Origin of the sequence: Alteromonas lipotrueiana (assembly GCF_019249245.1) — a bacterium.
GTDB lineage: Bacteria > Pseudomonadota > Gammaproteobacteria > Enterobacterales > Alteromonadaceae > Alteromonas > Alteromonas lipotrueiana.
The window spans coordinates 57,672-98,738 of sequence record NZ_JAESDK010000019.1 but is presented as its reverse complement, the minus strand read 5'-3'; the positions used below and the strand labels follow the sequence as shown (position 1 = coordinate 98,738).

Here is a 41,067-nt window from a genome sequence, read left to right as displayed (position 1 = left end):
CTCTGAGCTTTTGCTAATTGAAAAAACTCACCTACTGGAAAATTAGCTGTATCATCTTTCCCTGCAACAGGATTGAAATTTTGTTTATATAAGTCTGAAATTTCTAACTTAAAGTTTTCATTTTTAAATACATCTATTGCTGTTTGATGCAACGCAAAATTAAACGAGCCTTGTTCTGGGTGTGCTACCACTAGATGAACTTTCACCATACTTCCTTAAAATGCCTAACGCCAAACTTTGGGGCGCTAGCACGTGGGCTAAAATCCGAGCGAAGCGAGTGAGCCCACGTGTTAGCGTCCCAGCGACCGAAGGGAGTGCCAACAGCTTTTTGTTAGGCACGTTTTTGTGCGACCACGTATAAATGTTTGTTTGGAAAGTCATCATTTTCCAAGTGTCGACACACACAGTTGTGACTTTCCAATAACTTTAAAAGTGCAGGGATGCCAAGAGCTGCGTGATACAAGTCTTGACCTAAAAATGGATTGCTACCATCACCTTTCTCATCGACCGCACCACTTGTAAAAATTATTACGCCATCCACTTCCAGATGCTCAAGGAGCTTACCAATTACACTTTCTTGGTTTTCTAGGGGCACATGCCAAATACTATCCCATGCTGATATGAATGCATATTTGTTACATGGATCCCAGTTGCAGATATCTGCATGATGGAATATGACATTAGGATGCCTTATTTTGGCAAGTCTTAGCATCTCGGCTGAAAGGTCCAGCCCCTCAACATCATATCCATACTCTAATAATAAATTGATTATACGACCGCTACTACCGCAGCCTACATCAATAGCTTTTCCCGTCTTTGGGGCAAAGTTAAGCGCTCTCTTGTGCTGAGAAATACCATTTTCTCTATTGAAGCGGTCGCTATTCCAATGCTCTGCAATCTTATCGTAATTGGATGCTTGCTGTATGGGATTCATATTTAGTGCCTAACTTTAAGCTTTGGGGCACAGGCACGGGGCTATAATCGCGAAGCGGCCCCGTGTTTGCGTCCCAGCGAACGGAGTGAGTGCCAATAGCGTTTTGTTATGTGCGTTCACGCCATTACTCCGTTTAGCAGCATGCCTGGCATAAAAAAGCTAAAGGCAAAAATACCAGAACCAGTGAGAGCCAACGCAAGACAGCAAAATGTAGCCTGTAACGCGAAAACGCTAGGTTTAGATGAGTTGCTATGTCTGAGAAAAATCACAGCGACACTTGCAGTGTTTTTGATGTGGGCATAGAAACGATTTAGCCAAGTCATAATTGGCTGAAAAGCTACAAGTAGAAAAGCGAATGCTACCTCTATACCACCAAACTGAACCAGTAGTGCGATTTCAGGAGCAAACGCGGCAACTAGGACTATGCTGATGCCTATTGCAGCTTTCTGAATAAATGTGAAATCTTCCCAATTTTTCATATAAATCCTTTTAGCACATAACAATTTAATAAGGCGCAACTTGCGCGTTTTTCTGCCGAGCTACCGCTCGTTTTTTATCCATATTGCCATGATTATCAAGTTGGTGAAAGCTGATGCAGGCAATGGCTGCAAGAAAATTAAGCTATTTGATTTTAGGACGCAAACGCGCGATTGGGTCGTTTGCGTGAATATAGGGGAAAAGCTGCGATAGCTGTGTATTTCTACAGATAAACAGAAAGTCATGAAAAAAAGTCTTTGCTCTTAAATCAGATCACTGATGTACGTGTTACTAAGAAAGTATTCTTCAAGGACTGTCTTTACTTATTTGAAGTGGATTTCAGCGTTTATTTACTTTTACGGGAAACCTCACCCTTCCATCACCCTTCCAACAATGGGTGATAATGAAGTTGAACCATACCTTGAACATTTGGCGCTAAATGCAAATGTGTCACCGCGCACGCAAGCCTCTGCATTAAACTCAATATCGTTTCTTTATAAGCCCAGCTTTCGGTTTTGCTGCCTGCGTTAATAACCCTACTTAAACGCTCAGCGATCATGTTAATTGAGTGAGTCATACACACCACTCATTCAATTTTAAAAGAGTGAGCCGGCTCTGATTACAGCAGATAATCTAATTGGTACAATAATACGAGCCAATCTTCAGCGCCATGCTAGGATAGTGTTTGTTTATCTTTACTTGCGAACGCTATGACTAACCTGACTCTATGTGGATGTGGCTGGCTAGGCCAACACCTGGTACGCCGCCTACCCGCTTGTTATAACATTTTAGGCACTACCCGCAGCTCTGAAAAAGCCGCACAGCTTAAGCGTTTAAATGTCACCCCCCTTGTTTATACCCTGGGCGAGACTGAAAAAGCGGTGGCCACCACCAGTAGCGCCAATCCTGTTATTCTTAATATTCCGCCCGGAGCACGCAAGCGCCCGATAGACCCCGCCTATGTCAGTAACATGAAGGCCTTAATCGATGCGTTTTTTGCAGCGGGCTGTCCTTACCTGGTATTTATCAGTACAACAGCCGTTTACGGTGAGCAGAATACAACGGTAACCGAACAAAGCCCGTTACAGCCTGTAACCGCCTCAGGCACGGCCCATGTTGAGATAGAAACCTATTTACAACACCAGTACGCGCAGCGCTCGATAGTGCTCAGGCTAGCCGGGTTAGTAGGCGCAGACCGCCATCCCGTCAATTTTTTAAGTGGTCGTAGTTTAGACAAAGGTGAGCAGGTTGTTAACCTGGTGCATGAGGCTGATATCTGCAAAGCCATAGAACAGTTACTGGAACAAAAGATCACCGGCAAAGCAATGCATCTATGTGCGTTGGAGCATCCTAAGCGAGGACGCTATTACATTGATAGTGCACAAAAAAAGGGGCTTGAAGCCCCTGTTTTTAACTTTAACTTTCACACCCTGCCCGCTAGCGGCAAGTTAATTGATGCGCGGGCCAGCTGGCAACAACTGGGCGTAAAGCCCGCTTATGCCAACCCTTATGACATGTTGTAGGCCCAGCGCACTTTAAAACAAAGAATAGCCAAAGTACTTCAGGCATACGGTATTTATAAAAATAACCGCCAGAATAACCGGTATAAACGTTCCCAAAGACACATTTACATAGCGGGCGAAGAAACTACCTTTGTAGTTTGGCGCCCCCTCTTCAAGGGCCTCATTCAGGTTGTGACGTTTCCAGCGATAGATAACAAAAATACAAATCAAAAAGCCGTTAAGTGGCAATATGGTATCGTAGAAAACATCGTAGACAACATCGAAAAACGACTTATCGGCGCCTGCATAATGGGCAAAACTGGTGAAGAAATCAACGAAACCGAATGACAATGCGCAGAATCCGCCCAGTGCAATTAAGATACTCCCCAGCAACACCAAAGCCTTTTTACGACTTACGTTTTTCTCTTCCATTAATGCGGCAACCGGTACTTCAAAAATAGATACCAGCGAAGTAATGGCCGCAAAAAACACCAGTAAGAAGAACAGACTCGCGACAACCGAGGCCCCGATATAACCAATACTGGTTTGCAATGCTAAAAATATTTTTGGCAGGAATGTGAAGATCATCCCAATGGATGACTCGCTCAATTCAGCGGGGTTGGTATCGGGGTTAAACGAAAAGATAGCCGGTAATATCAATAAGCCCGCAGTAAACGCCACGGCGGTATCGGTAATGGCCACCAGCTTTGCTGAATTGGGCACATCAGCATCTTTAGAGATATAACTGCCATAGGTTAGCAATATCCCCATCCCCAACGACAAAGAGAAGAAGGCTTGCGATAACGCCCCATTTATCACCGACGCGGTTAACTTGCTAAAGTCAGGAATGAGATAAAATTTGACACCCGCCATCGCATTGTCCCGCGTTAATACAAACACCACTAAAATCAGCAGCATTAAGAACAACGACGGCATCAGTAATTTGGCGGCTTTTTCAATACCTTCTTTTACGCCACCTTGCAATATCAGATAAACAATAGCTGACACGCCTGCCATGTATAAAAAGACTTTTGGCGAGTTAATAAAAGTATTAAAGGTATCAGGGTTCGCCAATACATCTAAGTCGCCGGTCATGGCTTCAAACAGATACCCGAATATCCATACCGTGATGACCAGATAAAACACGGCAATCATAAAGGGGGTTAAAATGGATAACCAACCGGCCAGTTTCCAGCGACCTGAGTTATTGCTCAGCTCTCTGTAACTGCCTAATGGGTCTTTACGGGCCCGGCGTCCAACGGTCATTTCGGCCAACATAACTGGCAAACATATCGCAAATACAAAGATGGCGTACATCAGAAGAAACGCACCGCCACCATTTTTCGCTGCACCTACCGGAAACCCGACTAAGTTTCCAATGCCCACAGCAGACCCTGCTGCGGCAAGAATAAATCCGATGCGCGATCCGAACTGTTCTCTGGCTCCGCTCATTCCCAGCTTCCCCTCAACTTATTGTTATTTGTTGTATTACGTTGGCAACGTATTTTTTTAGTAGCTGTGGGTAAATGCTAACGCCTTCACACCGCTGCCACGTCACCGTTTTTTTTCAAAATGGTAACAGCAGTGTTACGAAAAGTCTTGAATTTAAGCGCAACTGACGGGCGTTAACCGTATCACCAACTTACCACCTTGTGATCCCAGTCAAGAAAGTAAGGGCTGTGCTGGCTTTCCACCGTCTCAAGCGCCGTTAACAACTGGTTAGCCGTAAACTGCGCTGTGAATAGTTTTTCAGGTTTAACATTGTGCTGAAAAGGCTCTGATAAAGCCGTATCTACCGTACCCGGGTGATAACACACCAGGCTGGTAGATTTAGCCCGCCGGCCATATTCAACCGCAGCGGTTTTCACCAACATATTCAGGGCGGCTTTAGAGGCGCGATAGCCGTACCAACCACCAAGACGATTATCGCTGATACTTCCTACTCTGGCACTCAGACACGCAATTTGACTGGGGTTACTGCTCATAACACCTACCAGATGCTTTAGCCACAGAGCTGGGATCACACTGTTGATTTTAAAATAGGCCAGTAACTGTGACTCATTAAGATCTTCGAGCTTTTTCTCGGGGGACAGCGACAGTTCATCCACGGCGCCGTGCAACGTACCGATCGTGCATATGGCAGTGACGACCCGTTCGTTAGCGTGTTTTATGGTTTGACAAAACTCAGCAATGTCGGCTTCGTTATCTGTCTGCAGTGTTTTAAAAGTGACATTATCAGCCCCCTGGTCAGTCACAGGGTGTCGCGATAATGCGTACACCGGCGTTTGCTCAAAGCGTTGGGCCGCCTGGGCGGTAATCGCCCGGCCGATGCCACCGTTGGCCCCAATAATTACAATTACGTCTTTCATAGGTGAGTGTCTCTGTCGAAGCCTTTGTCGCAGCCGCGTTTTTTACCGGTAAGCCAATACGAAATTTTATATCGGTGGCGCGCAAATAGCGTATAGGCTTTATCTGCTACCGGACGAACGACAGGCCAGCGAAGGGGGGCGTATAGCCAGCCTTTACCTACGGCCTTCCAGGCAGCGTGGGTTGCATCTAAACCTGAAAGCATTGTGCCATCTTCCTGCTGAACATGAATGCTATTATTTAACGCGTTCCAATCCAGCGTACTAAAGCGCTCACTAAAATCATCTTGCTGAATATCTTCAAACTGAATATACCGGCTTTTGTCGTACCGCTGTAAATGCGCCATCTCTTTGCGACACAAAGGACAGTGCCCATCGTAAAAAATAATCATTGAATGCCGTGTCACTTGGTAGGTCAGGTAACTTGGTACGCTAAAAATAATCTGCCGGATGACTTGAAGTGTGTTTGTCGCGCACCCACCTTTTATAGCAACGAACAAGGGAGAAATTTATGGCGAACATTCAAACTGCCACCGTCGGTGGTGGCTGCTTCTGGTGTATAGAATCAGCATTTAACAAAATTGAGGGTGTCGTTAAAGCCACTTCCGGTTATGCAGGCGGTCAGACTGACAATCCAACCTATGAAGCGGTATGTGGTGGCAATACCGGTCATGTTGAAGTGGTAAAGGTCGAATTTGACGCAGATAAAATAAGCTATCGTGAGGTTTTAGAAATATTGTTTGCCCTGCACGACCCCACCCAACTTAACCGGCAGGGCAACGATGTAGGAACCCAATACCGCAGCGCGATATTTTATCATGACGACACTCAAAAAGCCGAAGCCGAAAAAATTGTTGATGAGATGACTAAAGATGAGGTTTGGCCCAACACTATCGTGACTGAAATCACCACATTAAACAATTATCATGACGCTGAAGAGTACCACCAGGATTACTTTACCAATAATCCGCAAAATCAGTATTGTGCAATGGTTGTGGCCCCTAAACTGGCCAAGTTTAAAAAGACTTTTGCCTCACGTTTGCGCAAAGACTAAAAACGAACAAAGCAGCGTTTAGTTTGCGCTGCTTTGTGCTTGTTGGTGGTTTTGCGTTGTTGTAAACCAGGTACTTTGTAATGGTGTGCTAAACAGTAACGCGGCCATCTTTTTATAGCTCGTTTCATTACTTTGGCACTGAATATTTTTCAGATAATTAACTTTCCACGGGTCGTTGATCATCCACAGGGTATTGTTGAGTACGGTTACCCCCTCAATAGACGCGTTGTCCATTCTTTCATACTCGGCGCAATCTTCGCCTTTTGCCGGGGCCAGAAAGTCCATCTTAATTTTGTTAGCAGGCTGTTCTCCATTAACGTCTAATACCCACAATTCATTGTCGTTTCGCGCTATTGCTAATAAATACGGATTATCGGTTTCAGGATGGAGGTAATATTCTAATGCGTTGATGGGATGCGAGCCTTCTTCGTGCGGCGGAAGCTTTATTGCCGGCTCAATTACGCTGGCAAAATCGGTGGTTTCCCAAAACCCGTCTATCATATCCACAGCAAAAATACGGGGATTGCCGGCTTTGTCTTTTTCAAGAGCCAGATACAACCGCCCATCTTTACCTAACGCCATACCTTCAATACCGTCATTTGGAAAATCGCCTACCGCCAGCTTTTTATCAAACTGTAATGGTCGTACCCTGGTCATTATTACATCGCCACTGTCTAGCTGCTCTAACCGAACTAGCAATGTGGGGTAGTCGGTCGAGCCGGTCTCGGTATAACGCTGTTGACAGCGTGGCGACAAGGCACCGGTTCGGGTAGCATCTTCGGTTACGGTGTAAAAGACTTCCGGGTCGATGGGATCTGCAATTAAGGCTTCAAGATCGGGCTCGCTTCCTAAATAAGCGGCAAAGCAACTTCGACGAACGCGGCTACCTAAACGCATTTTTTCCGTTTTGGGCAACAGAGTGGCGGTTTCGGGCTCAATAATATGCAACTGGCGTTGTTGAGAACTATCGGCACTGCCATCTGAGATAGACACTAACTTGTTTTGCCATACTGATAATCCTGAAGGCTGCGGGTCTATTGCTACGCTGCCGTTAGCTTCAGACAGCCACTGGCCTTTTATGGTTACAATAGCAGGGCTTGCTTCTTCATCAATGCCTGAATTTTCAACAGGTGGAGCGTCAGAGCAGCCGCTTAAACTTACTGTTAATGCCAAAACATACAGAGCCAGATGCTTCATAATATCCTTTAAAAGAAAAACACAGTATAAACACTTTCGGCTTTATAATATCTCGTACTTGTTCAGTATAGGCAAGCGCGCGGTGAAGCACAGGCGGGATACGAGTTCAGTTGATGTATTTTGTTGCACTTTTTTGCTGCGCTTTAACTTTAATAATGAACATAATGCCGTTTAGTTTACTGCCACATTGCTTTGATACCCAAATGGTAGTTATACATTTTCAGGCACCCCAATGAGGTTGCAGAATCTATAAAAGAGGTGGGTTATTTCTGATCATAGTCTGCCAGTCGTGCTGGCTGGCCCTGTTTTAAGACATATCGATGCTCGCACGGTAACGGTGTGGCTGGTAACGTCGGGTAGCGAGGCACCTGAAGTGGCGCTATTTAATGACGCCCCGGTTTCCATTAATACTCATACCGACACGGTGCAGGTAGGTACCTATGCCTATGTTCACCTGTTGCAGGTTGTTCCTGAAGATACATTAAGTGTGAATACGGTATATTACTATTCGCTTAATTTTGCCAGCACTGAGCGTCAGCAAGCATGGCAAAAAACGGCAGCTAACCTGTTTTACGCTAATGAAGATGCGTTTAGTTTTCGGTTTCAACAACAGCTCAGTAATGTATTGCACGGCTCTTGTCGTAAACCGCATCACCCGGTAGACGATGCTTTGCAACGGGTCGACGATTGTATTGCGCAGGAGTTTTCGCACCAGGTACGCCGGCCAGATATGCTGATCATGTCAGGCGATCAGGTTTATACCGACGACGTGGCAGGTCCTATGCTTCAGGCAGTACAGCAGCTAAGTACGCAACTGGGTTTATTTGATGAAACCTTGCATGGAGCGGTGGTAAACAAAGGCAGCGAACTAATTGGACACCCACACAATTTTTACGAACGCGAAAAGATTTTACCGCAGACTGAGCTGAATACGCCTTTGTCTAAACTGTTTTTCAGCGCAAAAGAAAAGCCGGTGTTTACCTCGGTAAACGCACATAACCATTTGGTAAGTTTTGCCGAAGTAATGGCCATGTATTTATTGGTTTGGTCAGATTTGCCCTGGCAATTGGTTTCCTTAGACCCTGAACAGGTAAGCGCCCAATATCGTCAGCAGTTTATTGATGAACAACAGGCTCTTGAAAATTTTATCACGGCGCTTGGCCCGGTGCGTCGTGCGCTGGCGCATATCCCGGTGTATATGATATTTGATGACCACGATGTCACTGACGACTGGAACCTTACCCGTGACTGGGAAGACGAAGTTTACGGGCATCCGTTATCGCGTCGTATGGTAGGTAATGCACTTATGGCGTATTGGTTATGCCAGGGCTGGGGCAACAAACCTGAGGTTTTTAAGCCAATTATTGAACAGGCTCAGTCTGTATTTACGTCTGACGGTCTTGCCCGACACGATGACTTTATTGATATTTTGTTAGATTTTGAGCAATGGCATTACAACCTAAATACCAGCCCTCCGGTATGTGTTTTAAATACGCGAACCCGCCGCTGGCGCTCAGAAAGCAATGCAAAGAAACCTTCAGGCCTGATGGACTGGGAAGCATTGTGTGAATTTCAGCAGGACATAATTGGCAAAAAAGCCGTCATTGTGGTGTCAGCGGCGCCCATTTATGGGGTCAAATTTATTGAAGCCATTCAAAAGGTGTTTACCTTTTTTGGTCAGGCGTTAACGGTAGATGCCGAAAACTGGATGGCCCACCGCGGCACTGCCCATGTCATGTTAAATATCTTCAGACACTTTCGAACACCTCCCGAATTTATTATCTTGTCAGGCGATGTTCACTACTCGTTTGTTTACGATGTCCGTCTGCGCTTCAAGCGCAACAGCCCGCACATCACCCAATTTACCTGTAGTGGTTTAAAAAATACATTTCCCGAGAACCTGCTAAAAAGACTTGAACGGTTTAACCGGTATCTTTACAGTCCCGACTCGGTGTTAAATATCTTTACGCGTCGGCGTAATATGTCGGTCACTGCACGTCCGGTACCTGAGCAAAAAGCCAAGACTCTGCTTAATCAAAGTGCGGTGGGTCAGTTGATTATTGATGATGACGCTGACAAAGTTATTTGCAAAGCATTGTGCGCCAATCAGCAAACGATAGAATTTCCGGCACATCAACCAGACTAAAACTATAAAAGGTAAAAAAATGAGTGAATCTGCCCTGTCTATTGGCCTGTTTTACGGGTCAACCACCTGCTATACCGAGATGGCGGCTGAAAAAATTCAGGCACAATTAAACACTTTGTTCGATGACCAGGTAGTTAGCCTGCATAACATCAAAGATGAGGCTTTAAAGCGTGCCGAAAACTTCGATATTCTTATTTTTGGTATCTCTACCTGGGATTTTGGTGAGCTTCAGGAAGACTGGGAGTCGCACTGGGAAGAGGTTTATCAATTGGCATTGCAGGGTAAAACGGTGGCCTTGTTTGGTCTGGGCGATCAGTTAGGGTATGCCGACTGGTTTCAGGATGCCCTGGGTATGCTCCATGATGCGCTGGTTCCCTCAGGCTGTAACATTATTGGTTACTGGCCAAATAAAGGCTACGAATTTGCCGTCTCTAAAGCGCTGACCGAAGATCAACAATCCTTCGTGGGTTTGAGTCTTGATGATGAAAACCAGTACGAGCAAACTGACGAGCGCATTGAGAAATGGTGTTTGCAACTGCTTGAAGAGCTAAGCTAACCCTAGCTGGTTAAGTTTGCTGGCTGCTTTCACCAGCCATTTTATCGCCCCGATCCGCCCCGATGGATGATGCAGAGGTCGGCTTTCAGAATATTTGCAGGCGGTTTAATCTTTACAGTATAACTATAGGCCGCAGGGTAAGCCGGACCTAGCAATAAAAAGAACATAGTGGCCGGTTTAAGTATCATTCAAAATAAATAAACCGGCATTGTAAGTTTATTTGTCAGCCTGGACTGACCATATTGTGTTGCCATCATCGTCGGCCACCAGCAACATTCCAGAAGCTGTTTCACGTACCGCCGAGGGGCGACCGTACGCAGTATCCGATTTCATATCTTTAAGAAACCCATCCATAAATGATTCAATTTCACCGGTGGGCTTACCGTTTTCAAATGGCATAAAAACAATACGATAGCCGTTGTATTTAGCCCGGTTCCAGGAACCATGCTGGGCTGCAAACAAACCGTTATGATAACGTTCAGGAAACGCGTCACCCTCGTAAAATTCTAAATCCATCGTCGAGGTGTGACTGCCTAATGCCATATCCGGAATAAGCGTTTTTTCGGGGAGATCTTTCGGCATGTTGTCGCTCCAACGAGGATCGATGTTCTCACCGTAATATTTGTAAGGCCATCCATAAAATCCACCTTCTTTAACACTGGTCACAAAATCAGGTACAAGATTGTCACCAAGCTTATCCCGCTCATTAACGGCGGTCCAAAGCTCGCCCGTCACTGGATTGTAATCCAGTCCGTTAGGGTTACGCAGACCCCAGGCAAAGATTTCTTCGTTGCTGCCATCCGGGTTTACAGTAAGAATTTTTGCGCGGCGTTCTTCTTTATCCATGCCGTGCTCACCAACATTGCTGGAAGAACCCACGGTCAGCAGGAACTTGTCGCCCGCCTCATTGACTTTAATATTACGGGTCCAATGATGATTGTAGCCACCGGAAGGAAGGGTGTGGATTTTCTTACCCTCCCCTTTAATGCTGTTTGCACCGTCTTCGTACTTATAACGTACAATGCTGTCGGTGTTGGCAACGTAAAAATCGCCTTGCAACAATGCCATACCAAATGGCTGATTAAGGCCCTTTTCCAGAAATACGTGACGCTCTTCAGCCACGCCGTCCTTATCTTTGTCTCTGAATAACGTAATTCTATCTGCACTGCCACTTTCAGCGTCGTTAGACTCCGCAATTAATACATCGTCATTGGGTAAAGTATAAATCCAGCGGGGATGCTGTAAGTCTTTTGCAAATACTTTTACGGTAAATCCTTCAGGAACCGAAGGCTTTTTATCATCAGGCCATTGAATAACCTCTGAGCGACGTTTTGCTGATTTAGTTGCATAAGGTTCTGGCAAGGGTACTTCGGTCCCCACTGCGTACCCATTCTCAGGTGTTACGGGAACTTGCGCTTGAGATGCGAGACTGAAGGTGCACGTTAATGCGGCTAAAATTGGGCTTAGTTTCATCATACTTGAATCCTGACAAAGAAGAGGTGTATTAAATGCGCTAAAAACCATTGCAGACAACAACTTCCAATGCGAACGCGCACAGCGGTTTGGTTAGTTACGAAAAGACATTGATTACGGATTAGCAAGCTTTCGAGCCTGGATTAAGAAGCATTAACTTCTTTTTAGCACGCGGTATATCTTCCAGACAATTTTTGACTTAAGCCTTCATGGATTTGTTTGTTCAAGCAGTAGTATCAGCGGTGGCAGGGACAAACGGCCAAATTGCCGGAAGAATGTTTGTAGATCCGGCTCACGGGTACTTTGTGCAAACCTGGTCAGGTAATGCATCGCAAACAGCGCACCCGCTAAATGCATTACTGTGTTGTTTTTTTCGAATTGTTGATTTTTACCCTGATGGCGCCTGCAGATCTTGCCTGAAAACATTGATCGGAGCTGATCGCGGCTTAAAAATGTATTACTATGTCACGCCTCAAGAGATGGCTGCAAAAGCTTTTGAAGCCTGCATTCAGGATCATTTTCTGAAAAACGCCATTCTTGTTCAGGGTACAAAAAGATCGGTAGAGGCTAGACTTGGTATTTATCCTCATGGTAATTTGCGTACTCAGGTTAACCAGCAGTTAATGAAATAGTTCGACATGCTGGATAAAACGCTGAGCCCAAAATGACTTAAATGTGCATTTTAAAGGCGTACAGCCTGGCCAGTTGGCCAATACTCGTGTTAAACCGGCGCACACTGTTTGATGAAAAAACTATATATTTTTATTACAAACGGTATACTAATGCGCTAGAACTTTAGAGAAGAAAGAATACAAGATGAAAAGAAAAAAGCATACATCTGCTGAGGACGAGGCTCAGGTTGACATGACTCCCATGTTGGACATTGTGTTCATCATGTTGATCTTCTTCATTGTTACCACGTCTTTTGTTAAAGAGAAAAGCCTTGACGTAAGTCGCCCTGAAGACAATCAGTCTAATAACAATCAGCCGTCTAAAGCGTTGTCTATTCGTATTGATGAGACAGGCAAAATTATGATGGGTGGTCGTGAAGTTGATATTCGTCGGGTTGTTGCTAACGCGCAAACGTATCTGGCTGAAAACAACACCGATACTGCTGCTATCCAGGCTGACGAAAATACCGAAGAAGGTGTGGTTGTTGAAGTAATGAACCAGGTAAAAATTGCAGGTATTGATAAAGTTTCAGTACTGGTTAAAAAAGGCTAATATTTTCTGGTGGTCTTTAAGTATTCAAAAGCGCAGCTTCGGGCTGCGTTTTTTTATGCTTAATAACTGGCTTTAGTCACCGTAAAAGCTTAAAATTTGTTCAATATATTTAATTATCCCGCATAAGCACATTTTGCTTTTCAATTGGTACATCGTAGAAGCATGGTATTTGCTCTACAAAGGAGTTGTTATGAAGGTTTGGAAAACCCCGGTTGCAGCCGCTATTTTAGCCAGTACGTTATCGTTAACAGCTCATGCTGCCCCATTTTATCTGGGCGACGCGGCCAATTTTAATGCCTATGTTCTGCAGGATATGACCGGCCGCAACTCTGATGTCGAAGGGCGGCTTGCCGTAGGCGGTAACGTTAACTTAAAAGACTTTGCTGTGGGTTTGCAGTTGCCGCAAAATTCTGCGTTGCCATCGATGGTAGTAGGACAAAATGCCACGGCCCGCAACACCCGTATTTATCATGGCGATGCTACCGCAGGCGGCAACATTGATATTGATGAAACTGTGGGGCTGTACAACGAAAACGAGTTTAATAACACTCATCAGTTCTATGCAGACAATAGCTTTGATTTTGCATCGACAAATAGCGAATTGCTGGCGAATTCTCAGCTTTGGGGCAGCTACGCCGCGACCTCCACAGCTCAGATAGTTGGCGATAACGACAGCATTTGGGAAATAACCCTGGCCGGCGATAAAGATGTTAATATTTTTTCAATCAACGCGGCTGATTTTTCGGCGCCCAATAAAAATCTCATCTTCGACGTTCCTTCGACCAGCTACAATGTTATTAATGTGTATGGTGAGTCTGTAGAGTTATTTAATACCGGCTTTTCAGGTGCCGACGGCAGCCAGCTTGTCGACAACCGTCCCGAAGACGGTGAAGCAGGTCGTCATTCAGGTGAAGTAGCAAACAATCTATTGTTTAACTTTGTCGACGCAACCGAGCTATCGCTGCACGCGGTCGGCTTTAAAGGCAGCATCTTGGCTCCGTTAGCCGACACTACGTTTTATAACGGCCAGATTGATGGCAATTTTATTGTTAAAAACTGGTTAACACCGGCAGGTGAATTTACGGGCCAGGTGAACAATTACCGGTTTGGCGATTTTGCAGATGTTAGCGAACCGTCTACCTGGATAGTGACGCTTAGTGCGCTTGCCGCTTTAGGCTGGCGACGCCGTTTAAAACGCAAAACCACTTAAGGCGGGTTGTTCAAGTAGTAAAGTATCGCTGGTAACCCCATTTTGTTGAGGCTGCCAGCGTATTTGAATCCCCGCCTGAGTTTCCTGATACTCCACTGCAAAGTTTCTGCCGAAAAACCCCGTTAATAGTATATTACGACTTAGCTGCCACTGCGCCTGCACGGCTATTTGGGCGCTAAGCCCTGAGCGTCGTTGGGCTTCAACCTTTGGTCCTTCTGCAGTTAAAGCAAAGCGCGAATAGTGTTGCTCGTTTATCCAGCTGTAGCCCACATTTATATCGCTTTTGATTTGCCAGCGTTGGCCCTCGGCGGTCAACACTGAACCACTCAAACCGGCAGTGACTAAACCCTCAGGACTAAAATATCCCCCATGACCACGGGTAAAGCCACTGGCATTGTGTTCAAACCCTTCCCAACTTACAAAAGGTCCTACCCGTAAAAAATCGAGGGGGACATCAGTATCAATATTTATTGCCTTACTGATATCAATTCGAACGCTCAGATGGTCATTATCAATAACCTGGGTACCGTGATACTTATCAGCCACCCCACTGAATGATAATGCCCAGTGGGGTGTTAATGACTGTGAGTACAGCCCCCGTACGCCCGTTTTATACACCGCACCCCAGGCTTCGCTGCTGTTTTCAAAATAGGTCGACGCCAAACTCAATAAGCTCTGCGCTACGGGTTGTTGATAAAGCGTAACGCCTAATGTGCTGTTCTGGGTAAACCATACGCCGGCCAACTGGCCCTGCAGGCGAGCGCTAACGGGTTGATCAAATAAGCTATACCCAAGCTGCGCGTAATAGGTTGCATTGGTATGTTCGTACTGAACACTTGCGGCAATACCGGTACCGTCAACGCCTGTCGGGCTGTTAAAGTCGTCGTTCACCTGACCATCACCAAACCAGTTTCCAGCCCGGGCCTGGCCGCTATAAAGCTGCTGATATTGCATATCAAACTGCCATTGCCAGTTCGCTATTTTATCGGTAATGCCAATATAGCTACCAAGTCGGTCAAGATGGCCCAGACCCGGGCTACCGCTGCGATTGTAGCTGGTCAATCCGGCAAACACTGCCAGCGTGTTTTCTGACATCACCTGCTTGCTTTGGTCATGCCCTAGCTGCCGTGCCAGCTGAAATTGTTTGCGCTGCCAGGCATTTTGACTATTTTGTTGGTTCACAAGGTGCGCTACAGCCGGGTATAAATCAGCAAACAGCTGTATCGCAGAAGCATTGTCTAAAGATTGCAGCAATCCCTGGGCATATATCTGATTATCAGGTTCGCGCCTTAACAATGTGTTAAATACCTTTTGCGCGGCAGTATGTTGCTTTAGTGCAAGCAGTGCCCACCCGGTTAATTGAGCTTCTGGGGCACTCAGTGCCCGCCGGGCCGCCATAGCATCAGCTTTTTTCAGGCTGGTGCGATAGTCTTTCGCGTCATAAAGCATGGCTTGTTGCACAGACAACTGATCGGCGCATAATCGGGCTAATTGAGGGGTGGCATCGTTTTCACAGGCCAGCGCAGTGGCTTTTTCCTGCTGATTCTCATTTATCAGTGATAACACTTGTCCGTAAATATTACCGGTAAGCTCAAATAGCTGTAACGCTGAGGTAAAATTTTGTTGCTGGTAAGCCTGCCACGCGTTGCTCTCGACAAGCTGGTCTAACCCTATGGCCGGATATTTATCGAGCCACTGACTTACCGCTTGTAAATTATTGTTTTGCAGCGCGCTCGTTGTAAGGGCAGTCACACTGGCAATGACCCCATCATACGCATCGTTTTTTGTATTGGTGGCGGGCAATAGTGCCTGGGCTGCCTGAAATTGGGTTAAAGCCTGGGCATGTTGCTCTTGGGCCACATATATCCACCCTAACAATTGATGATAATCTGGTCGCCCAGCATTATCGGCTACGTCAGAGGCTTTATTTAACATAGCCTGCGACACGTCCAGGCGTTGAGTTGCGGTTAACTTGCTAAGGCGTAAGAAAAGCTGCTGCGCCTGCTCACTTAACCCGGCACGATGAGATAACAAAACAGATTCAGAGGCTAACCTATGCGATTTAGCTTCAGGCACTGTGGGGGGCGCTATTTTCGGTTGAGGCGGCGACTTCAACAGCTGTAAGGCAGTGCTAAGATTAGGTGACGGTTGCCACGCAGGATACTTTTGCTTTAAACGCCGATACTCATCTTCAGCCATCTGCGTCTGTTTTTGCTGAATATGAAACCAAATGCCGGTAGTGTCGACGTCGGCGTTAGCGGGTTTTAAAGGTAATATTTCAGCACTTTGATAGTCGGTAATTACCTGAGCCATACCAGCCCCTGAGGCACTGACTGCCGCGGTTATGATCCAGCACGTCAGCGATTTCATAACTCGGTATCTGCCAGACTTAGCTGACTCAGCATGATCAGACTGGCAGAAAAATAATCGTCGGTTTCTGCAATAATGGCGGTGGGCGCTTCTGAACGTTTATCCAGCTTAAAGCGGACAGCCTGGGCGATAGCTTGCATCCCGTTGCTCCATCGATATTCAGCAGGTTCTCCGGTCTGAAGGTTAAGGGTAGCAGGCACAATTTTATGCTGTTGCCAAAATTCAAGGTAAGGCTGCAACAATGGTGTTTTTATTGGTTTTTGCCAAATCAGATGCAGGGGAATACGACAGGCATTAAATCCATACTGCTGATTAATTGCATTTTTAACGGTTAATTTTTGCTTACTTAACCACATCCAGTCGCCAGGTAATCCTGGTTTTTTTGCAGCCACCCGACCTAATAATTGGTGGCCCGAGGTATTAAGTGCCTTCCAAACCGGTTTACCGGTAGTCGTATAAAAATCAGTGAACGCCGGAAAAATCCAGTAAGAAAGATTAAGCTGCACATCTAAGCTTTGGGTAAATCCCTGTTGGGCCGGTAGCAGCACTGTATACCCATGAGCTTCCACCACAAGCTTTTGCTCTATACTGTTGATTATTTGTAAAGCCTGCGTGCGGTACTGTTCCCTCTCCCACTGTTTGCTTGCACGTAACAAAGCCCAGGCAATCAGAATATCACCATCTGAGGCATTGTTTGTATCATCAATACAAGCCGCGTTTTTTAACGGACAAGGACGATAGCGCCAGCTAAACAAATAATCGTCGCGCTGTAGCGTTTTTTTTGTCCATTGCCATATTGCATCAAAGCGTTCGCGATCGCCCGCCTGAGCGGCAAACAACATACCGTAACCCTGCCCCTCACTGTGCGACACATTGTCATTACCGGTATCGACAATACGGCCATTTTGATAAAACTGCTGTGCATAACGCTGCCAGTTTTTTTCAAATGCAGACGATTCACGGGTTTCTTTACAGCCGGTAACAGCCAATATTGCCCACCCCAGGAACAATGCAAAAATTAACCGCATTACCAGTCTTCCGTAACCGCTTGATTGCGCCTGCGCAACAAAACGACCGCGATAGTTGTGCATAACAAAATCAGTACGGCCAATGCTAATAGCCAGTACCACGGGTTATTTGAAAGCCACATCCGCAGTTCAAGTAAACGATTGTCTTCTTCACCCAGCTGAAACTGTTGTTCTACCTGCATCGCAAGCAGTGGTTGCGAGGCGTTCTGCCAGCTAAAAAAGTCGCCCTCTAATTGTCCCCAAAGACTCAGGCTTATAAGATCATCAACACGCTGATTGAGCAATTCGGGCGTTTGGGCTGCTAAAATATACAAACTTCCGGTTTCTTCAGAGCGGGGATTTTTACGGGCACTGATCACTGCCATCTCGCCCAGCGTACTTTTTTGTTTTGTAATACCGCTTAACTGAAATATGTCCTCGCTGCCTGTGTCTGTAAAATTGTAAATACGATTGTGCAATGCGTTTTGCATTCTGTAAGGCCATTGTTTAGTTGCGCTTAATGATGCTTTATAGCCCTGAGCCAAATCTTGCGGTAACTGGTCTGGGGTCGATAACAAGAAAGCGTTTCCTGACAATGTTTGGGCAATGTCATAAGATAAGTATAAATTGGGCAGCATGGCTCCGGCGGTCTGGGCCAACTTACCTACCAAAGTAAGCGCCGCGCCGGTCATGACGTCGCTGGTCATATAAATTCCACTGGAATGCATTTCATTACTGCGCGCAAAAGGAAACGCCGTTTCTTTAAACAGGCCCAGATTGGGCTGACTTACCACGCTTCCTGCTTCTGGAAGTGACACCGAAGAACTATTTTGTAACTGAAATAGCATATGGCTTCCTCCAACATCGTCACAAGGCTGCCCGGTCAATGGTGCACGCATAGTAACGGCCAGATTGATGGTATTTAATCCACCCCGAAGATAACGGGCGGGCAGACTTAACTGGTAGCCCCGGTAGGCCTGACCATTGATATTGTCCAGTGGCCGGCCGTGCACAAGCTCATCATTAACCATAACATTCATCATTGAGCCGGGCCCCACCGCCGCGCCATAAGCAAAATCGAGCGCTAATTTAACACTGGCACTTTCGGGTACATAAAAGTCAGCAGGCAAACGTAATGAAATGGTTTTCTCAAACTGTCCTTCGCCGGTGAATGTTATGTCGTTTTGGCCTAGCTGACCAAACGTGTAGGTGTTGTCCGGCTTTAAAATATTAGCCGTAGTGGTCGCCGGGCCAGACGTGTCCTGAGTCACCGTAATTGTATTGTCAGGATTTAATGCATCATCCATCAGGGCGAGTGTTTTGGCCGCTTTACGTACTTCTTCTGGGGTTGTGCCCGACACAATAAGTCGCGGGATAGCCGGTATCCGGGTACTTTGCGCAGCAGCAAAGGCTCGTGTGTTTTCAATGCCCAAAAATGGCCCGTTTATTTTCTGCTGCATCTCTTTACCCAAATACTTGGCTAAGGTTTGCTTTTGTCCAACCAAAACATGCAACTGGCGTTTATCAGACGCCGGAATATACCAGCTGCTTTGGTAATACTGTTCGGTAAGCGCAGGTGACCATTGTTGCGAGTTTGAAAGCACCGGCAAGGTTGTCTGAGGTGACAAGGTTAGATGACGTATTTGTAAAGGGACATATTGACTGCGCAGCGCCAGTGCCTGCGCCACCAAAGGTAAAGCATTTGCGACCACCTCTTTGGCCGCTTCTTTGGTGTTAATCAGGGTCACTTGGGATTGCGCCCCTATACCAGGACCAAAAAAGTGCGACAAGCTTTGCAAAGTCAAAGGCGTATCGACTGACTCGCTGTGTACTTTCAGATTAGAGCGGCCTAAGTTTATTTCGCTCCAGAGCTCAGGTGCGCCGCCATCAACACACTGATTTGCGTAATGCTGGCTTACGGCAAAGGTTAAACTATTAAAACCGTGACGCCATAGCTGAGCGGGTATATCTACCGTAGAGGTAAGCTGCGGGCGCTCTGGGTCAAATAGAATCTGGCCAATTGTCGCGTTATTAAAACGCACATTTAAAATAGAACGACGTTTTACCAGCGCCGCAGAGCTAACCACTGCTAACTCAACCGAGGCTTTTTTTACTTGTTGACCTGCAGCAAGAGGGATCGACAAAGTGGCTTCATCACGTTTTCCCTCCAATCGTAAAATATCGCCTGACTCTGCATACTGATTTAGCGTTGTTTGCGAAATGCTTGCACTATGCACCTGGGCACACAGCATCATTGCCAGACAAAAAACTCCAACCCGGTTTAGCATGTTATTTTCCCTTCGTTATATTCCACTGCTGCCAAAGCGCTTTAAGCTGCATAGTAAAGTGTTGAAAAACAGGGCGCAGACTAACCCGTAATACATGGCGAACCCCATAAAGATAGGGAATCGGCCGGGTGCGGCGCCGTTGAAAACTTTTCCAGCGACGGCTGTCGCCCATGGTATAAGCAACAATCTCGTTTCGCGCGGCATCACTGGTGCGCAAAAAACAAAAACGTACGACACCGCTTTGGGCATCATGAAATAAAATCTGGCAGGGTATATTGATATTTCGCCCCAACGAACGTGACCAGCTCACCAAATGCAATTGCTCAGGTAAAGATTGATGACGGGCATGTATCTGGGCTTTACCACCACCTAAAGATAGATCGCGCATATTTCCCACCCAGGCTCGACCTTCGTCGTCTTGAAAGGTTACATCGTCATTAGCCGGTAAACGCGACTGCTCACGCATTTGGCGCTGCTCAATCAATACACTCAGCACGCTGAATAGCAGCAACAGGTTGAACGTATTCCATAATAATACAACGAGGGTTAAATCCTGAGTTAATGGTTCGGTCGTCAGCTTATGCAGACCCAGGATAATTCCGGTTACCACCAGCACAATCAGCCCATAAAATATATTGGCTAAAGGCGAGATATACTGTTGCACCAGGTTTTCGCCTTTGGGTGTAACCACAAATGAGGGAGCATTAGGATTTCGAAAAACCCTGACCAGCGCTTTTAATGTAAACGTACATTGCAATATTTCGTAAAGCTCAGACACCAAAGGCCATCGTGTACGACCGAACAACAACGTAGATAGCTGATAGGTCGCAATAACATGGGGAATGGTATACGCCACAATTTCCAACAGTGATGCATGATATATCTGCAGCCCAAAAATTAAATAGGTGAGTGGCATCAGTAAAAAAATGATACGCGCAAAGGGAAACAACCAGAACAAAATTGAGCTTAGGTAACCAAACCGTTGTGTCCAGGACAGCCCCGCCCCGCGGTAAGGCTTTTTAAGCAAAAGAATTTGAGTCATGCCCTGGGCCCAGCGCATTCTTTGGGTTACAAATGCCTGTAAGGTTTCGGGGGCGAGCCCGCTTACCATGGGGCGGTTTACGTATACCGACTCATATCCCATGGCGTGAAGATCGTATGCGGTTTCAGCATCTTCGGTAACCGACTGACCCGACAAACCATTGACTTTATCCAGGTGAGCGCGACGCAGTACCGCCGCAGAACCGCAGAAAAAAGAGGCATTCCAGAAGTCCAGTCCCTTTTGAATGGTACCGTAAAACATGTCATTTTCAGAAGGCATACGGGTGAAAGCGGAAAAGTAGTTTCTTTCGACAGGATCGGGGTTTGCCATAAAGTGTGGCGTTTGCACTAAAAACACCTTTTTTCGCTCAATAAGCCAGGGTACGGTTTTATCAAGAAAGTCAGACGTGGGGACATGGTCCGCGTCCAGTATCACCACCAGCTCGCCGGTTGTATTGGCAAGGGCACTGTTGATATTGCCAGCCTTGGCAAACAAGTTTTGCTCGCGCGTATGGTAGCGAACATTCAGCGAGCCACACAGTGCCTGAAGTTGCTGGCAACGATGCTGAGCCTGATGGCGGGCAAAGGTATTTTTTTGCTGGCGTTTCTGCAGCGTGCCGCCATCGTCTAACAAATGCACCTGCAACTTATTGGCCGGATAATGCATTTGCAACGCCGCCCGCAGCGTGACCTGTAAAATATCGGGGTCTTCGTTATAAGTAGGTATTAGTACATCGACAGTCGGCAGGGTGTCGGCGGCGTATTTTTGCAGTGATCGCTCGGGTCGGCTTAGCGGAAAAATATTGACCACACAGCTAATTATATGGGTTAGCGCAGCGTATAGTTCAGCAAGAAAAAGCAACCAGGCTGCACTTAACGACAGCCAGTCTGCGGCCTCAAGGGTGTATATTCCCCGCCATAAAATATAGCGAACCGTAAGTGCCAGCCCTAAAAGCACCGCCAGAACTCTGAAAAAGACCCGGTAGCGCTTGATGGTGGCCGCTTCATGCGCTGCTAAATAGATAACCACCAGCATACAACCGGCGACAACAAGTTGCGCCAGAGCATCCATAGGGGCAGCTAAAACTCCGCCCAATAACAACAGACAGATAAGAAAGAAGCCGTTGTAACCTAGAAACCAGCGTGTTCCTGAACGCGTACTCTGCAAATCAGTGTTCCGTTAGTGACACCTTAGTTACGGCTGTATAAGTACTGCGGTTAATTAATACTAAAGCATCATCGGTATATTCAACTTCATGATTGCTTTCGTAAAATTTACGAGAGAGTGTGTCCCTGTGGCGTTGGCATTCCTTGCTGCGTAATACTGTATAGGGCAAGACAATAATAGCAGACATTAATAGGGTTGCCTCAAACACAAATACCCATGCAACAGCGGCCGGAGCTAAGTAAAGTGAAAATCCTAAAATCAGTATGCAAGCTACTATAATCGTGTAAACCACGGCGCGCAAGCGTTGTGCTTGATGTAACCGGTGCTCAGCGTGCAAAAGCTTACGCAGACGACTGTTCCAGCGCAATTGCAAGCTATGAGCACTGGCCTGACCATCATGCAAACGTACGCGTTCACGACCAAACAGCGGGGTAACTTTGGCGGGCGTAGCGTGAACAGAGGTAACAGTAATATCTTTGGAATACATGGTAAGTATCTCAATAAATGAGACCACCATTGTAGGAAAGCCTGATACAGCATTAAATTGCTTAGTAAATACACAGTTATACTTATCGATACGCGAGGTATACTTTAGTATAGCTAGCGCCGTTTAATAAATGCAGGCAACTCATTCGCCTGGTACATTTTTACAAAAATACTGGTGAGATTACTGACATTAAACAACGTCCCGAAAATACTGCCCACTGCAATGGCATAGGTTAAACCTAATAATTCAGCCAGCACAAACCAGCGTCTTATTTTGCCCGCATCCTGCAATACAATAGAGCCCACTGTAAAAATTAGTGACGACGCATAAGCAATAAAAATCAATGGCCCGTGCTTTAAGATAAACCATTCCAATAGCAAAAATGCCACATTCAAAGCCACAAAAAAATATAAGATAAATGAGCTACGATAACGAAGCGCAATGATATTTCTGACACTTGCTATCATACAGCCAACGCCTGCTGCCATAGCGTCGAGCATAAAAAAGTGAATACTTACACTTAGTAAAGCAACGGCTGACAGCGCTCTGTAGCGGTTCACTTCGTTTTGGCGATAACCTATAAAGTTAAATACCAATGCTACAGCACCAAAGGCTTCTGCTATCCAGTCTGTCATTTTTCTACTTTACTATAGTTATTAATCAATGCGCATCATACGTAACCGCGTCCTAAATTGCTCAGTGTTGTACGTGTTAAAAATTCAGATAAAAAGCATGACACAATGATTTATAAGCATGAGTATACTGATTATCGTCGTTGCGGATAAATAAGCGTGTTGGAATACCTGTGTGCAATTGAGCAGGAGCTTGCCCACGCTCAAACTTCAGGGCGACGGCATGAGCGGACTTTGTGGCGCTATGATGCAGTTTTAAAGCCGCAGACAGATGTAAATTCACCGTTGCCGCCACGTTGGTTATTTCGGCTAAGCGGCTGGCCGGGTACAAACAATAAAAACGTCCGGTTTCAGACAAATACTGTGCTACCCATGAAAACAGTTCGATAGGGGGTAAGGCATTATCGTGCCGGGCATTTTGACGCTCATCCGATTGTTTGAGGTGCGCATGCTGCCCTACTCCGGCATTGCTGAAATACGGCGGATTGCACACGATAAGGTTAAACGTATCAGTAGCCTGAAAACGTGCTAAGGGGCAATGCAAAATGTTAACGGTGTTTGGCCAGGGGCTGTTGGCTATGTTAAGTCGGGTTTGTCGCACCGCACCTGCGTCTGTATCCAGTGCGGTTATTTCAGACGCTTTTTCCATACGCTGGCGCAGCATTAAACTTAATATACCGCTGCCGCAACCTATATCCAGCGCCTTGCTGGCATTGTCTGTTGAAATCCAGCTGCCCAACACCAACGCGTCGGTACTTACTTTCATGGCACAATGATCGTGCCCGACAAAAAATTGTTTACACTGAAAACCTTTGCCCATGTTTAAAACCGCTGCTGTAAAATCATTTTGGCCGCCACCTCTTTGGCATACGCCGGACGATATTTACGTAATTTACCCACCAATATTTTTCGAAGTAGCGGGGCAAATTTCTGTCCAAAATCTTCCAGTTTGCGTGGGTTACTTCGAGCACCAATTAATAACGAAGGCCGCACTGCGGTAGCATGCTTTAATTGAGGCATACGCATAATGGCGTTTTCTAATTCCCCTTTTACACGCAGATAAAAGTTTTTACTGTTAGCGTTTGCCCCAACACTGGACACCCACACAAAACTGGCGCAACGTTGGGCCCGGGTCAGCTGCGCCGCAATATGGATATATTCAAAATCTACTTTGCGAAACGCCGACTTGCTGCCCGCTTGCTTTAAGGTAGTGCCTAAACAGCAATACACATGATTTACATTGAAGTAACCCTGATAATCCTGCAACTGAGCGAAATCTATAACTATAGGTTGCAATTTTCTGTCAGCATCATCAAATACCGCAGCCGGCATTGGCCGTCTTAGCAAACAAATTATGCGGCTGTAGCGTGGATCGGATAAAAGTTGTTGTACTAATGCCCGACCCACCAACCCGGTGGCGCCTAAAACTAAAGCGGTTTTATTGCCTGTCACCTTGTGTCATCCTTTTAACTAAAGATAACTATCACAGCGTAGAGCGTAGATAATAATGAAAAAAGCGTTAATGATTGGAGCCTTTATGATGCTCAGCAACGCCGTTACGGCGAAAACCCTCACTATCGAACGAATTTTTGACTCGCCTTCACTAGATGGCAATGCACCGCGTAATCTTAAAGTATCGCCCGACGGACAGCGAGTGACTTTTTTGAAAGGTAAAGAGTCGGACTATGAACAGCTGGATTTATGGGAATACCACATTGAGTCGGGCAAAACGCGAATGTTGTTTGACTCGGCTGAGCTGGCATCTGAAGAACCGGAGTTGTCTGACGAAGAAAAAGCCCGCCGCGAGCGTATGCGTTTGTCAGGCACTGGTATCGTTAGCTATCAGTTTTCTAAAGATGGTTCGGCGCTGTTGTTTCCTTTAGGTGGCGATGTGTATTTTCATAAGCTGGGGCAAAAAGGCGTAATCCAGCTGCTTGACACCGAAGCCTTTGAAACCGACATCCGGCTTTCTCCACAAGGTAACTTTATCTCGTTTGTACGCGACCAGAACCTGTTTGTAAAAAACATCGAAACAGGCAAAGAACAAGCCATAACCACCGAAGGCGGTGACGCCATTAAAATGGGGATGGCTGAATTTGTCGCGCAAGAAGAAATGGGCCGAATGACCGGTTATTGGTGGGCGCCTGACGAGAGTCATATTGCGTTTACCAAAGTAGATGAAAGCCCGGTGGATATTATCACTCGCTCTGAAATTTACGCTGATGATATTAAAATGATTGAGCAGCGCTACCCCAAAGCCGGCACCCCCAATGTTGAGATTTCGCTGGCGGTTCAAAACATCGAATCGGGCGAGCGTCAATGGGTCGATTTAGGTGACAACAAAGACATCTATCTGGCTCGGGTTGATTGGATGCCAGACAGCCAGACTTTAACCTATCAGTGGCAGACACGCGATCAGCAAACTTTAGAATTAAAAGCGTTCGACATTGTGAGTAAAACGCAAAACCTGCTGGTAAAAGAAACCAGCGATACCTGGGTAAATCTGCACGACGACTTAACCTTTTTAAACAATTCTGAGCAGTTTATCTGGGCCTCAGAACGCGATGGATTTAAGCATCTTTATTTGTTCAACAACGATGGCACGCAAGTAAAACAACTGACCTCGGGCGATTGGGTGGTGGATGATATTGAAGCCATTGATGAAGACAAAGGGCTGGTTTACTTCAGTGGCCGTAAAAATACGCCCCTTGAAAGTCATATTTATACAGTGGGTCTTGATGGCGGTAATATAGAGCGTATATCCACTCGTGATGGTTATCACAATGCAAGTTTTGCGGCCGATGCTTCTATTTATGTTGATCAATTTTCAACCGCCAACCGGCCACCGCAGGTTAGCCTGCATCAGGCTAATGGCAAACAAATCACCTGGCTTGAAGAAAACAAATTGGATGACAAACATCCTTTAACACCGTATCTGAAAAACTGGAACGAGCCTGAGTTCGGTACCCTACAAACCGATGATAACGCTACCCTGCACTATCGTTTGTACAAACCACAAAATACCGATAAAAAGCACCCGGCTATTGTGTATCTTTATGGCGGTCCACACGCGCAGATGGTAACCAATCGCTGGGGCGGCAACCGCAGTCTGTTGTTACAATACTGGGTAAATCAGGGTTACGTGGTATTTACGGTAGATAACCGTGGCTCTAATTACCGGGGTAAAGGTTTTGAAGATCCTATCTACAAAAAAATGGGGGCAGTTGAAGTAGATGACCAGATAGCCGGAGCTAAATTTTTGCAAAGCCTGCCGTATGTCGATGGCGAGCGTATTGGTGTACACGGCCACAGCTATGGCGGCTACATGACGCTAATGGCTATGTTTAAAGCGCCAGAGTACTTCAAGGCGGGTGTATCAGGCGCGCCTGTTACCGACTGGCGTTTGTATGACACTCATTACACCGAGCGCTACATGGGCAACCCAAAAACCGATGATAAAGCCTATACCGACGCCTCAGTATTTCCCTATGCTAAAGATCTTAAAGGGGATTTATTGATTTATCATGGTATGGCTGACGACAACGTTCTTTTTACTCACAGTACGCGCTTGTACAAGCACTTGCAGGATGAAGCTATCGTGTTTGAAACCATGGACTATCCGGGTAAGAAACACAGTATTCGCGGTAAGCAAACCGGCATTCATTTGTATAAAACCATTACTAACTTTTTCAACCGTAGCTTACAGGTGCAAAAGTAAGCCAATACCTTCAAACCAGTACCTTTAAACCAGTACCTTTAGGTTTAGTACAATACAAAAGGGGCCAGATCGGCCCCTTTTTACTGCCTAAAAGTTATTTAGAACAACATGTTCGCCAGCATTTTTTGTACGCCTACGGCTGCCTTTTTACCCAGCTCTACCTTTTGTGGCTCATCTTGCCCTGATACCCAGATACGCAGCTCTGAGTCAGTATCAAAATGCCCCGCCGTTTCAACATTAAACTGAGTAATTGATTTATAAGGGATGGACAAATAACTAATTTTTCGGCCACTTAATCCTTGTTTATCAATAAGAATCACCCGTGCTGACGTAAATACGATAAGGTCACGAATAAGACGATAAGCGGTGGTTATTCGCTCGTTGTCGCCCATAACAGGTTCAAGCTGTTCACGAACTTCTTCAACATCGACTTCACTGGCATTCCCCATAAGGGTGTCTAACAATCCCATAATATAGTCCTTTTATCTTATGCGCTCCTGCAAGCGCTTGTTTCAAAACCGAGGCCGGTTAGTATGTTATTTGCTCCCACCCGTTGCAAGCTGCAACGACCAGACCTTGATGCTCACCTTGTTTCATCAGCATCCCCGAAGGGTACAGGGCAGTAAAATTATTAAATACATATCCTAGGTAATTTGGTGTCACATTCACACAAGTTGCAGCGGCATAACGAACCGATTATGTTAGATACCTTCATACTACTTGAACAAAAGAGAATAAATAAATAAAAATGGCAATGCCTACTTACGATGATGTTTTGGCTGCAGCAAAACGACTGAAGCCTCATGTTAAGCAAACTCCCATTCTGGAGTCGTCGCTACTCAATAAGTGGCTCGGCCACCGTATTTTATTTAAAGCTGAGTGCTTGCAAACTATAGGCGCGTTTAAATTACGCGGTGCCGTAAATATGCTGGCACGCTGCGCTGAACAAAATTGTTTGCCAAAACGCGTTGTTGCCAACAGCTCGGGTAACCACGCACAGGCTGTCGCGTATGCGGCCGCGCTTTATAATATTCCGGCCACTATTTTTGCTGCCCAAAGTATTTCTGCGATAAAGGCTGCGGCTACCGAAAGCTATGGTGCTAAAGTGCAGCGCTATCCCACCCGTCCTGAAGCCGATCGAGCGGTACGCGAAGCAGCCGCCGACCCAGACACGTTGTGGATCCCACCATTTGATCATCCCGACATTATTGCGGGTCAGGCTACTGCAACTCATGAAGCGTTGTTACAAACCGGCCCCGTCGATGCTGTATTCGGCCCGTGTGGCGGCGGTGGATTACTAAGCGGTGCGGTTCTAGCGACTCGCGCTATGCAACCTGATGCGCTGGTTATCGGCGCTGAGCCTGAGCAAGCGAATGATGCGTCACGCTCATTGCAAAGCGGAACAATTGAAACCCTGAACAGCCCTCCCGACACATTAGCTGATGGCGCGGCAACGCCTAGCGTCGGTGAACATACGTTTGGTTTTTTACAGCAGCTGGACGACTTTTACGAAGTTAACGAGGTTCAAATAGCCTATTGGACCCAATGGCTTCAGCATTTGCTGAAACTGCATGTAGAGCCAACCAGCGCGCTGTCGATGGCGGCTGTTACCGCCTGGGCGGTAGAAACTACTGCCCCGAAAACAGCGCTGGTAATGCTTTCCGGAGGCAACATCAGTGCCGCCAGTATGCAAAAAATCTGGCAGCAGGATTATCTGCTTCAGCCCCCTAATTTAACTCAACAGGAAGAACAATAATGCATAAGTTTGGACACATGTTATGTGCTCTGGCTACGACAGTATTAGTGTCGGTGCCAGCGGTAGCAAAAGATTCGGTATTACTAAAAAATGTTAATGGCTACACCCTTGATGAAAATGGCGAACTAAACCAGTTCTCACAGTTGCTGATAAAAGATGGTAAGGTAGTGTCGACTGGCAGCGATACGTCTGAACAGCACAACAATATTAAAACCATTGACGGCCAGGGCAAAACCCTGTTGCCGGGTATGATTGATGCGCACGGCCACATGTTAAGTTTAGGCAGTAACTTACTGGAAGTGGATCTTCGCTCTGCCACAAGTGCCAGCGAAGCAGCACAGATGGTAGCAGATTATGCCCTTGCCCACGGCGACCAACAATGGATAACCGGTCGCGGCTGGAACCAGGAACAATGGCCAGACCGGGCCTTTCCTACCGCAGAACAGCTTGATAAACACATTACTGATCGTCCGGTTTGGTTAGGCCGGGTCGATGCCCACGCAGGCTGGGCCAATAGCAAGGCGCTGCAGCTGGCGGGAATTACCAGTGATACGCCTGACCCGGACGGCGGACAGATAATCAAAGACGCCGACGGAAAACCCACTGGTGTGCTGATTGATAATGCTAAAGCGCTGGTTGAAAAGGTAATGCCTGAAACCAGTTACGGACAACTTAAGCAGCGCTTAAGTGCCGCTTCTGAGCATTTGTTAGCAAACGGAGTGACTATGATGCACGACGCCGGTATTAGTCACCGCGAATACGATTTTTATCTGGCGCAGGCCGTGAAGGGCGAGTTGCCAGTACGTGTGTATGCCATGATTGCCGCTACCGACCCGGATTTAGCGCGTTTACTGGATCGTGGTGTCGTGCGAGGTGAACAAGACTATTTGTTTATACGCAGCGTCAAAGCCTACGGCGATGGTGCGTTAGGCAGCCGAGGTGCAGCATTACTTAAACCCTATAGCGATGCGCCTCATCAACAAGGTTTGATGTTAACCCAACCCGAAGATTTCCCCGGTTTGTTTAACAAAGTTATTGACGCTGGTTTTCAGCTGAACTTTCATGCTATTGGCGATCGCGCCAATCATTTAGCATTAAATCAGTTTGAAAAAACGTTTGCACAACGCGATGGCCAGGCCTTGCGTCATCGTATAGAACACGCGCAGGTCGTGGCACCTGACGATCTTGCCCGGTTTGCTGAATTACAGGTATTACCTTCTATGCAACCTACCCATGCAACCAGCGACAAAAACATGGCTGAAGATCGTATCGGAAAACAGCGCATGAAAGGCGCGTATGCCTGGAAGACTCTGCTTGATTCTGGCATCGCCCTACCCCTTGGTTCAGACTTTCCGGTTGAACTGGCTAACCCTTTTTATGGCTTACATGCTGCCGTGACGCGTCAAGACCGAGACAATCAACCGGTTAAGGGCTGGTATGCTCACGAAGCATTAACAGTAAAACAAGCTTTTCGTGGTTTTACATTAGATGCGGCGTACGCAGCTCATATGGAAGATGTTACCGGCACCCTGACCCCTGGAAAATGGGCTGACTTTATTCTGGTGGACCAGGATATTTTCAAGGTTAAGCCAGAAAACATCTGGAAAACTCAGGTTCTTGAAACCTGGGTAGCTGGCGAACAAGCGTTTTCCATATCAGAAGAAAGTCACTAATTTAAGGTCTGCCACCACCGTGGGGTGGCGTCCGGCTGGCTCACATTAATAATCTGGCCAAAACGAGGCGTGAGTAGATTCACGTTTTGCTTTTGGCTCAGTTTTTCAAGTTGTTCCAGCGGGTCAAACCAGCTATGAAACGCCAAGTCAAAGGTGCTGTTGTGAATCGGTGCCAAATACCGGCCTTTAACATCTTTAAACGCCTGCACAGTTTGCTGAGGCTGCATGTGCACTTGTGGCCAGTTGCTGGCATATGCCCCGTTCTCTATCATGGCGATATCAAATGGGCCTAGCTTTTGTCCTATGGCTTTAAAGCCGTCGAAATACCCTGAATCCCCACTGAAAAACAATGCCGTTTGTGCAGTACGAATAGCCCAGCCTCCCCATAACGTGGCGTTACGATCGGTAAAAGCGCGCCCAGAGAAGTGATGCGAGGGGGTTAAGGTCAGGTCGATATCCGCGACCCGCTGTTTCTGCCACCAGTCTAGCTCGGTAATATTGTCTGCCTGTATTCCCCAATCAAGAAGCTGTACTTTTAAGCCCAGTGGCACCAAAAAGTGCTGGGTTTTATGTTTAAGCGCTTTGACAGAGTCTTCGTCAAGATGGTCGTAATGGTTGTGAGATAACAGTACGATATCTATAGGGGGCAACTCATCTATAGTAATGGGTACCGGATGAAAACGCTCTGGTCCTACAAATCGAAATGGCGAAGCGCGCCGGGCAAACATGGGATCGGTTAACACATACCGACCTTCTATTTTAAATAACACCGTCGAATGTCCGAGTTTGACAAAAAAGACGCCGGTATCGGGTAATTGCTGCAATTGCTTAGTAGTTAACGACGCTATCGGGATCGCCGCTGCCGGTCTTATAGCGGTTCGTTCCTGGGTCAGGCTACGGTGAAAAATTTCAATAAATTTAGTGAAAGTGTTGCCGGTAATTGGTTTGGTATTTACAAATACGCCATCATGATACTGAGGCGAATCAAAGGTACCAGGAGGCGTGCTATCGAGCCGGTAATTAATAACTACCCCCACAATGATCAGCACTAATATTACTGCCACAACAACATTTAAAATTTTCACTAACTTTGCTCCTGACCACAAAAAACGGGAGCCTAAAGCTCCCGTTACTAATAATGGGCGCTATCTCTTTAGTCATTGTACAGCGTATTTATCCATTTCTCTTCGGTGATAAAATCCCAACTCCATGATTGCCACTGAGGCTCTAGTCCTTTTTTGACAATCTCGTCAGCCGACATGCCCTGCGCTTTTAGCTTTTCGACATAGGTTTTGGTCTGCTCAATCATATCTAAAAACACTTTGTAGTCAGATTGATTTGCTAAAGGACCATGGCCAGGGACTATGATTGTCTGATCATTGGTTTTTTTGATGAGCTGCTTAACAGAACGAATATAGCCCTCTACGCTTCCACCTGAATTAAGGTCGATAAACGGAAAGCGCTCGTTAAAAAACAAGTCGCCTGTATGCATCACATTTGGCTCTTCAAACCACACCACTGAATCCCCGTCGGTATGACCTTCAGCAAGATGCATAATGTGTAAGGTTTCGCCGTTAAAATGCATTTTTATGCCATCTTCGTAGGTGATAACGGGTAACGCCTGAGGTTCGGTTTCATTATCTTTTGCCAGGCGTACGCGCACATTACTATGGGCCAAAATGGTACTGTTGGCATGTTGATGAAACCAACCATTACTTCCGGTATGGTCACCATGAAAGTGTGTATTGATAATAAATTTCGGTGATTTGCTGCCCAAATCGCCCAGCGCATTGGAGATCTTCTGCGCTAACGGTTCAAATTGGTCATCTATAATTAAAACGCCATCTTTACCAGCAGAAACACCAATGTTTCCGCCTGCACCCTGAAGCATGTGTACAGAGCCACGCAAGGGAGTATCTTTAATTTGTACATCGTTGTAATTATTTTGGGCCTGACCGGCTGCGCTCAACAACAATGGCAGTACCGCCAAAGCGCTTTTGTATCCGATGTTCATGACGAATCCTCTGCTAATAGTCTGCAATTGATTATGCGGTCACATATCGAACAGATCATTTATATTTTTTTAAGATCTTCAGGCAGGGGTTTAATATACTCAAATCGTGGCACTGTCTGGCCGTCTTTTTCAACGGTTTCTGAAAACATGGCAAGAGGCCGGACCCACAATGCTTTTTCACCGTAGCACGGGCGGTATACTACGAGGTAGCTTTCATCTTCGCTATGCCGGGCTACATCAAATACCGCGTAGTAATTGCCTTTATAGTGTTGATAAATACCCGGTTCAATTGTTGATGTCATCTATTGGTACTCCAACGGTAAAATAAGTTGTTCAACCGGAGCGGGCTCGGCCAGGCCAATATGCAGACCTACCAGTCGTATTCCTCGCCCTCTGCCCCGTTCATAGGCTTCTACAAGGAGTTGCGAAAAAACCTCAGCATCGAACTTCTGTTGTCTGTGCTCTACGGTGGTAAGCTGAAAATCGCTGAACTTAAGCTTTACGCCCTGCGATTTTATACGTACAGACTCACCTTTAGTGTGTTTTTTTTCGTGTGCAGCAATGCGCTCTGATAGTTTTTCCAGTAATACCGGTAAAAAATCGTAACATTGCGTCAGGGTATGAATATCGTCATTGAGTGTACGCTCTACCCCTATAGATTTGCGCTCACGACTAACATTAACTTCCCGTTCGTCCACCCCGTGGGCGCGATCCCATAGCACCGCGCCAAATTTACCCAACTCTTTTTGCAACCGTTCAAAAGGATATTGACGGATATCATTACAGGTTGCCAGCCCCATACGATGCAGCTTTTGCAGAGTGACTTTGCCTACACCCGGAATTTTTTCTAACGCCATTGTTCGCACAAACGTATCTTGCTTATCAGGGGTTATCACACATATCCCATCAGGTTTGTTTTCGTCGCTGGCCACTTTGGCAACAAACTTACAAGAAGCCACACCGGCTGAAGCGGTGAGCCCCAATTCGTTGTGTATGCGAGTTCGTATCTCTTGAGCAATAAGCGTTGCACTGCCCCCGCAATGCACAGAGTCAGTCACATCAAGATACGCCTCGTCCAGGGAAAGGGGTTCGATAATATCGGTAAAGTCGGCAAATATCTCGCGAATACGCATCGACTCTTTCACATAAAGCTCCATGCGCCCTTTTACCATAACCAGGTCTGGGCAAAGGCGTAGCGCATAGGCAGTAGCCATAGCTGAACGTACCCCATACTTTCTGGCTGGATAATTACAGGTTGAAATAACGCCGCGTTGTTTGGAGCTTCCACCAATGGCCAAAGGTATGTCGCGTAAGGTCGGATCATCACGCATTTCCACGGCCGCGTAAAAACAATCCATGTCGATATGAATTATTTTGCGCATGTTAGGTTTTTTTGACTGTATACATAGCCAGCATTTTAGCGAACCTTGCGGTTACATTACACTGCTAGTTGATTAAAAATTACAAAAAGAAAATCAAAAAAAGTATTGATAAGAAAAACAGCTGCTATCAGATACTTGAGGTTATAAAGGCGTGACGAATTGATTTGACTCTTATAAAACGCGGTTTATCGCGCCCCATAATTATCTGAAAGCCGTAGCTCTTGTTCAACAATGCGGGCATAGTGCTTTATCCGATTAATATCTTGGTCACTGTATTGGCGTACTTCATCGTGCAGCAGACAAAATGTACCCAATTCATAACCATCCTCAGAATACAAAATAACCCCGGCGTATGAGCGGATGAACGGTTCGCCAATAACCAGCTTATTGTTTCTAAAACGAAAGTCAGCGCGCGCATCGGGCACAATTAAATACTGCTCTTCAGCAATGGCATAGGTACAAAACGAAATATTTCGAGGTGTTTCGCGCTTATCCAAGCCCTGACGCGACTTGAACCATTGTTTGTTCTCAGTGATAAGGCTGATGAGTACGGTTTTACATTTAAATTCTTGCTGGGCTTTAAGCGTAATCGCATCAAAGCGCTCTTCAGCGGGAGTATCAAGAATATTTAAATCGTACAGCGCTTGTAAGCGTTCGGCTTCATGGGGCAACTGTGGGATTCGAGCCATAATGGCAATTCCTAACTAGTGAACAAAATGAGGAAATCTGCGGCGAGCACAGGACGTACTGATTTTTTGGGTCAAAAACCAAAGCAGGACACAGGACTGTATTTATTTCCAGTCCTGTGACTGGCGCGAAAGTTACCGCACTTTTTCGCTAAGTACCAATAATTAATGTAACAATTTACTATCACTGCGCCCAGCGGCTATCTGCAGAGGTAGATTATGGCAGCAGTCGGCCTGTAATTAGCTATAAGCGCGGCGTGTAGCAACCGCGCTTTAACAACTCAGTTACATAATTTGGTTTTCTTTCCATTCTGCGAGTTTCTTTTCCCGAAGCATGTTTTTTTCTTCACGAGCTTTTTTACGATCGCAAGGCTCCGGGCAATCACACGCTTTCTCGATGCCAAGTGCGCCCAGGCCCCCGCAACTGCCTGATATTGTCTTACGCTGAACCATATACCCTACGGCCATAGCTAATACCATTGCCAAAAAGAACACAAACGCCAAAATAAATGTACTCATATCATTACCTGCTAATTTTTAATCTCTACGGTTTCATCAAATGCCGTAGAAATATATTCTTCAAATTCATCGTTGTGATGTCGAATCAGCAACACTGCTAAATTTTCTTGCTCTGCGAGCTTTTTCGCTGCATCCCAGCCCATTACGTTTAAAGCGGTTGCTAAACCATCAGCGGTCATCGACGAGGACGCTACAACGGTAACTGCAACCAGGTTATGATCAATAGGTTTGCCACTACGAGGGTCAATCAGGTGCGAATAACGTACCCCATCCTGTTCATAGTAATTGCGATAGTCGCCAGAGGTGGCAACGGCGTTAGTTCCCACCGATAAAACCTTTTGTACCGCCCGACCACTACTTAATGGTTTTTCCACCGCAATCAGCCAGCCACTTCCATCGCCGCGCTGACCTTTAACTCGCATTTCGCCGCCAATTTCTACCAGGTAGTCATGAATATTCTGTAGCTCCAGAATAGCGGCAATTTTATCTACACCATAACCCTTGGCTATGGTCGATAAATCAACATAGACCTGAGGGTGTGTCTTTTGTAGCCCGCTTTGGGTTATCCGTAGCTTTTCAGACCCCACATAGTCTCGAACTTCAGCAATTTGTGAATCGGTGGGTACTTTTTCAGGACGTTTAGTGGGTCCAAACCCCCACAAATTGACTAACGGCCCCACAGTAACATCCAACGCCCCTTCGCTTAACTTATTAATGCGCAGGGCTTCGGCAACAACAGAGCGGGTTTCTTCAGAAGCATTGAAAGGCGCTGTATACCGGCTTTGGTTAAAGCGCGACAATTCTGACTCAGGATCATAGGTGGACATCAGTTTGTTCACCTGCTGAAGACGATTATCAATAGTAGTCTGTAACCCTTCTACTTTCTGCTGATTCTTATTCACCACATATTTTACATTATACGTGGTGCCCATGGTATCCCCCTGCAGATGAACTACAGGCAATTTCTCATCACTGCAGGCGCTAAGCAAACCTATTGCTGTTAAAACAAAAAGCAGTTGAATCGACTTTTTAATCAAACCAGATCTTCCTTTGTCATTAAAAAAGGGGCGATATAATCGCCCCTTTTTTCATCTTGCTATGCTTTGGTGTTAGCCACCAAAGTCATCAAGCATAATGTTTTCATCTTCCACGCCTAAATCTTTAAGCATGTTGATAACTGCCGCATTCATCATAGGTGGACCACACATATAAAACTCACAGTCTTCGGGAGCTGGATGGTCTTTTAAGTAATTTTCTAACAACACCTGGTGAATAAAGCCAGTATCGCCTTCCCAGTTATCTTCAGGCTGAGGATCGGATAACGCGACATGCCAGCTGAAGTTGTCGTTTTCTTCTGCCAATTCGTCAAAATCTTCTACATAGAACATTTCACGCAGCGAACGAGCACCATACCAGAATGAAATTTTACGATCTGTTTTCAACCGACGAAGCTGGTCAAAAATGTGCGAACGCATAGGTGCCATACCTGCGCCCCCACCAACAAAGACCATCTCGTTCTCAGTTTCTTTGGCAAAGAACTCACCAAACGGACCTGAAATCGTGGCTTTATCACCCTTAGTCAGGCTCCAGATGTACGATGACATTTTACCAGCCGGCATACTTAAATTATTAGGCGGAGGCGTAGCAATACGCACATTCAGCATAATAATACCTTCTTCTTCCGGATAGTTCGCCATCGAGTAAGCACGAATGGTTTCTTCATCTACTTTAGATTCGATATCGAAAAAGCCAAAACGTTCCCAGTCACCACGGAATTTTTCAGGAACTTCAAAGTCTTTATATTTCACATGATGAGGTGGCGCTTCAATTTGAATATAACCACCGGCCTGAAACGGTACGCTCTCGCCATTCGGAATTTTCAGTTTCAGTTCTTTGATAAAAGTAGCTTTGTTGTCATTTGAAATAACTTCACAATCCCACTTTTTAATACCAAATACTTCTTCTGGTAATTCAATTTCCATGTCTTGTTTAACGGCAACCTGACATGACAAACGGCAACCTTCACGGGCTTCACGTTTAGTAATATGGTCAAGTTCGGTAGGTAAAATTTCACCGCCGCCCGACTTTATATCTACCCGGCACTGACCACACGAACCACCGCCACCACAGGCTGACGATACAAAGATTCCCGCTTCAGCCAACGCACCTAGCAACTTGCCACCCGGAGAGGTTTTGATTGCTTTGTCAGGATCGTTGTTAATATCAATAGTTACATCACCCGTTGGCACAAGTTTCGACTTGGCAAACATGATGATAAAAACCAGCGCCAGTACGATGACAATGAACATGCCAACGCCCAGAAAAATTTCTACATTCATCTATAAACTCCTCAGGCCAGTTACAGCGCGATACCGGTGAACGACTGGAAGCCCAGGGCCATAAGACCTGCAATCATAAAGACCGCTCCCAGACCACGGACACCGTTTGGCATATCAGCATATTTAAGTTTTTCACGAACAGCTGCCAGTAACACAATAGCAATTGCCCAGCCCACACCAGAGCCAACGCCGTAAACAACACTTTCGGTGAAGTTGTATTCACGTTGAACCGCAAACGCAACACCACCAAAAATGGCACAGTTTACGGTAATCAAAGGTAAGAAAATGCCCAGTGCGTTGTACAACGCTGGAAAGAACTTATCCAGACTCATTTCTAGAATTTGTACTAATGCAGCAATTACGCCGATAAAAGTCAAAAAGTTCAGGAAGCTAAGATCGGCTTCCGGGAAGCCTGCCCAAGCCAGCGCGCCGGGCGCCAGGATATTCACATAAATAACCTGGTTTACCGGAACCGAAATACCCAGTACTACAATTACTGCGGCGCCCAAACCCATCGCGGTTTTGATTTTTTTCGATACCGCCAAAAAGGTACACATACCTAAAAATAACGACAGCGCCATGTTCTCAATAAATATAGAGCGAACAAATAGCGAAATATAATGTTCCACGTCTTACTCCTTAGGCTCTACTTGCTCTGGGCGAATCGTACGGATAAACCAGACCATACCACCAATTAGGAAAAACGAGCTAAATGGCAGAATCAATAAACCATTACCCTGATACCAACCGCCGTTTTGAACCACTGGCAGAATTTCGAAACCAAGGATTGTACCAAAGCCAAATAGTTCTTTAATAGTACCAATGACAATCAGAATAAATGAGTAACCCAGACCATTACCAATCCCGTCTAAAAAGCTTAGTAACGGCGGGCTTTTCATCGCATAGGCTTCAGCACGACCCATTACAATACAGTTGGTAATAATAAGTCCCACGAACACCGACAGCTGCTTAGACACCTCATAGGTGTACGCGCGCAGAATCTGGTCTACCACAATTACCAAAGAGGCAATAATGGTCATTTGAATAATGATTCGCACGCTGGAAGGAATTTGATTCCGAATCAGCGAGATAAATAAGTTTGAAAACGCAACAACGGTGGTAAGTGCTAACGACATTACCAAGGCGGTTTCTAACTTTGTTGTAATTGCTAACGCTGAACATATACCCAATACCTGCAATGCAATTGGGTTATTGTCCATAATTGGTCCAAACAGGACCTGTTTCATTTCTTTAGTATCTGCCACGATAATACCCCTTATGAACGCCATGCCTGGTTTTTCAGGAATGGACCAAAGCCTTGCTCACCGGCCCAGTAGCGAATAGTGTTCTCGACACCGTTGCTTGTCAGTGTTGCACCAGAAAGTGCATCAACTTCGTATGGGTCGCTTGGGTCAGCACCTTTGGTTACATCAATAGCGACTTCGCCATTATCGTAAAGTTTTTTGCCATCCCACAACTTCTGCCAGTTTGGATTTTGAACTTCACCACCCAATCCTGGCGTTTCGGCTTGCTCATAGTAGATGAGTTCTTTAATGGTTTTGCCGTCGGCATCTACCGCCAGAAATCCATACATAAGCGCCCAAAGGCCACTACCATGAACCGGCAGAATGACCCGGGTAACGGTATCGCTTTCATCTTTGACCAACCATACACTGGCAACATTGGCACGACGCTGAAAACCCACATTGCTGTCTTCAACGGTCTTGCTCATTTCAGATTGTTTTGCTGCTTTATACATGTCGTATTCAGCACCCTCACCGCCTGGTTTTTCAGTGAACTCACCGGTCTCCAGATCGACAAAACGTCGCTCAATTTTTTCGTCGTAAACCGAGGCAACCTGGTCGCTGTTCATACCTGATTCGTACAAGCCAGCCGCTGTCAAAATATTGGTTTGCTTATCAAGCTTTTTGTTCTCTTGTTGAATTTCGCGCAGGCCTACGGCCGCACCAGAAACCACAATCGAACACACCAGACATACCGCAACGACAACACCTACCGTTTTTCCAAAGGAATCTTTTTTAGCCGACACGAGCAACCCTCCGCTTAATATTGCTTTGTGCAACAAAATAATCGAACAATGGCGCCCATAAGTTGGTAAACAAGATAGCCAGCATTACCCCTTCTGGGAACGCAGGGTTAACTACCCGAATCAATACCGTCATGAAACCAATGAAGATACCAAATGCCCACTTACCTTTATTTGTAAAGGCTGCCGAAACCGGGTCGGTGGCCATGAAGAACATTGCAAACGCCAAACCGCCAATCACAAAGTGGAAGTGCGCCGGCATGGCAAACATCGCGTTGGTGTCACTGCCAATCAGGTTTAGCAAAGTGGCAAAACCTGCTACACCTAGCGCTACGCCAGCCACAATACGCCAGCTGGCAATACGCATATAAATAATAAACAATCCGCCAAGCAAAATAGCCAGGGTAGATACTTCACCCGCAGAGCCAGCAATATTACCCAGGAAAGAATCCCACCATAGTTCCATGTTGGTGTAATCCATATCGCCCGCTGCGGCTTTGCTTAACCAGGTTGCGCCTGAGTAACCATCTGCAGCTACCCATACCTGATCGCCAGAAATTTGTGCCGGATAAGCAAAATATAAGAACGCTCGTCCTGACAACGCTGGATTCAGGAAGTTTCGACCTGTACCACCGAAGACTTCTTTGGCAATAACCACACCAAAGGTAATACCCAACGCCACTTGCCATAACGGAATGGTGGCAGGTAAGGTTAAAGCGAACAATACCGAGGTTACAAAGAAACCTTCGTTAACTTCGTGCTTACGTACAGAAGCAAACAGCACTTCCCAGAAGCCACCGACCGCAAAGGTTACAGCGTAAATAGGTAGCCAAAAACAAGCACCGTAAAACATTAAACTGGCCCAGCCAGCATCTGCTCCCAGTTCACCGCCTAAACCGGCGAACAAGGCCGCCTGCCAGGCATCAGGTAAAGTCCCCGCACCCGCAATAATGGATTCGTTGGCCTGAACACCAATGTTGTACATACCGTAGAACATGGCCGGAAAGGTTGCCATCCACACTAAAATCATGATGCGTTTTAAATCAATTGCATCACGTACGTGGGTGGTCGCTTTATTTACTTTACCTGGTGTATAAAAAATAGTTGCCGCTGCTTCATACAGTGCATACCATTTTTCATGTTTGCCACCCGGCTCAAAATTAGGTTCGATCTTTTCCAGATACGCTTTTAAACCCATGTCTTAACCCTCTTTCTCAATCGTGGTTAATACGTCACGCAGGATTGGACCGTAGTTGTATTTACCCGGGCATACATAAGTACACAAGGCCAAATCTTCTTCGTCCAACTCCAAACAACCCAACTGCTGAGAACCTTCTGTATCGCCAGAAATAAGATCTCTAAGCAACAGCGTAGGGATGATATCCAGAGGCATAACACGTTCATAGTTGCCAATAGGAACCATTGAACGGTCCGAACCATTGGTGGTGGTTGTCATGTCGTATTTTTGTTTGCTATTCAGGTGGCCCAAATAAGCACGGGTAACAGAATGTTTGTCTGAGCCAGGGGTGATCCAGCCAAGGAATTTTTTCTCACGGCCTTCTTTGATCATTGAAATCTGAGTATGAAAACGTCCTAAAAAGCCGTGCACGCCCTGAGCAGTGATACCGTTAAGTACCGAGCCAGAGATAACCCGCACCTCGCCTTTTTCAACTTCGCCCGCGGTCAGCTCTTCAATATCCGCGCCCATCAGCGTACTTACCAAACGTGGCTTTGTTGCCACCGGGCCGCAAAGTGCCACGACCCGACGGTTATCCAGCTCACCGGTGGTCAGTAACGAACC

General features: G+C 46.1%; 41 protein-coding genes (1 of these 41 cut by a window edge). 11 read left to right on the top strand and 30 right to left on the bottom strand.

The genetic code is table 11. The annotated features are described in order from the left end of the window. The 3 genes from JK130_RS13125 to JK130_RS13115 all read right to left on the bottom strand — a co-directional run. Positions 1–209: hypothetical protein (locus JK130_RS13125; protein WP_246587801.1), on the bottom strand; the 209-nt coding region annotated here is incomplete at its 3' end. 122 nt (positions 210–331) lie between these two features. Then, positions 332–934 carry a class I SAM-dependent methyltransferase gene (locus tag JK130_RS13120; RefSeq protein WP_218354776.1) on the bottom strand — a complete coding sequence of 201 codons (603 nt, stop codon included), beginning with the start codon at positions 932–934 and terminating at the stop codon, positions 332–334. A gap of 116 nt (positions 935–1,050) precedes the next feature. Then, positions 1,051–1,413, bottom strand: a complete 363-nt coding sequence (locus tag JK130_RS13115) for a hypothetical protein (RefSeq protein ID WP_218354775.1) — start codon at positions 1,411–1,413, stop codon at positions 1,051–1,053. Positions 1,414–1,690: 277 nt separating this feature from the next. Here JK130_RS13115 and JK130_RS13110 point away from each other — a divergent pair, with 277 nt between their 5' ends. Both JK130_RS13110 and JK130_RS13105 read left to right on the top strand, forming a co-directional pair. Further along, positions 1,691–1,942, top strand: coding sequence for a site-specific integrase (locus JK130_RS13110; RefSeq protein WP_246587800.1), 252 nt, complete (start codon positions 1,691–1,693; stop codon positions 1,940–1,942). A gap of 179 nt (positions 1,943–2,121) precedes the next feature. Beyond that, on the top strand, positions 2,122–2,934 hold the full coding sequence (locus JK130_RS13105) for an NAD-dependent epimerase/dehydratase family protein (protein WP_218354774.1): 813 nt from the start codon (positions 2,122–2,124) through the stop codon (positions 2,932–2,934). Between the two features lie 12 nt (positions 2,935–2,946). On the opposite strand, the gene JK130_RS13100 is transcribed toward JK130_RS13105, so the two are convergent. The 3 genes from JK130_RS13100 to JK130_RS13090 form a co-directional block, all read right to left on the bottom strand. Continuing rightward, complete coding sequence (locus JK130_RS13100; protein ID WP_218354773.1) at positions 2,947–4,365, bottom strand: sodium-dependent transporter; 1,419 nt, start codon at positions 4,363–4,365, stop codon at positions 2,947–2,949. A gap of 182 nt (positions 4,366–4,547) precedes the next feature. Further along, on the bottom strand, positions 4,548–5,282 hold the full coding sequence (locus tag JK130_RS13095; protein ID WP_218354772.1) for an SDR family NAD(P)-dependent oxidoreductase: 735 nt from the start codon (positions 5,280–5,282) through the stop codon (positions 4,548–4,550). Continuing rightward, on the bottom strand, positions 5,279–5,671 hold the full coding sequence (locus tag JK130_RS13090) for a thiol-disulfide oxidoreductase DCC family protein (RefSeq protein WP_218354771.1): 393 nt from the start codon (positions 5,669–5,671) through the stop codon (positions 5,279–5,281). The genes JK130_RS13095 and JK130_RS13090 overlap by 4 nt, the downstream gene beginning before the upstream one ends. 119 nt (positions 5,672–5,790) lie before the next feature. Here JK130_RS13090 and msrA point away from each other — a divergent pair, with 119 nt between their 5' ends. Continuing rightward, a complete protein-coding gene (gene msrA / locus JK130_RS13085) occupies positions 5,791–6,333 on the top strand; it encodes a peptide-methionine (S)-S-oxide reductase MsrA (RefSeq protein WP_218354770.1) in 543 nt (180 codons plus the stop codon). A gap of 18 nt (positions 6,334–6,351) precedes the next feature. On the opposite strand, the gene JK130_RS13080 is transcribed toward msrA, so the two are convergent. Next, entirely contained in the window at positions 6,352–7,530 is a 1,179-nt protein-coding gene (locus JK130_RS13080; RefSeq protein WP_218354769.1) for a hypothetical protein, read from the bottom strand. A gap of 280 nt (positions 7,531–7,810) precedes the next feature. Here JK130_RS13080 and JK130_RS13075 point away from each other — a divergent pair, with 280 nt between their 5' ends. Together JK130_RS13075 and fldB are read left to right on the top strand one after the other, a co-directional pair. Next, positions 7,811–9,676: a metallophosphoesterase family protein gene (locus JK130_RS13075; protein WP_218354779.1), complete on the top strand. Its 1,866-nt coding sequence runs from the start codon at positions 7,811–7,813 to the stop codon at positions 9,674–9,676. A gap of 19 nt (positions 9,677–9,695) precedes the next feature. Beyond that, positions 9,696–10,232, top strand: a complete 537-nt coding sequence (gene fldB / locus JK130_RS13070) for a flavodoxin FldB (protein WP_218354768.1) — start codon at positions 9,696–9,698, stop codon at positions 10,230–10,232. A 216-nt stretch (positions 10,233–10,448) separates the two neighbouring features. Here fldB and JK130_RS13065 read toward each other — a convergent pair whose 3' ends face one another. Then, complete coding sequence (locus tag JK130_RS13065) at positions 10,449–11,708, bottom strand: PQQ-dependent sugar dehydrogenase (RefSeq protein WP_218354767.1); 1,260 nt, start codon at positions 11,706–11,708, stop codon at positions 10,449–10,451. A gap of 206 nt (positions 11,709–11,914) precedes the next feature. Here JK130_RS13065 and JK130_RS16845 point away from each other — a divergent pair, with 206 nt between their 5' ends. The 3 genes from JK130_RS16845 (at position 11,915) to JK130_RS13050 (ending at position 14,139) form a co-directional block, all read left to right on the top strand. Continuing rightward, complete coding sequence (locus JK130_RS16845) at positions 11,915–12,337, top strand: LPD1 domain-containing protein (RefSeq protein WP_218354766.1); 423 nt, start codon at positions 11,915–11,917, stop codon at positions 12,335–12,337. 184 nt (positions 12,338–12,521) lie between these two features. Further along, positions 12,522–12,929 carry an ExbD/TolR family protein gene (locus tag JK130_RS13055; RefSeq protein ID WP_195811161.1) on the top strand — a complete coding sequence of 136 codons (408 nt, stop codon included), beginning with the start codon at positions 12,522–12,524 and terminating at the stop codon, positions 12,927–12,929. Positions 12,930–13,119: 190 nt separating this feature from the next. Then, complete coding sequence (locus JK130_RS13050) at positions 13,120–14,139, top strand: choice-of-anchor A family protein (RefSeq protein ID WP_218354765.1); 1,020 nt, start codon at positions 13,120–13,122, stop codon at positions 14,137–14,139. On the opposite strand, the gene JK130_RS13045 is transcribed toward JK130_RS13050, so the two are convergent. The 8 genes from JK130_RS13045 to JK130_RS13010 all read right to left on the bottom strand — a co-directional run bounded on the left by JK130_RS13045 (position 14,119) and on the right by JK130_RS13010 (position 24,584). Continuing rightward, positions 14,119–16,509: a cellulose synthase subunit BcsC-related outer membrane protein gene (locus JK130_RS13045; protein WP_218354764.1), complete on the bottom strand. Its 2,391-nt coding sequence runs from the start codon at positions 16,507–16,509 to the stop codon at positions 14,119–14,121. The two genes, JK130_RS13050 and JK130_RS13045, sit on opposite strands and share 21 nt — an antisense overlap. Next, positions 16,506–17,537, bottom strand: a complete 1,032-nt coding sequence (locus tag JK130_RS13040; RefSeq protein ID WP_218354763.1) for a family 8 glycosyl hydrolase — start codon at positions 17,535–17,537, stop codon at positions 16,506–16,508. The genes JK130_RS13045 and JK130_RS13040 overlap by 4 nt, the downstream gene beginning before the upstream one ends. Then, on the bottom strand, positions 17,537–19,804 hold the full coding sequence (locus JK130_RS13035) for a cellulose biosynthesis cyclic di-GMP-binding regulatory protein BcsB (protein WP_218354762.1): 2,268 nt from the start codon (positions 19,802–19,804) through the stop codon (positions 17,537–17,539). Before JK130_RS13035 ends, JK130_RS13040 begins: the two co-directional genes overlap by 1 nt. A gap of 1 nt (position 19,805) precedes the next feature. Then, a complete protein-coding gene (gene bcsA / locus JK130_RS13030) occupies positions 19,806–22,013 on the bottom strand; it encodes a UDP-forming cellulose synthase catalytic subunit (protein ID WP_246587799.1) in 2,208 nt (735 codons plus the stop codon). Between the two features lies 1 nt (position 22,014). Further along, the gene (locus JK130_RS13025) at positions 22,015–22,530 is read right to left on the bottom strand and encodes a hypothetical protein (protein WP_218354761.1); all 516 of its coding nucleotides are present in this window, start codon (positions 22,528–22,530) and stop codon (positions 22,015–22,017) included. 83 nt (positions 22,531–22,613) lie between these two features. Further along, on the bottom strand, positions 22,614–23,135 hold the full coding sequence (locus tag JK130_RS13020) for a YgjV family protein (RefSeq protein WP_218354760.1): 522 nt from the start codon (positions 23,133–23,135) through the stop codon (positions 22,614–22,616). A gap of 76 nt (positions 23,136–23,211) precedes the next feature. Further along, the gene (locus JK130_RS13015) at positions 23,212–23,952 is read right to left on the bottom strand and encodes a tRNA1(Val) (adenine(37)-N6)-methyltransferase (protein ID WP_218354759.1); all 741 of its coding nucleotides are present in this window, start codon (positions 23,950–23,952) and stop codon (positions 23,212–23,214) included. Between the two features lie 2 nt (positions 23,953–23,954). Beyond that, the gene (locus tag JK130_RS13010) at positions 23,955–24,584 is read right to left on the bottom strand and encodes an NAD(P)H-binding protein (protein ID WP_218354758.1); all 630 of its coding nucleotides are present in this window, start codon (positions 24,582–24,584) and stop codon (positions 23,955–23,957) included. Positions 24,585–24,639: 55 nt separating this feature from the next. On the opposite strand from JK130_RS13010, the gene JK130_RS13005 reads away from it, so the two are divergent. Beyond that, positions 24,640–26,850: a S9 family peptidase gene (locus JK130_RS13005; protein ID WP_218354757.1), complete on the top strand. Its 2,211-nt coding sequence runs from the start codon at positions 24,640–24,642 to the stop codon at positions 26,848–26,850. 98 nt (positions 26,851–26,948) lie between these two features. Here JK130_RS13005 and JK130_RS13000 read toward each other — a convergent pair whose 3' ends face one another. Continuing rightward, complete coding sequence (locus JK130_RS13000; RefSeq protein WP_218354756.1) at positions 26,949–27,320, bottom strand: PH domain-containing protein; 372 nt, start codon at positions 27,318–27,320, stop codon at positions 26,949–26,951. Positions 27,321–27,598: 278 nt separating this feature from the next. Here JK130_RS13000 and JK130_RS12995 point away from each other — a divergent pair, with 278 nt between their 5' ends. Together JK130_RS12995 and JK130_RS12990 are read left to right on the top strand one after the other, a co-directional pair. After that, positions 27,599–28,606: a serine/threonine dehydratase gene (locus JK130_RS12995; protein WP_218354755.1), complete on the top strand. Its 1,008-nt coding sequence runs from the start codon at positions 27,599–27,601 to the stop codon at positions 28,604–28,606. Beyond that, positions 28,606–30,279, top strand: a complete 1,674-nt coding sequence (locus JK130_RS12990) for an amidohydrolase (RefSeq protein WP_425514613.1) — start codon at positions 28,606–28,608, stop codon at positions 30,277–30,279. Before JK130_RS12995 ends, JK130_RS12990 begins: the two co-directional genes overlap by 1 nt. Here JK130_RS12990 and JK130_RS12985 read toward each other — a convergent pair. From JK130_RS12985 to JK130_RS12925, 13 genes are all read right to left on the bottom strand, one after another. Then, complete coding sequence (locus JK130_RS12985) at positions 30,276–31,364, bottom strand: MBL fold metallo-hydrolase (RefSeq protein ID WP_218354754.1); 1,089 nt, start codon at positions 31,362–31,364, stop codon at positions 30,276–30,278. The genes JK130_RS12990 and JK130_RS12985 overlap by 4 nt on opposite strands. Before the next feature lie 68 nt (positions 31,365–31,432). Further along, positions 31,433–32,293 (bottom strand): MBL fold metallo-hydrolase, encoded by an 861-nt coding sequence (locus JK130_RS12980; RefSeq protein WP_218354753.1) that lies wholly within the window; start codon positions 32,291–32,293, stop codon positions 31,433–31,435. 59 nt (positions 32,294–32,352) lie between these two features. Then, positions 32,353–32,595, bottom strand: a complete 243-nt coding sequence (locus JK130_RS12975; protein ID WP_218354752.1) for a DUF1653 domain-containing protein — start codon at positions 32,593–32,595, stop codon at positions 32,353–32,355. Further along, on the bottom strand, positions 32,596–33,675 hold the full coding sequence (gene dinB, locus JK130_RS12970; RefSeq protein WP_218354751.1) for a DNA polymerase IV: 1,080 nt from the start codon (positions 33,673–33,675) through the stop codon (positions 32,596–32,598). Positions 33,676–33,860: 185 nt separating this feature from the next. Further along, the gene (locus JK130_RS12965) at positions 33,861–34,364 is read right to left on the bottom strand and encodes a GAF domain-containing protein (protein ID WP_218354750.1); all 504 of its coding nucleotides are present in this window, start codon (positions 34,362–34,364) and stop codon (positions 33,861–33,863) included. Positions 34,365–34,646: 282 nt separating this feature from the next. Continuing rightward, positions 34,647–34,880, bottom strand: a complete 234-nt coding sequence (gene nqrM, locus JK130_RS12960) for a (Na+)-NQR maturation NqrM (protein ID WP_218354749.1) — start codon at positions 34,878–34,880, stop codon at positions 34,647–34,649. 11 nt (positions 34,881–34,891) lie between these two features. Next, positions 34,892–35,917, bottom strand: a complete 1,026-nt coding sequence (locus tag JK130_RS12955; RefSeq protein ID WP_218354748.1) for an FAD:protein FMN transferase — start codon at positions 35,915–35,917, stop codon at positions 34,892–34,894. A gap of 72 nt (positions 35,918–35,989) precedes the next feature. Next, complete coding sequence (gene nqrF / locus JK130_RS12950; protein ID WP_218354747.1) at positions 35,990–37,219, bottom strand: NADH:ubiquinone reductase (Na(+)-transporting) subunit F; 1,230 nt, start codon at positions 37,217–37,219, stop codon at positions 35,990–35,992. 20 nt (positions 37,220–37,239) lie between these two features. Further along, positions 37,240–37,848 (bottom strand): NADH:ubiquinone reductase (Na(+)-transporting) subunit E, encoded by a 609-nt coding sequence (gene nqrE / locus JK130_RS12945; protein WP_218354746.1) that lies wholly within the window; start codon positions 37,846–37,848, stop codon positions 37,240–37,242. Between the two features lie 3 nt (positions 37,849–37,851). Then, on the bottom strand, positions 37,852–38,484 hold the full coding sequence (locus JK130_RS12940; protein WP_218354745.1) for an NADH:ubiquinone reductase (Na(+)-transporting) subunit D: 633 nt from the start codon (positions 38,482–38,484) through the stop codon (positions 37,852–37,854). A gap of 11 nt (positions 38,485–38,495) precedes the next feature. Then, entirely contained in the window at positions 38,496–39,269 is a 774-nt protein-coding gene (locus JK130_RS12935) for a Na(+)-translocating NADH-quinone reductase subunit C (protein ID WP_218354744.1), read from the bottom strand. After that, positions 39,259–40,464 carry an NADH:ubiquinone reductase (Na(+)-transporting) subunit B gene (locus JK130_RS12930; RefSeq protein WP_218354743.1) on the bottom strand — a complete coding sequence of 402 codons (1,206 nt, stop codon included), beginning with the start codon at positions 40,462–40,464 and terminating at the stop codon, positions 39,259–39,261. Before JK130_RS12930 ends, JK130_RS12935 begins: the two co-directional genes overlap by 11 nt. Before the next feature lie 3 nt (positions 40,465–40,467). Further along, on the bottom strand, positions 40,468–41,067 hold the end of the coding sequence (locus tag JK130_RS12925) for a Na(+)-translocating NADH-quinone reductase subunit A (protein ID WP_218354742.1). It continues 741 nt past the right edge of the window; only the last 600 of its 1,341 coding nucleotides appear in the window; its start codon lies off the right edge, out of view — the gene reads right to left on this strand; the stop codon is at positions 40,468–40,470.

What these genes read in the sequence shown, in the direction of transcription:
- JK130_RS13120 (WP_218354776.1), bottom strand. Translation starts at nt 934, where the DNA reads ATGAATCCCATACAGCAAGCATCCAATTACGATAAGATTGCAGAGCAT.
- JK130_RS13115 (WP_218354775.1), bottom strand. Translation starts at nt 1,413, where the DNA reads ATGAAAAATTGGGAAGATTTCACATTTATTCAGAAAGCTGCAATAGGC.
- JK130_RS13110 (WP_246587800.1), top strand. Translation starts at nt 1,691, where the DNA reads ATGTACGTGTTACTAAGAAAGTATTCTTCAAGGACTGTCTTTACTTAT.
- JK130_RS13105 (WP_218354774.1), top strand. Translation starts at nt 2,122, where the DNA reads ATGACTAACCTGACTCTATGTGGATGTGGCTGGCTAGGCCAACACCTG.
- JK130_RS13100 (WP_218354773.1), bottom strand. Translation starts at nt 4,365, where the DNA reads ATGAGCGGAGCCAGAGAACAGTTCGGATCGCGCATCGGATTTATTCTT.
- JK130_RS13095 (WP_218354772.1), bottom strand. Translation starts at nt 5,282, where the DNA reads ATGAAAGACGTAATTGTAATTATTGGGGCCAACGGTGGCATCGGCCGG.
- JK130_RS13090 (WP_218354771.1), bottom strand. Translation starts at nt 5,671, where the DNA reads ATGATTATTTTTTACGATGGGCACTGTCCTTTGTGTCGCAAAGAGATG.
- msrA (WP_218354770.1), top strand. Translation starts at nt 5,791, where the DNA reads ATGGCGAACATTCAAACTGCCACCGTCGGTGGTGGCTGCTTCTGGTGT.
- JK130_RS13080 (WP_218354769.1), bottom strand. Translation starts at nt 7,530, where the DNA reads ATGAAGCATCTGGCTCTGTATGTTTTGGCATTAACAGTAAGTTTAAGC.
- fldB (WP_218354768.1), top strand. Translation starts at nt 9,696, where the DNA reads ATGAGTGAATCTGCCCTGTCTATTGGCCTGTTTTACGGGTCAACCACC.
- JK130_RS13065 (WP_218354767.1), bottom strand. Translation starts at nt 11,708, where the DNA reads ATGATGAAACTAAGCCCAATTTTAGCCGCATTAACGTGCACCTTCAGT.
- JK130_RS16845 (WP_218354766.1), top strand. Translation starts at nt 11,915, where the DNA reads ATGGATTTGTTTGTTCAAGCAGTAGTATCAGCGGTGGCAGGGACAAAC.
- JK130_RS13055 (WP_195811161.1), top strand. Translation starts at nt 12,522, where the DNA reads ATGAAAAGAAAAAAGCATACATCTGCTGAGGACGAGGCTCAGGTTGAC.
- JK130_RS13050 (WP_218354765.1), top strand. Translation starts at nt 13,120, where the DNA reads ATGAAGGTTTGGAAAACCCCGGTTGCAGCCGCTATTTTAGCCAGTACG.
- JK130_RS13045 (WP_218354764.1), bottom strand. Translation starts at nt 16,509, where the DNA reads ATGAAATCGCTGACGTGCTGGATCATAACCGCGGCAGTCAGTGCCTCA.
- JK130_RS13040 (WP_218354763.1), bottom strand. Translation starts at nt 17,537, where the DNA reads ATGCGGTTAATTTTTGCATTGTTCCTGGGGTGGGCAATATTGGCTGTT.
- JK130_RS13035 (WP_218354762.1), bottom strand. Translation starts at nt 19,804, where the DNA reads ATGCTAAACCGGGTTGGAGTTTTTTGTCTGGCAATGATGCTGTGTGCC.
- JK130_RS13025 (WP_218354761.1), bottom strand. Translation starts at nt 22,530, where the DNA reads ATGGTGGTCTCATTTATTGAGATACTTACCATGTATTCCAAAGATATT.
- JK130_RS13020 (WP_218354760.1), bottom strand. Translation starts at nt 23,135, where the DNA reads ATGACAGACTGGATAGCAGAAGCCTTTGGTGCTGTAGCATTGGTATTT.
- JK130_RS13015 (WP_218354759.1), bottom strand. Translation starts at nt 23,952, where the DNA reads ATGGGCAAAGGTTTTCAGTGTAAACAATTTTTTGTCGGGCACGATCAT.
- JK130_RS13005 (WP_218354757.1), top strand. Translation starts at nt 24,640, where the DNA reads ATGAAAAAAGCGTTAATGATTGGAGCCTTTATGATGCTCAGCAACGCC.
- JK130_RS13000 (WP_218354756.1), bottom strand. Translation starts at nt 27,320, where the DNA reads ATGGGATTGTTAGACACCCTTATGGGGAATGCCAGTGAAGTCGATGTT.
- JK130_RS12995 (WP_218354755.1), top strand. Translation starts at nt 27,599, where the DNA reads ATGGCAATGCCTACTTACGATGATGTTTTGGCTGCAGCAAAACGACTG.
- JK130_RS12990 (WP_425514613.1), top strand. Translation starts at nt 28,606, where the DNA reads ATGCATAAGTTTGGACACATGTTATGTGCTCTGGCTACGACAGTATTA.
- JK130_RS12980 (WP_218354753.1), bottom strand. Translation starts at nt 32,293, where the DNA reads ATGAACATCGGATACAAAAGCGCTTTGGCGGTACTGCCATTGTTGTTG.
- JK130_RS12975 (WP_218354752.1), bottom strand. Translation starts at nt 32,595, where the DNA reads ATGACATCAACAATTGAACCGGGTATTTATCAACACTATAAAGGCAAT.
- dinB (WP_218354751.1), bottom strand. Translation starts at nt 33,675, where the DNA reads ATGCGCAAAATAATTCATATCGACATGGATTGTTTTTACGCGGCCGTG.
- JK130_RS12965 (WP_218354750.1), bottom strand. Translation starts at nt 34,364, where the DNA reads ATGGCTCGAATCCCACAGTTGCCCCATGAAGCCGAACGCTTACAAGCG.
- nqrM (WP_218354749.1), bottom strand. Translation starts at nt 34,880, where the DNA reads ATGAGTACATTTATTTTGGCGTTTGTGTTCTTTTTGGCAATGGTATTA.
- nqrF (WP_218354747.1), bottom strand. Translation starts at nt 37,219, where the DNA reads ATGAATGTAGAAATTTTTCTGGGCGTTGGCATGTTCATTGTCATCGTA.
- JK130_RS12930 (WP_218354743.1), bottom strand. Translation starts at nt 40,464, where the DNA reads ATGGGTTTAAAAGCGTATCTGGAAAAGATCGAACCTAATTTTGAGCCG.